The organism is Shewanella marisflavi (assembly GCF_023283925.1).
GTDB classification, from domain to species: Bacteria; Pseudomonadota; Gammaproteobacteria; order Enterobacterales; family Shewanellaceae; genus Shewanella; species Shewanella marisflavi.
The window spans coordinates 1-57,671 of record NZ_JAKIKX010000012.1; the positions used below are offsets into that span (position 1 = coordinate 1).

Annotated in this window: 39 protein-coding genes and 1 pseudogene (1 of these 40 running past the window's edge); 19 read left to right on the top strand and 21 right to left on the bottom strand. The window is 48.4% G+C overall.

The features are described 5' to 3' along the window. The 3 genes and pseudogenes from L2712_RS17460 to L2712_RS17470 form a co-directional block, all read right to left on the bottom strand. Positions 1-309, bottom strand: a pseudogene (locus tag L2712_RS17460) (hypothetical protein); the annotation flags it as partial. A 156-nt stretch (positions 310-465) separates the two neighbouring features. Then, entirely contained in the window at positions 466-4,725 is a 4,260-nt protein-coding gene (locus L2712_RS17465) for an EAL domain-containing protein (RefSeq protein ID WP_248978539.1), read from the bottom strand. A 317-nt stretch (positions 4,726-5,042) separates the two neighbouring features. Then, positions 5,043-7,832, bottom strand: a complete 2,790-nt coding sequence (locus L2712_RS17470) for an insulinase family protein (RefSeq protein WP_248978540.1) — start codon at positions 7,830-7,832, stop codon at positions 5,043-5,045. A 210-nt stretch (positions 7,833-8,042) separates the two neighbouring features. Between L2712_RS17470 and sixA the strand changes: the two genes are divergently transcribed. Then, positions 8,043-8,513: a phosphohistidine phosphatase SixA gene (gene sixA, locus L2712_RS17475; protein ID WP_033540235.1), complete on the top strand. Its 471-nt coding sequence runs from the start codon at positions 8,043-8,045 to the stop codon at positions 8,511-8,513. A gap of 70 nt (positions 8,514-8,583) precedes the next feature. Here the strand turns inward: sixA and smrB are convergent, their stop codons facing one another. Further along, the gene (gene smrB, locus L2712_RS17480) at positions 8,584-9,111 is read right to left on the bottom strand and encodes an endonuclease SmrB (protein WP_248978541.1); all 528 of its coding nucleotides are present in this window, start codon (positions 9,109-9,111) and stop codon (positions 8,584-8,586) included. Positions 9,112-9,190: 79 nt separating this feature from the next. Here smrB and prmB point away from each other — a divergent pair, with 79 nt between their 5' ends. From prmB to L2712_RS17510, 6 genes are all read left to right on the top strand, one after another. Then, entirely contained in the window at positions 9,191-10,135 is a 945-nt protein-coding gene (gene prmB / locus L2712_RS17485) for a 50S ribosomal protein L3 N(5)-glutamine methyltransferase (RefSeq protein ID WP_033540233.1), read from the top strand. A 271-nt stretch (positions 10,136-10,406) separates the two neighbouring features. Beyond that, positions 10,407-11,501: a chorismate synthase gene (gene aroC / locus L2712_RS17490; protein WP_033540232.1), complete on the top strand. Its 1,095-nt coding sequence runs from the start codon at positions 10,407-10,409 to the stop codon at positions 11,499-11,501. A 140-nt stretch (positions 11,502-11,641) separates the two neighbouring features. Then, positions 11,642-12,808: an MFS transporter gene (locus L2712_RS17495; RefSeq protein WP_248978542.1), complete on the top strand. Its 1,167-nt coding sequence runs from the start codon at positions 11,642-11,644 to the stop codon at positions 12,806-12,808. Between the two features lie 20 nt (positions 12,809-12,828). Beyond that, complete coding sequence (locus tag L2712_RS17500) at positions 12,829-13,962, top strand: ATP-NAD kinase family protein (protein ID WP_248978543.1); 1,134 nt, start codon at positions 12,829-12,831, stop codon at positions 13,960-13,962. A 35-nt stretch (positions 13,963-13,997) separates the two neighbouring features. After that, on the top strand, positions 13,998-14,279 hold the full coding sequence (locus L2712_RS17505; RefSeq protein ID WP_248978544.1) for a YfcL family protein: 282 nt from the start codon (positions 13,998-14,000) through the stop codon (positions 14,277-14,279). Positions 14,280-14,281: 2 nt separating this feature from the next. Beyond that, complete coding sequence (locus L2712_RS17510) at positions 14,282-14,806, top strand: RNA methyltransferase (protein ID WP_248978545.1); 525 nt, start codon at positions 14,282-14,284, stop codon at positions 14,804-14,806. Between the two features lie 166 nt (positions 14,807-14,972). Here the strand turns inward: L2712_RS17510 and mnmC1 are convergent, their stop codons facing one another. Then, entirely contained in the window at positions 14,973-16,979 is a 2,007-nt protein-coding gene (mnmC1, locus tag L2712_RS17515) for an FAD-dependent 5-carboxymethylaminomethyl-2-thiouridine(34) oxidoreductase MnmC1 (protein WP_248978546.1), read from the bottom strand. A 133-nt stretch (positions 16,980-17,112) separates the two neighbouring features. Here mnmC1 and fabB point away from each other — a divergent pair, with 133 nt between their 5' ends. Continuing rightward, positions 17,113-18,324 carry a beta-ketoacyl-ACP synthase I gene (gene fabB / locus L2712_RS17520; protein ID WP_033540226.1) on the top strand — a complete coding sequence of 404 codons (1,212 nt, stop codon included), beginning with the start codon at positions 17,113-17,115 and terminating at the stop codon, positions 18,322-18,324. A 122-nt stretch (positions 18,325-18,446) separates the two neighbouring features. On the opposite strand, the gene L2712_RS17525 is transcribed toward fabB, so the two are convergent. After that, complete coding sequence (locus L2712_RS17525) at positions 18,447-19,184, bottom strand: YciK family oxidoreductase (protein WP_033540225.1); 738 nt, start codon at positions 19,182-19,184, stop codon at positions 18,447-18,449. A 260-nt stretch (positions 19,185-19,444) separates the two neighbouring features. Between L2712_RS17525 and L2712_RS17530 the strand changes: the two genes are divergently transcribed. The 3 genes from L2712_RS17530 to L2712_RS17540 all read left to right on the top strand — a co-directional run bounded on the left by L2712_RS17530 (position 19,445) and on the right by L2712_RS17540 (position 24,227). Continuing rightward, positions 19,445-21,925, top strand: coding sequence for a VolA/Pla-1 family phospholipase (locus tag L2712_RS17530; protein ID WP_248978547.1), 2,481 nt, complete (start codon positions 19,445-19,447; stop codon positions 21,923-21,925). Positions 21,926-22,050: 125 nt separating this feature from the next. Continuing rightward, a complete protein-coding gene (gene sohB, locus L2712_RS17535) occupies positions 22,051-23,076 on the top strand; it encodes a protease SohB (protein WP_248978548.1) in 1,026 nt (341 codons plus the stop codon). A gap of 137 nt (positions 23,077-23,213) precedes the next feature. After that, on the top strand, positions 23,214-24,227 hold the full coding sequence (locus L2712_RS17540) for an AraC family transcriptional regulator (protein ID WP_248978549.1): 1,014 nt from the start codon (positions 23,214-23,216) through the stop codon (positions 24,225-24,227). Here L2712_RS17540 and L2712_RS17545 read toward each other — a convergent pair. The 3 genes from L2712_RS17545 to L2712_RS17555 form a co-directional block, all read right to left on the bottom strand. Continuing rightward, entirely contained in the window at positions 24,224-25,414 is a 1,191-nt protein-coding gene (locus L2712_RS17545; protein WP_248978550.1) for an SO2930 family diheme c-type cytochrome, read from the bottom strand. The genes L2712_RS17540 and L2712_RS17545 overlap by 4 nt on opposite strands. Positions 25,415-25,467: 53 nt before the next feature. After that, positions 25,468-28,119 (bottom strand): parallel beta-helix domain-containing protein, encoded by a 2,652-nt coding sequence (locus L2712_RS17550; protein ID WP_033540221.1) that lies wholly within the window; start codon positions 28,117-28,119, stop codon positions 25,468-25,470. Positions 28,120-28,426: 307 nt separating this feature from the next. Continuing rightward, positions 28,427-28,990 carry an arylesterase gene (locus L2712_RS17555; RefSeq protein ID WP_283104913.1) on the bottom strand — a complete coding sequence of 188 codons (564 nt, stop codon included), beginning with the start codon at positions 28,988-28,990 and terminating at the stop codon, positions 28,427-28,429. A gap of 64 nt (positions 28,991-29,054) precedes the next feature. Here L2712_RS17555 and L2712_RS17560 point away from each other — a divergent pair, with 64 nt between their 5' ends. Both L2712_RS17560 and L2712_RS17565 read left to right on the top strand, forming a co-directional pair. Then, the gene (locus L2712_RS17560) at positions 29,055-29,771 is read left to right on the top strand and encodes an ABC transporter ATP-binding protein (protein WP_033540220.1); all 717 of its coding nucleotides are present in this window, start codon (positions 29,055-29,057) and stop codon (positions 29,769-29,771) included. Then, positions 29,771-32,221, top strand: a complete 2,451-nt coding sequence (locus L2712_RS17565) for an ABC transporter permease (protein WP_033540219.1) — start codon at positions 29,771-29,773, stop codon at positions 32,219-32,221. Before L2712_RS17560 ends, L2712_RS17565 begins: the two co-directional genes overlap by 1 nt. Positions 32,222-32,247: 26 nt before the next feature. Here the strand turns inward: L2712_RS17565 and L2712_RS17570 are convergent, their stop codons facing one another. Beyond that, complete coding sequence (locus tag L2712_RS17570) at positions 32,248-33,168, bottom strand: TIGR01777 family oxidoreductase (protein WP_248978551.1); 921 nt, start codon at positions 33,166-33,168, stop codon at positions 32,248-32,250. A 120-nt stretch (positions 33,169-33,288) separates the two neighbouring features. Further along, on the bottom strand, positions 33,289-33,654 hold the full coding sequence (folX, locus tag L2712_RS17575; RefSeq protein ID WP_033540217.1) for a dihydroneopterin triphosphate 2'-epimerase: 366 nt from the start codon (positions 33,652-33,654) through the stop codon (positions 33,289-33,291). Between the two features lie 75 nt (positions 33,655-33,729). On the opposite strand from folX, the gene L2712_RS17580 reads away from it, so the two are divergent. After that, positions 33,730-34,809 carry an AI-2E family transporter gene (locus L2712_RS17580; protein WP_033540216.1) on the top strand — a complete coding sequence of 360 codons (1,080 nt, stop codon included), beginning with the start codon at positions 33,730-33,732 and terminating at the stop codon, positions 34,807-34,809. Between the two features lie 27 nt (positions 34,810-34,836). Next, complete coding sequence (locus L2712_RS17585; protein WP_248978552.1) at positions 34,837-35,748, top strand: class I SAM-dependent methyltransferase; 912 nt, start codon at positions 34,837-34,839, stop codon at positions 35,746-35,748. A 43-nt stretch (positions 35,749-35,791) separates the two neighbouring features. Here the strand turns inward: L2712_RS17585 and L2712_RS17590 are convergent, their stop codons facing one another. The 4 genes from L2712_RS17590 to ackA all read right to left on the bottom strand — a co-directional run bounded on the left by L2712_RS17590 (position 35,792) and on the right by ackA (position 40,917). Continuing rightward, a complete protein-coding gene (locus L2712_RS17590) occupies positions 35,792-36,016 on the bottom strand; it encodes a hypothetical protein (protein WP_088904366.1) in 225 nt (74 codons plus the stop codon). A gap of 732 nt (positions 36,017-36,748) precedes the next feature. Continuing rightward, positions 36,749-37,180, bottom strand: coding sequence for a hypothetical protein (locus tag L2712_RS17595; RefSeq protein WP_088904367.1), 432 nt, complete (start codon positions 37,178-37,180; stop codon positions 36,749-36,751). Between the two features lie 321 nt (positions 37,181-37,501). Then, positions 37,502-39,640 carry a phosphate acetyltransferase gene (pta, locus tag L2712_RS17600; RefSeq protein ID WP_248978553.1) on the bottom strand — a complete coding sequence of 713 codons (2,139 nt, stop codon included), beginning with the start codon at positions 39,638-39,640 and terminating at the stop codon, positions 37,502-37,504. A gap of 80 nt (positions 39,641-39,720) precedes the next feature. Further along, entirely contained in the window at positions 39,721-40,917 is a 1,197-nt protein-coding gene (ackA, locus tag L2712_RS17605; RefSeq protein WP_248978554.1) for an acetate kinase, read from the bottom strand. 195 nt (positions 40,918-41,112) lie between these two features. Here ackA and yfbV point away from each other — a divergent pair, with 195 nt between their 5' ends. Next, complete coding sequence (gene yfbV, locus L2712_RS17610) at positions 41,113-41,556, top strand: terminus macrodomain insulation protein YfbV (protein WP_248978555.1); 444 nt, start codon at positions 41,113-41,115, stop codon at positions 41,554-41,556. Here yfbV and pflA read toward each other — a convergent pair whose 3' ends face one another. From pflA to L2712_RS17625, 3 genes are all read right to left on the bottom strand, one after another. Continuing rightward, positions 41,557-42,297, bottom strand: a complete 741-nt coding sequence (pflA, locus tag L2712_RS17615) for a pyruvate formate lyase 1-activating protein (RefSeq protein ID WP_248978556.1) — start codon at positions 42,295-42,297, stop codon at positions 41,557-41,559. A gap of 103 nt (positions 42,298-42,400) precedes the next feature. Next, entirely contained in the window at positions 42,401-44,683 is a 2,283-nt protein-coding gene (pflB, locus tag L2712_RS17620; RefSeq protein ID WP_033540208.1) for a formate C-acetyltransferase, read from the bottom strand. A gap of 562 nt (positions 44,684-45,245) precedes the next feature. Beyond that, positions 45,246-46,778 (bottom strand): DUF3360 family protein, encoded by a 1,533-nt coding sequence (locus L2712_RS17625; RefSeq protein WP_033540207.1) that lies wholly within the window; start codon positions 46,776-46,778, stop codon positions 45,246-45,248. Between the two features lie 949 nt (positions 46,779-47,727). Here L2712_RS17625 and focA point away from each other — a divergent pair. After that, on the top strand, positions 47,728-49,269 hold the full coding sequence (focA, locus tag L2712_RS17630) for a formate transporter FocA (protein WP_248978557.1): 1,542 nt from the start codon (positions 47,728-47,730) through the stop codon (positions 49,267-49,269). Positions 49,270-49,407: 138 nt separating this feature from the next. Here focA and L2712_RS17635 read toward each other — a convergent pair whose 3' ends face one another. Then, the gene (locus L2712_RS17635; RefSeq protein ID WP_248978558.1) at positions 49,408-50,325 is read right to left on the bottom strand and encodes a LysR substrate-binding domain-containing protein; all 918 of its coding nucleotides are present in this window, start codon (positions 50,323-50,325) and stop codon (positions 49,408-49,410) included. A 333-nt stretch (positions 50,326-50,658) separates the two neighbouring features. Here L2712_RS17635 and yfcC point away from each other — a divergent pair, with 333 nt between their 5' ends. Further along, positions 50,659-52,188, top strand: coding sequence for a putative basic amino acid antiporter YfcC (gene yfcC, locus L2712_RS17640; RefSeq protein ID WP_248978559.1), 1,530 nt, complete (start codon positions 50,659-50,661; stop codon positions 52,186-52,188). Positions 52,189-52,262: 74 nt separating this feature from the next. Here yfcC and L2712_RS17645 read toward each other — a convergent pair whose 3' ends face one another. Both L2712_RS17645 and L2712_RS17650 read right to left on the bottom strand, forming a co-directional pair. Further along, positions 52,263-54,941, bottom strand: a complete 2,679-nt coding sequence (locus tag L2712_RS17645) for a TonB-dependent receptor plug domain-containing protein (RefSeq protein WP_033540204.1) — start codon at positions 54,939-54,941, stop codon at positions 52,263-52,265. A gap of 842 nt (positions 54,942-55,783) precedes the next feature. Continuing rightward, the gene (locus L2712_RS17650; RefSeq protein WP_248978560.1) at positions 55,784-56,851 is read right to left on the bottom strand and encodes a methyltransferase; all 1,068 of its coding nucleotides are present in this window, start codon (positions 56,849-56,851) and stop codon (positions 55,784-55,786) included. A gap of 238 nt (positions 56,852-57,089) precedes the next feature. On the opposite strand from L2712_RS17650, the gene L2712_RS17655 reads away from it, so the two are divergent. Then, positions 57,090-57,671: the 5' portion of a TetR/AcrR family transcriptional regulator gene (locus L2712_RS17655; RefSeq protein WP_248978561.1), read on the top strand. The gene runs 75 nt beyond the window's last position; only the first 582 of its 657 coding nucleotides appear in the window; it begins with the start codon at positions 57,090-57,092; its stop codon lies off the right edge, out of view.

Consider the following 57,671-nt stretch of genomic DNA (forward strand, 5'->3'; position numbering starts at 1 on the left):
AGGCTTTAGTTTTACGTTAGGGATACCAGCAACTTCTAGAGGTTTTAGTTTTACGTTAGGGATACCAGCAACTTCTAGAGGTTTTAGTTTTACGTTAGGGATACCAGCAACCTCTAGAGGCTTCAGTTTTACGTTAGGGATACCAGCAACTTCTAGAGGCTTCAGTTTTACGTTAGGGATACCAGCAACTTCAATAGGCTTTAGCTTCACGTTAGGAATACCCGCAGCCTCATACCCATTTAATTGATCGAATGGTGCGTTTGTTAAACTTAAAGCTAAAGTAATGGCAGTAACTAGTCCGTTAATCATTGTCTTAATCTCTCAGGGTTGTTGAAGTTCAGTGCCAAATATTTGTTCACTGTTGGTTTCTGAGAGATATGTTGCAGATGTTATGCCAATTTTTAAATGTTCTCCTTTTTTAGTTAAATTTCATCCGTGATTGGCTAAATTTTTGCATTTTAAACATTAGGCTTTTTTGTGGCTGGATACCGGGCTATAGCTAAAAACTTCTTGCTTTAGCAGCTCAGTAAAGCAGGTTTCATCGACAGCCTTGCTATATATAAAGCCCTGAATTTCCTCACACTTTAAAGCTTTGAGTATGTTAAGTTGAGATGCTTCTTCGACCCCTTCACCGACAACAGAGAGTCCCATGTTGTGGGCTATGGTAATGATAGAGTCGACCATTTTCAGATCTCTGTCAGATTTATCTATGTCGTCAACAAAGGCCTTATCAATTTTAAGGGTGTCGATAGGGAAGCGCTTTAAATATGACAGTGATGAATATCCGGTGCCGAAATCGTCTAACGCCAGGCTGACGCCCATTTTAGAGAGTTGCATCATAACTTTTATCGCCTTTTCTGGCTGTTTTATGACGGTTCCTTCGGTAATTTCCAGCTCAAGGTTGGCTGCAGGGAGCTGAGTTAGACGTAAAATTGACTCTATTCGCTGTTGTAGGTCCGGAAGTGCGAATTGTTGTGATGATAAATTGACGGCAACCCGGCCGTTGAACAACTTTTGACGGCGCCAATTTTGCGCAGCAAAGCAGGCTTTACGTAATACTACTTCGCCGATTTCGACGATAAGCCCGTTTTCCTCTGCCAGAGGAATAAATTCGCCAGGGGAGATCAGGCCATGCTTGGGGTGATTTAATCTGACGAGAGCTTCCATACCAGCCATCTTGCTACTTCTAAGGTCAATCTTAGGTTGGTAGTAGACTTCGAAGAGATCGTCTCTTAAACCTTCACGGATCAGGTTCTCTACTTCAAGTTGACGTATTGCATTGCGGTTCAGAGATTCTGAATAGAACTGGTAGCGATTGCCACCAGCCGATTTTGCATGATACATGGCGATGTCAGCTTTACGCAGCAAGGCCTGTTCATTCTGATCGTCTTCTGGGTAGAGAACGATACCTATACTCACACCGACGACGACTCTATCTTTTGTCAGTTCAAATGGGCTGGAAAAGGCGTCAACCACATGATTGGCGATGACAGCGCTGGAACCAATATCTGGGTTATTGTCGACGAGTATGGCAAACTCATCGCCGCCCAGACGATAGATGCTGGTGTGGTAGGGGACTGTTGACTCGATGCGCCTTGCTACTTTAATTAGGAGTTCATCACCGACCTGATGGCCTAAGGAGTCGTTAATCTTCTTGAAGTTATCTAAGTCCAAGACCATTAGGGTGTGGTGGGTATCTTTTTTAACTAAGTTCCCTAAGGTCACCATTAAGCTTGAGCGGTTAGGTAAACTGGTCAGCAGGTCATTGTTGGTGAGCTTTCTTAGCTCTTCTTCTTGCTGTTTACGACGAGAGATATCGGAGAACACGCCTACATAATGAGAGAGTACTCCCTGTTCGTCGTAGATAGCGTCGACCGTTAGTTCCATTAGGAAGCTGCTTCCATCACCCCTGGAGGATTCAACCTCGTTACTCCAGCTACCTTGCTGTTGCAGAATATGTCGAATCTGTTCTGAGTAGCTCTCGGGATATAGGTCAAACTGAAAGAGTTCGCCGATAAAGTCATTGCGGCTTTTTTCACAGAGATCACAACAGGCTTCGTTGACCTCAACAAACTTAAATTTATTGTCTAAGATGAACATGCCTTCGGAAATATTTTCGATGGCGCGCTCAAACAGCCTTAGTTGCTCTTCTGCCTGTTTGAAATTACTGATGTTTTTGATGGTGCCTGTCATACGCAGGGCTTTATCATTTTCATCACGCTCAACGATTTTTGCCCTATCCAATATCCAGATCCATTGGTCATCTTTGCCTTTGACGCGATAGGCGGCTTCAAAATGATCGGTTTCGCCATAGAAATGTTTGTTGAGCGCGGTATTGACTCGCTCTTGGTCCATGGGATGGATGTTACTCTCTTCACCTGCTTCACCCGAGCGTTGACCATCTCGCGGAAATTCGAGAGAGCCCCAGATATTAGAGCGATAAATTTGACCTGTTTCGATATCCCAGTCCCACATTTCATCGCCACTACCCCACAATGATAGCTTTAACCGCTCTTCAGACTTAGCGATTTGTCGCTGTACCTCTCGTCTTCTCAGCGCTGCTTTAACAATGGCGCCTGTGATCAGTAGTGTAATCAGTAGATAGACAAGCTTAGCTTGAATTGACAGCCACCAAGGAGGTGTTATCTCTATTGCAATACTTGTTGTTGGTCCATATTCTTCGGTAAGAGGGTCAATTGCATGAACTTTAAAAATATATTTTCCCGGTGATAAATTTGTATAGGTTGCAGAGTTTATACCTTTAGAATTTACCCACACATCAGAGAGTCCTTCCATTTGATATGAGTATTGTAAATCGGTGTTAAACTTACCAGGGGTGATAAATCTTAAAGTAAATGGGTAGTCTGAATACTTTAGTTTTAAATTTTCTGTATACGGTAAGCTTTTTGATAATATTCGTCCATCAATTTTTTCTGGGATGTTGAATATTAGAAGTTCACTTAAAAGTACAGAGGGTGGTTGAGTTGTTTTGTAAAGTTCAATGATATCATCTATGTTGAATTCTGTAATACCTGATATGCCGCCAATATAAAATGTATTTTTTACTTTTGATATTGCTTGAGTGTTATATTCGTCTTGGCTTCCGTAAGAAGAAGATACTACGAATGATTCTCTGTTTTTTTTGTTAAACACAATTACTTCTGCGTTTGAAGAGAAAACCAAATAATCTTGGTGACCATCAATAGCATAGATTGGTTTGTTATTGTGGAATAATTTTTCGTACGTATTTTTTTTACGGTTGAGAGAGTATAGTGTTGTTCTGGTGCCAAAATAAACATTGCTACCGTCACTGAATATACTGATAACTAGGTCATCATTAAAAACATGCTCAATGTTTTTGTTTTCATTTGTTACCTTAAACAATCCCCCCTGAGTAGCTATCCAGACAATTTCATGGTCTATATTAATATCAAAGATTGGATTGTCTTTATCTATTGATGATTCAGAAATACTTCTGTTTTTAACATTGAGCTCAATTAATTTGCCGCTTGTTGTTCCTGCTAAAATCAAATCTGACCCTGGTAAGTCCCTAATCATGAAAAAGCTTTCTTTGCTGATCCTTATAGGTTGCTTACTACCATCATTTAGAGAAAAAAGACCTTCTTGAGTTGCGATAAATAAGCTATTGTTTTTATAAATAGCTGACTTAGGCCCTTTTATACCTATATTGTATGTTTTTTGCTTTTCGAAAAGATTGTTGTATTCAATTATGATTTCAGAATCAGAAGTAACTAGTATTTGGTCGTTATTATTATTAATGGACCAGACGTTGTTTTCAGGGAAGTATGTTTTTAGCTTATTTTTGTTTTTACTTAAATAAGTGAAGCCATTGTTCTGGGTTGTGATGATAATCCCATCTTTAATAGTGTAGACGTCTGGTGTTAAATTTTCATCTTTTGTGTTTTGGCTTTTGAACTTTCCAACTTTTACTTCTGTTTTTTTAGCGATTTTAGACAATGTGCTTTTGTTAAGTAAGTATAAGGATTTGTTAAAATCGAAAATAACACTCCCTTTCTCTTGTATATCAATCGTCTCCCCGGATTGTATATATTTTAAAATACCCTCATGAAGTATGGTGATATCATTATTTATAATTGCTATGTCTGTTGATGCACTATACACAAAAGTGATTTTATTATTTTTTAATTCATATATTTCCCCGTTGTAACTTCTAATGTAAACACTTTTTGATTGCGGCGAATATATGGTCTTCTTTATGTCAGAACTTCCTGTGATGAATTTATTTTTTAACTCTGATAGAGATTTTGACGCTTCAATTACTATGTTTTTTGTTCCAAAATAAATAGACTCATCACTTTCCGTTATTGTTCTAATAGAACTTTCGGATAATTCAATGATATCTGTAAATTTTGAGAAGTTATCTAACTCTTTGTTATAAACCGCAATACCTTTTTCGGTTCCAATTAATAACCGGTTGTTGCTGTCTATGAACAAAGTTCTAATAAATGAACTAGGAAGAGATGAAGGGTTATTGTTTGAGAAATAGTGCTTGAAATGAGTGCCATCAAAGCGGTTAAGTCCATTTAAGGTCCCTATCCAGATATAACCTTGCTCATCTTCAACGATAGAAGTTACAGTGCTTTGAGAAAGCCCTTCGGGTACATTGTAATGATCGACCTTTAAGACGGGGATGTTGCTTGGTGGTTCACTAGAAAAAACATAGCCGGAAACGGTCAGGGCCATTAGCAGTGAAAGTAGAAATCGAGATAAGAATGTAGGCATAATTATTAGTCTGATTATTAGCCATTAATGCATAGGCAACAGTTATTTAACCTACTTTATTCAGAAACAGGGGGATTTGTCAAAAGAACACTGAATTTTCTTGGTTGTAAATTACTCTCATTTTCATTGTCACTTAGTGTTTTGTGCTGTGCACTTGGTTGCTTGCCATCTTAGTTGTTTGTAAATTGGTCTAGGTTAGTGGTTTGCTCGGTATCTCGTTGATAAGTTATTTCTGTCAATGTCAGGTAAAAGGCCCTTCCTCGGGCCTCAGAAGAGAGTTAGTAGTTAAACTTTGCCGCGCGTTGCTTAAAGCTTCTTAGATCGGTGATCATATTGTCAGATGTTAACTGCTCTTGATTCCTGTGTTGCTCGCCTGTTGTAAACAGGATCAAGCGGTCACCATGTTTGGTTCGCATCTTCTGCATCATAAATTTGATCAGATCGGAGCGGGTCAGCTCAGCAATCTGCTCAGCAACCAATTCTCTTTGATTAAATTCATAATCTTTATTACCTATGCTCGACCAGTACCTTTGACCTCGGGTCTTTAGATTGGAGTCATGCTCCATTATCTGATTGATAAGGCCCTGTTTAGTGAGCTCCCACTGATCGTTGGTTATTTGCATCACGGCGTAGTTAAAGTCGGCAATGAACTCATCTATCGCCTCGAGTAACTTAAGAGGGCCTGCGGTAGGCGATTGTATATAGAAGATCATGCCCGGATAACGATTTAGTGGCAGATAACCTGTGCCCACCATGTAGCCTAATTGGCGTTTGGTTCTCAGCTCATGGAAGAAGGTCGACGACATGGTGTGATTTAATAGACTAAACAGAGCCATTTTTAATGGCGTTGTCTGTGAAGATTGGTAATACACTATGATACTGCTGTCTTGATGGTTAACACTCACTTCGCGCATCAAGGTGCCGACATTCTCGAGTTTGATCAACTCACGTTCTGATTCGCCGCTAGGGGTCGATACTAACGAGAGTACATGATCCAGTCGTTTACCCAGTGCCTGGGCCTCTTCGGTAAGCCAGTCACCGTAGACGAGTCCTTCGAGATGAATCTTCTCGTAAAATGCGCGCACATGATTATGCAGATCATCTAAGGTGATATCTTCAAGCTCTTCGGCCATACGCTGCGGTTCATAACTGCGTTTTTGCAGGGTAACCGTCAAGCTGGTAAAGAGCTGCGAGATGGGTTTGGCACGGCTTTGGTTAATCCAGTTGCGTAAGATCTGTTTCTTGATCTGCTTAAATCTTTCTTGGGTAAAGTTACGCTCTCTGGCCTTGTTGATGAGTAGAGATAGCAGAGCCTCCTGTTTGCCCGTTAAGCCGGTAAGATGCAGTGTGATGCCCCCTTGGTGAGGGTAGATGTTGTAACTCAGCCCTGCGACCTCGGCGGGATAGGTAAACTCGGTAAGGTAGTCGAGCAGCATTTCAACATACAGCCGGGTTAGGGCGGCATGCTTTGGCGTGGCAGCAGCTTGGTGGGAGTCTAACGACAGATACATATGCCCCTTAGGCACATTAAACTCATCATCTTTTCTGTGCCAGATGCGGTAACCCGCTTCCTGACAGACGATAACTGGTACGGGGTGATCGCTCTTGTCTTCTCTGGCAATCGAGTCTTCGATAATGAAGGGATTCGCCTCAGGTAACTTGAGGGCGTCTCTGATCTCTGGGTCACGCCAGGATACTAACCTTTCGCTGGCTATCGGCTTCATCTGATAGGGGGAGTGATACCAGGCCGCCTGTTTCTCTGTGTCCAGATCTGGCGAGATGAGCTGTATACGTAGGTTGTCAGGACTCATTAAATCCAGCAGCTCTTTCACCTGGCTCACATCTAATCCATCCATGCGGTAGTCGCCGTAGATTAGATCGGCCACCTGATAGTGATGCATATTGATGCTGAGGTGACTGGCCAGATCAAGAGGTTTTATCTGCTCCTGATATTTAAAGGCGAGCTTAAGTAAATTGGCTCTTTCCTGATAGCGCCATGCCTCCATGCCTTGGGTTTTAATTAATTTCAGATATTCAAAGCTTGCCTGTATCACATCATCGAGCTGTTGCAGCCCTTTTTCGGTGAGCTGAATGCTGATGTTATAGTCTTTAAAGTTGTAGCCGTTGACGCCGCCGCCGGCCGAGAGATTGATGGCCAGTCCCTGTTCTTTCAGGTGACTCAGCAAACTTCCTTTACCCTCATAGCCTAATAAGTGGCTGATAAAGGTCAGTGGCTTTCGCTGATAAAAGCGGTCGATGGCGGGTAGGGGAAAGGTAATGGCTACGCGTCTTTGCTCTTTGAGCGGAACAATATTGATCTGCTGCTGTAGCTGCGCCGGCTCATAAATTGCCACGTCAGGATACTGCTTAATCAAGTGACGATTCTTTATCGGTGCAAAATAGGTGTCGGCCAGTTGGTTCAATTCATCAAGTGATAGCGGCGCTACCAGACAGAGGGTCATCAGGTTAGCGCTGTAATGGGATTGATAGAAATCCAGTAATTCCTGGCGTAATGTCGCTTCACTGCCCGCCAAGGTTTTGAGATTGCCAACTGAAAACTTTGAGAAAGGATGAGCCGGATTAACTGTCTCCTTTTGAACTTGATAGGTCCGGCGAATATCGTCTTTCAGCTTGAGGCTAAATTCAGATTCAATGGCATGGCGCTCTCTGTCGACCAGCTCTAGGTCAAAGCAGGGGGCGATAAAAAATTGGCTAAAACGATCCAGTGACTCTTCAAACACCTCGGCATCGATAGAGAAGAAAAAGTTGGTTTGCTCAGTACCCGTCCAGGCATTGTTGCTGCCGCCATGTTGATTAATAAAGGCGTGATACTCACCTGAGTTAGGGTATTTTTCTGTGCCTAAAAACAACATATGCTCAAGAAAGTGCGCCATGCCAGGACGTGAAGCCGGATCATCGAAATGACCGACGTTGACCGCCATCGATGCGGCGGCTTGTTGTGCCTGTAAGTCTTCCACTAAAAGTACCCGCAGCCCGTTAGCTAGTTGCACATATTGGTACTGGCGATGATCGTTGGGGCTCTTAGTGATTGGCGTCGAAGTGGGCAATGGCTGACTCCATCCTTTTGCTGGACAAATGTATGATATTCATCGGGGTTTAGGTCGTTAAAGCAGTAGCCTACATATTGGGCTTCAAAAATGACTTTGGCAAATATCTTATCCGTTATTCGACTAATTAATAACAGACTTAAGGTTTGTTGCGCAGCACTTTAACGCTACAATTCATAGTAGAACAAGAATAATCATAGCGAGAGTAGTATGAAGCTATATTTGATGCGACATGGCGAGGCGGGTTATCACGCACACTCAGATAGAGAACGTGTGCTCACTGAGATCGGCCGCTATCAAACCGAATTGATGAGTAACTGGCTGGTCCGTGATGTAACCGAGTTCGATCTCGTGCTGGTGAGTCCCTATCTGCGTGCGCAGCAAACATGGCAGGAAGTGAGTAAGCACTTCCCCGAGCCTCGAAAGTGGTTGGTGCTGGATGAATTAACGCCTTCGGCCGAGCCGACCATGGCAGCCGATCTGACCTTGGCTTATGCCGAACAATACAAGGCTGACAATGTGTTAGTGATTGCCCACATGCCGCTGTTGGGCTATATGGTTAGCGAGTTGGTGCCGGGCATTGAGCCGCCTTTGTTTGCGACCTCTGGGGTGACCTTAATCGACAGACATGGCGAGCGAGGTTCGCTAAGCTGGCAGCATACCCCCCATACGGTGAGCTAGCCAGATAGCTATATAAATACAAAAAGGACGCCTCGGCGTCCTTTTTGTTGTCCTAATGAAAGAGGGTTAATTACTCCCAAGAGGGAAACTCGCCGACCTCGACCAAGACCAACAAGGCGGCATCGCCACCCCATTCTTTTGGCGCCTTATGGAAGGCTTTAACTTGAGGGTGTTGCGCCAGCCACATAGGAATGTTCTGTTTTAATATCCCGGTGCCATGACCATGCATCACGCAGCAACATTGGCTGTGCTGTTTGACGCAGGCTTGAATCAAGGCCGCAAGCTCTAGCTTGGCTTCAGTTTGACGCATGCCGTGCAGATCCAGTAGCAGATCGGGCTGATAGTCACCGCGTCTGAGCCGCTTAAGCTCATGGCTGTCGACATCTTCTCTTGACCAGCGCATCGCGCCTTCTAAGGGGAGCAGGGGCTGATAGGTATCGGAGAAGTAGCTGTCGGCATGCAGCCGAGTGGTGGCGATCTCCAGCTCTCGCTTGGGTTTTTGCGGCGCCGCAAAATGCCGCTTATCTTGTTTAAGCGGTTTTATTCCTTGAGTTAGCGCCGAAAAAAGCGCCAACTCATCATCTTTTTCTCTATTCATGGGGCTATTTTATTGAATCCGATGCCATATGAATAGAGTTCAGTTACAATGAGTCGGAACTATCTAGCGGGAGCAAGTTTTGGATAAGATTTTTGTTGATGAAGCCGTGACGGAATTACGTACAATCGGCGATATGTTGCGTTGGGCGGTTAGCCGTTTTAACGATGCTAATATCTATTATGGTCACGGTACCGATAATGCGTGGGATGAGGCGATAGCCCTAGTGTTCCATGCTTTGCACCTGCCAGAGGAGATTGGCCAGCAGGTGATCCACAGTAATCTGACCAGCAGCGAAAAGCATAAGATTGTTGAGCTCATCATTCGCCGTGTACGCGAGCGTTTACCAGTGCCATATCTGACAAATCGTGCTTTTTTCGCCGGTTTGGAATTTTATGTCGATGACAGAGTGCTGGTGCCGCGTTCACCCATTGCCGAGATGATTGCCAACCGCTTTAGCCCTTGGCTCTATAATAAGCCGGTGAATCGTATCTTAGATCTCTGCACCGGCAGTGCCTGTATCGCTATCGCCTGCGCCTATGAGTTTGAAGAAGCAGAAGTTGATGCTATCGACATCAGCAGCGATGCGCTGGAAGTGGCGCAGATTAACATCGAATCTCTCGGTGTGATGGACAGGGTATTCCCTATCGAGTCTGATATGTTTGCCGCTATCCCTAGAGCTCCTCAGTATGATCTGATTGTCTCCAACCCTCCTTATGTGGACGCCGAAGATATTGGTGATATGCCTGATGAATATCATCATGAGCCTGAGTTGGGGTTAGCCTCTGGACGTGATGGTCTGGATCTCACTAAGCGCATTCTTGCTAATGCCGCCGACTACCTGACCCAAGAGGGCTTGTTGGTCGTTGAGGTGGGCAACTCTATGGTGCATCTCATCGAGCAGTTCCCTGAGGTGCCCTTCACCTGGGTGAATTTCGAACATGGCGGTGACGGTGTGTTTGTGCTCACACGAGATCAGCTTGTTGAAAATGAATCACTTTTCGCCATCTACAAAGATAGTGAATAATAGTGGGAAGGGCTTAGTCGCATATGACTAAGCCGATTTAATACCAATCACGGTAAGTAAGAGAACAGAAATAGCGCAGGAATAACGTTCCAGAACAAGGCAGGATTTTTCGATAAGTAGTTATTCTACAATCAAAAATAGTAACGCCGTAATCGGACGTTTTAACAAGCTAGAATGATCAGCTATTTACTACGATTGGTATAAGAATATAGCCAGTGGCAAGTTTAGGCTATGCTGGAGTCAACTAATCAAGTAGAGGTGAAGTAAGCACATGTCGGGTAACAGTATCGGTCAAAATTTTGTGGTAACGACTTTTGGCGAGAGCCATGGTAAAGCCTTAGGTTGTATTATTGATGGCTGCCCTCCGGGTCTGGCGATCGATGAAGCCGATATGCAGCACGATCTCGACAGACGCCGTCCAGGCACCTCGCGCTATACCACAGCCAGACGCGAGCCGGATCAGGTTAAAATCCTCTCTGGCGTGTTTGAAGGGCAAACCACTGGCACCTCTATTGGTTTAGTTATTGAGAATACCGATCAACGCAGCCAGGATTACTCCAACATTAAAGATCAGTTCCGTCCGGGACATGCCGATTACACCTACCAGCAAAAGTATGGCCTAAGAGATTATCGTGGTGGTGGACGCTCATCGGCGCGGGAAACCGCCATGCGAGTGGCTGCCGGTGCGGTGGCAAAGAAGTACCTTAAGCAGGTACACGGTATCGAGATCAGAGGCTATCTGTCTCAGCTCGGTCCTATTTGTGCCGAGACTCTAGATTTTGAACAGATCGAACAAAATGCCTTTTTCTTCCCCGATGCCAGCAAGCTAGAGCAGCTTGATGAGTATATGCGTGAGCTGAAAAAGAGCGGTGACTCGATTGGTGCCAAGGTGTCTGTGGTGGCGACCAATGTCCCAGTGGGATTGGGGGAGCCGGTATTTGATCGTCTCGATGCCGATATCGCTCATGCTCTGATGGGGATCAATGCAGTAAAAGGCGTAGAGATTGGCGATGGTTTTGCCGTGGTGAATCAAAAAGGTTCTGAGCATAGGGATCTGATGTCGCCTGAAGGCTTTGCCTCTAATCATGCTGGCGGCATCCTTGGCGGCATCTCCTCTGGGCAGCCGATAGTGGCGCATATCGCCATGAAGCCGACTTCTAGCATCAGCGTGCCAGGTGAGAGTATGACAGTGCAGGGTGAACCTGCCGAGGTAGTCACCAAGGGACGCCACGACCCCTGTGTGGGGATTCGCGCCGTGCCGATTGCCGAGGCGATGTTGGCCATAGTCCTAATGGATCACCTGTTAAGACACAGGGCGCAGAACCAAGATGTGCATAGCATTACACCTATATTGGGCATGAAGTAGCCCACAGTAATAGTGAAAGTCAGAAGGCACATTAATGTGCCTTCTTTTGTTCGAGACTTACCGACCGGTGAGCTCGCGTAGTAGCAACATCAACCCCAGAAGGTCTGTGGGGAGAAACACTCTAGGAATAGCCTTACACCATGTCGCAGGCAGAATCACAGCAACAACTTCATTGGATCAGCGCGTGTTACTTTTTCTTTTTCGCTATTCTTGGTGTCTTGGTGCCTTATCTCGGTGTCTTTTTCGAGCATAGGGGCTTTGAGCCGCAGCAGATAGGTTTTTTGCTGGCGATTTTAATGGCAACGCGCATCATAGCGCCTAATATATGGGCCGTGGTCGCCGACAAGACGGGAATGCGCGGTCAACTGGTGAAGATGGGCGCGGCTTGCTCCGCGGTGACCTTTTTAAGCTTCTTCTATCAGGGGGGCTTTCTCTATCTGGCCATCAGCCTCAGCATCTACACCTTTTTCTGGAATGCCATATTGGCGCAGCTTGAGGTGATCACCTTAGAAACCTTAGGTGAAAATACCGGTGGCTATGGCAAAATCCGCAGTTTTGGTAGCCTGGGTTATCTGGTTTTTGTGGTGAGCGTGGGCTTTGCCATTAGCCATTTTGGTACCGAGATTTTGCCCTTTGTGGGATTAGGCTTGTTTCTGGGCCTACTTGGTTGCTCACTGTCTTTGCCCAGTACTCGAGTGCGGGTCGATAAAACGCTAACTGCGCCGCCGCTGAAATTTGATGCCGGGATCTTCTGGTTTCTGGTGTCAGCCTTACTGTTACAGATGAGCGCTGGGCCATTTTATGGTTTCTTCGTGCTCTATTTGAAACAGGTCGGTTATAGCGAATCGATCGCAGGGATCTACGTCGCCCTTGGGGTACTGGCCGAAATTGTGATGTTTATGTTTGCCCCAAGACTGCTTGGCCGTTACGGGGTCAGTGCTTTGCTGGTGGTCTCTATCGGTCTAACCGCCGTTCGCTGGTTGCTGATGGCCTTTTGTGCCAGTAGCATGGTGTGGCTCGGCGTTAGCCAGTTGCTTCATGCTTTTACTTTTGGCCTGGTGCACGCGGCGTCGATTCAATTTGTGCATCAAAGATTTGATGTCAGGCACCGTAGCAAGGGGCAGGCGTTATACGCCAGCTTGAGTTTCGGTGTCGGCGGTGCGCTGGGCACCTGGTTTTGTGGCTTCATCTGGGGAGATGGTTCACAGGCTTGGTTGAGCTGGTTAGTGGCTGCGGTGTGCGCGGTGCTGGCGATGCTCGCCGTATTTCTCATCCCAGCACAAGCTAGTAGTAGCCAAAAACAATAAGAAATAACAAGGATATAGCCATGAAACAGACATTTCGCCTCGGTGTGATCATTAACCCTCTAGCGGGCTTGGGAGGCAGTGTGGCGCTAAAGGGGAGTGATGGTGTTGCCCAGGAGGCGCTGGCTCGCGGCGCCGAGCCCAAGGCACACCTGAGAATGGCACAGGCACTGAAGGTGATCTTACCCTACCAAGATAAGATTACTGTCGTGACGGCCTCTGGCGCCATGGGCGCCGATCTTGTCAGTCAGATGGGATTTGCTCATCAGGTGGTTTATCAGGTGGGGGAGACAACGGCAGCGGGCGATACTCAAGCTGCGGCTAAAGCACTGCAGGCTGCGGGAGTCGATCTCTTGCTGTTTGCTGGTGGCGATGGCACGGCGCGGGATCTGTTTGAGGTGATAATTGATACCCAACCTGTGCTTGGCGTGCCTGCTGGGGTGAAAATTCATTCTGGCGTTTATGGGATCACCCCCCATGCATCGGGCATGGTGGTCAAACAGTTACTTGATGGCGCATTGGTAAGTTTGATGACAGCCGATGTCATGGATATTGATGAGGCCGCCTTTCGTCAAGGCGTCGTTAAGGCGCGCCGATTTGGCGAGATGCAGGTTCCTGCCGAGCCACGTTACATTCAGGCGGTTAAGATGGGTGGCAAAGAGGTCGACGAGTTGGTGTTGGCCGATATTGCTGCCGAGGCCGTTGAGCAGATAGAAGAGGGGCTTGTCATCATGGGCTCTGGCAGTACTGTCGCCGCCGTGATGGAAGAACTCGGGTTAGACAACACCTTGCTAGGGGTGGATCTGGTTGAGAATGGCGAGCTGATTGCCAGCGATTTAAGTGCTCAGGCGCTAGTTGAACTGACGGCGAATCGTCCATGCAAGCTGGTGATCACATTGATTGGCGGTCAGGGTCATATTCTCGGGCGTGGCAATCAACAATTGTCGCCAGCCTTGATCCGTCAGGTCGGCAGAGAAAATATTATCATTCTGGCGACAAAAACTAAGCTAAAAGCACTTGAAGGGCGCCCCTTAATTGTGGATAGTGGCGACCCAGAGTTAGACAGTGAATTATGTGGTTATTATAAAGTCGTGACCGGCTACCACGATTATGTGATGTATCAGGTGGCCAACCCAGATCTGGTGAGTGCTACTTGATTAACCGATACAAGCAGATTTCGATTGGAGAAGTAATGTTAGAGCAGTATGAGCAAGCATTAGATGAGTGGATCGCGACCAAGGTGGCAGGCGGCGATGATGATCAACTCTTTGCCAGCGGTTATCTACAAGGCCATGTTGCCGTAGTCTTATCTGAGCTTGAGCAGGAGTCTGTGCAAGACCTTCAGGCACTGGAAACTAAAATGCAGGTTTGTCTTGAGACCGCCAAGTCAGAGCTTGAACCTGCCGATCACGCCTTAGTGGTGAATGCCTGGACTGAGCTGCGTGAGCAGATTTCTCAAGGCCTAAACGCCTAAAGATGGCTGACATGAGCCAGGTGATCATTGGGCTGCAAAATCCCAAGAGCCCGACCAACGTGGGTGGAGTGATGCGCGCCGCCGGCTGTTATCGTGCCGATGAGGTACGCTATACGGGTAAACGTTACGCTTTAGCGGCGCACCACAGAGGCGAGCAGTACAATACCGACACCAAGCGGGTGAGCCAGCATATTCCTCTTATGGGGGTTGAATCTTTGCTTGAGGGGCTCGATGACGACACTCAGGTGATCTGTGTTGACCTGGTTGAGGGGGCCACGCCGCTACCGACATTTCAGCATCCCGCTAAGGCCATCTACCTGTTTGGTCCCGAAGACGGCACGTTAGATCAAGCGCTTATCGATCGAGCCGATAGCGTGGTCTATGTGCCTACGGTTGGCTGTATGAATTTGGCCTCATCGGTCAATGTGCTGCTCTATGACAGATTGGCGAAGGCCGAGCATGTCACGGGTGATGAGTTGATCCGTAGCAGCCGGGATACTAATAATCGGGTTAAAGTCAAAGCTTAATAGTAAAGCAGAAGCGCAAAGGTGAATTAGCCTAGGTAAGAGTTATCTACCGCAGTTCACAGCTTGCTTATAGACGGTTTGCCAAGAAGAAACGCCGACCCAATGAGTCGGCGTTTTGACAAGTTAGCTATAGTACTACCTTCAATTCGAGTCGGAGCAGACCCCCCTAAAGCGCCTTACCTTTCAGTAATTTTCTCATCCACATACGGTTGGGGTTGAGCATGGTAAGAATATCGATATTGGCGGGTAGCAGTTCGCCACATAGCTGAGCCGCTAAAATTTCTGCTGCCAGTGGACCAGAAGTTAAGCCGCGAGAGCCCAGTCCTCCGAGCACAAACAGGCCTTGATATACGGGCGCGGGATTACTGCGCCAATATTTGATGCTTTCTTTGGTGTGCTGATGCTGCCGATAAGCGCTGGCTATCGCGTCAAAGTCTGGCGCGCAGCCCATCATGGGAGCGTGATCTCGGGTGACCATGCGTACACCAATGCGGGCGCTATGGCCTGAGATATCAACATCTTGAGTCCAGTTAGCCCTATAGCTAGTGCGGATCTTATCCAGATTCTCCAGCTGCTCCGTTGGGCTGTAGGCCAGATTATCGGGATCTTTGACATAGCTCGCCCCTGTGCAGTGCAGTTTGTCATGGGCCGGAGTGAGGTAGCCATGAGAGCAGAGTACCGTCTTGAGGGCTGTCAGTTCTCCTCTGGATGGGATGTGGCTGACCTGGCCGCGAAAACCGCTAATTGGTAGCTGGGTCGTTTGGGAAAAGTCGGTCAGGTGGCGGCCATTAGCCAGCACTAAGTTAGCAAAGGGACCATATTCGGCCTGCTTTCCTGCATGCTCAGTACTTAGATACCAATGCCCCTGGTCATATCGTATGTCGGTCACCTTGCATTGATAATGACAGGTTTGTTTACCGAGTTTTTCCGCCTGGGCCAAGGCGGCGCGGGTCAGGGCCTGAGGGGATACCCAGCCGCCTAAGGGATAGTAGATCCCCTGATGGTTGATCGCTATCCCGGCGAGTGATTTGGCTTTTTCGGCATCGACAGCTTGTGCGATTGACTCGGCCCAAGGCTGGGCCCTGATGATTTTTTCAAGCCTTTGCTGGCTACGTTGATCATGGCCGGTTTGCAAGACGCCGCAAAAATCATGGGGGATATCATACCCCGCCTCGATCAGCTGCAAGATACGCTGACGGCTAAAGAGGTAGCCTTGTAAAAAATAGTGGCTCAGGCTGCCATGCTCCGGCGTGAGCAGTGGATAGATGGCCCCTTGTTTGTTACCTGAGGCCTGTTGTCCCGGCGCCTCGTCCATACAAAAGAAAGTCAGGCTTTTGCCGCGTTCCGCGAGCGACAGGGCAAGACTGGCTCCGGCAACACCGCCCCCGATAATCGCCGTTTCGCCTTCGCCCCCGGCATAAAGCGGATTATAGTGAAGGCTGTCGTTTAGCTGACGACGTAGTGCACGGCGTTCCTGCTGAGCAATATCCAGCGCTGGGTTGCTGGGGACAGATTTAATCGTCACACACTGGTCATCTTTGGTTGCTAAATTGAGTTCACAGAGCTGAAATCCAGCCTTGTTAGCCGCCTGTGACAGTGGTCCAATTTCTGAGGCGGACTCTTTTTCCCTCGTCTCACTGAAGGTAAAAAGCGGGGCTGATGGGCAGCTCAAGCGTGCGAGTTGCCAGATAAGCGGCTCAGGGGCTTGGCATATCGCCTCATCGGTATCCAACAACCAGGCATGCACTGCTTTATCGGGATCTTTGGCGCTGACCTGCGCCTTGAGCTGCTCAAGTGCGGCGCCCAGATGAAGATCGATAATCAGTTTACCGTCAGCAAGCGTGAGACGGTGACACCCTGATATGTGGGCAGAGGCGATATCCTTAAGCTGTTGGTTTGTCGCGCCGGACAGTTGTGAATTTGCTGCTATCTGAGCTAATGTTTGAGCATCAGCTTTGGTATATAGCTGCAGTTGGTAGCGCTTATTCTGAGACGTTACCTTAAAATACAAGAGCGACAGTAAAGTGGACAGCCATTGGCCACCTTTAGTGGTGACAACACCGATCACTTGCTGCGGGGCATCCAGTGTAATTGTCGATAAATGGCTTAAAAATGAGTTCAATGTATGCTTGTCGTCAATAATTTGCGCGTTATCCGGGTGTTCGGTAGTCAATGAATTTACTCTCAACGGGATATTAGGCATTATTTTACCTACCTTTATGGAAAGCTGACCACTTAAATGCAGTAAAAGCGATACTATTGGCGCAGCAAAATTGGTACTAAACGTACGGAATGGATAGTTAATAATGAAAAGAGTCGTGATCACCGGCCTTGGCATAGTGTCAAGTATCGGTAATAACAAGCAAGAAGTCACCGAGTCACTTAAAGCGGGTCGCAGTGGTATTACCCACTCAGATCAGTTTGAAGAAATGAAGCTTCGTAGCCATGTTTGGGGCGACATTAAGTTAGACCCTAAAGAACATATCGACCGTAAAGCACTGCGCTTTATGGGTGATGCTGCTGCATATGCTTACATTGCCATGGAGCAAGCGATAGCTGACGCAGGACTCACTGAAGAACAGTATTCAAATCACCGTGTAGGTATCATTGCCGGTACTGGTGGCGCCTCATCGCAGAACCAGGTGCAAGCTGCCGATACCCTGCGTGAAAAAGGCGTTAAGCGCGTTGGTCCTTATATTGTGCCTCGTATCATGTCGAGCACAGCCAGTGCCTGTTTGGCGACGCCATTCAAAATTAAGGGCATGAACTATTCTATCAGCTCTGCTTGTGCTACCAGTGCCCACTGTATTGGCCACGCGGTTGAGTTGATTCAAATGGGTAAGCAAGACATGGTCTTCGCCGGTGGTGCGGAAGAGGTGGATTGGACCCTGACTATGGGCTTCGATGCCATGGGCGCCCTGTCGACTAAATACAACGATTGTCCTGAGAAGGCTTCTCGTACCTATGATGCGGACCGTGATGGTTTCGTTATCTCTGGTGGTGGCGGTATCGTGGTTGTCGAAGAGCTTGAGCATGCACTTGCTCGCGGCGCTAAGATCTATGCCGAAGTCATTGGTTATGGCGCGTCTTCAGACGGCTATGACATGGTTGCACCATCGGGCGAAGGTGCGGTGCGTTGTATGAAGATGGCGCTTGCCGATGTTGATACGCCAATCGATTACATCAACACTCACGGTACTTCTACACCTGTTGGCGATATGCGTGAGCTAGAAGCCTTGGCCGAAACCTTTGGTGACAATCTGCCAGCTATTGCGTCAACCAAGTCTCTGACTGGCCACGCGTTAGGTGCGGCGGGTGTGCATGAGGCTATCTACAGCCTGATCATGATGGAGAATAGCTTCATCGCGCCAAGTATCAATATCGATAATCTCGATGAGAAGGCCGCAGGTATGCCAATCGTCACTGAATATCGTGATGCCGAGCTCAACACTATCATGAGCAACAGCTTCGGTTTTGGTGGCACAAACGCTACTTTGGTTATGCGCAAATACAAGTAATTGCTTAGAGGCTATTAAAGCGATTATTAAAAAAGGGAAGCTGATGCTTCCCTTTTTTGTGCCTGGCTTTTTAGTTCGCTAACGCCAAGATCTCTATGTCATCAAGGTTAGCGACTCTAACCTTACTGGGCGTTGAACTGCTGGCCTGTGACGCTTGTAGCATCATCACCCATAAGGTAGAGATAGGTGGCCATTATCTCTTCTGGGGTCTTTAAATCTTGTGGATTTTCGGCTGGGTAGGCATTGGCGCGCATCTTAGTGCGGGTGGCACCAGGATTGATGGTATTGGCGCGCAGGTTGCTGCCCTCATATTCATGGGCAATACACTGCATCATGCCTTCGGTGGCAAATTTAGAGATGGCATACTCACCCCAGAAGGCACGGCCCTGACGGCCGACACTGCTAGAGGTAAAGATGATTGATGCCGAAGGGGCCTTTTTCAGAACGGGTAACAGGGCTTTGGTCATCATGATCTCGGCAACCAGATTGACCTGAAGCACCTCGTTTACCGAATCCATTGAGATATGTTCGAAGGGGCCAAGGACGCCCAGTAAACTGGCGTTATGTAATAGACCGTCCAGGTGACCAAACTGCTGTTCGATCGTCTCAGCCATATCTTGGTAATTTTGCTCAGTAGCACCTTTGAGATCTAACGGTACGATAGCCGGGGTAGGGTAGCCCGCCTGTTCTATCTCGTCATAGACGGCTTCGAGCTTCTTGACTGTTTTGCCCAGTAAGATCACTGTGGCACCATGTTCTGCATAGGCCAGTGCAGCGGCGCGGCCAATACCATCTCCAGCACCCGTGACCAGAATCGTTTTATCTTTTAGTAAATCTTTTGCTGCCTGATATTCCAACATGAGTCGATTTTTCCTGTAAGCGGAATTCCCCGCCATTTCTATGATTTATTCGAGCCTGAAACGTATGTTTTAAACAAATGATTAATTAACTAGCACTAATCTGTTGTTTGTGTGTGACAAAATTGTAGCTAACTCAATAATTTTACGTTAACTTGGCTAGCGTTAGGGACTGAAAAAGTCTCATTGGTCACTCAAGGAAGACTATTGTGACCAATTTTTGGGGAAAACAAAATTATTACAACAAGATTTGGGGAAAAAAGATGAAAAGACTCTTTTTGGGTGTCGCAATTGCATCCGCATTGGGAATGGCTGGTTGTAGCGAAGACAGTGTTGATCAGCTCAAAGATAAGACCGAGCCACTGATCCCTCTGTCGCATATGGTATTCGATCCCGCGAACAGCAAGGTACCATTACCCAACGATCTACTTTTTAGCGGTACGACCGACGGAACACTGACCATGCCGGGTGAAAAAGCCGATGGTAGCAGTGACTATACCGACCCTCAGATGGCCCTAGGCGCGCTGGATGGTTGGTCGACCACCTCTCCGATCTCTATTTCTGTCGCACCTGCGATGGACCATGATGGAACTCAGCTGACTCTTGCCGCTGCATCTGTCGCGCAACCTGGTGCTGTGCGCATGTTCGAAGCCACTGTCGGCGGCCCTCTGTCAACGGATCCCGAATGTCAGGCTGCAATGTCTGTTTCTGCGTGTAAGATTGGTGACGAGCTACAATTTGGTGTCGACTTTGTGGCAACGGCCTCGGGTAATACTATTGCCATAGTGCCACTTAAGCCGCTTAAGGCTGGACAGTCTTACGTGTATGCCACCACAGATCTTATCCAAGACTCGGCCGGGCGTCCTATTGCGCCTTCGACCACCTATGGTCTATTAAAAATGGATATTGAGACTAAGCCACTGGAAACTCCAGAGCAGCTGATGCTGCAAGGCTTAGTCAATAGCTATGAAAAGGGCATGGCTGCGGCTCACGGCGTCGATAGCTCAACCATCAGCTATTCAGGCCTGTTTACGACGCAGGCTATCAGCGATGTCTATGAGACAACCAAACTGCTGATGCTGCAAGAGGGGACGCCATTTGCACCGTCAATGACAGTGCCTCAGCCCCATCCGCTGGGGATCACCGTTGCCCAAGCCGCAGGCTTAACGCCTACGGACGGCGTGGCGTATGTGGTTTCTAGCCTGGCCGATGTCTATGTTGCCCAGCTGACACTGCCGACCTATGGCAGCTGCAGTTCGTCCACGTGTAGCGGTATCAATGGTAACTGGCATGCGCTGGGCGATAGCCCGGTAGCCGTGCTGTTAGCTCTGCAATCTGGTGCCTTGAGTCAACAAAATTTCGGTGCCCAAGCGGTCGCTCACGGTATTGACCCTTCTGCGGCTCTGGCTAATCCAGCATTGTTAGCGGGTAAGAGTTGGTTACTTGACGATGGTACGCCAGCGGACAAGGCCAAGCATCTGACTAAGTTCAATCCAATTCCTGCGCCAACGGGCAGTGAGACTGTGCCTGTCTTGATCTCTATGCCAAATGCTGAGCGTTTAGCCCAGTTTTATGCCTCTCAAGGGCTTCCCTTTACGCCGCCAACAGCCGGCTGGCCGACGACTATGGCCATGCATGGTCTAGGTGGTGGTAAAGAGATGTCGCTAGCCTATGCCGGTAGCTATGCGGCCATGGGGGTTGCGACGATTGCTATCGATATGCCACTGCACGGGGCTCGCTCTTTCGATGCCAACGGTGATGGTGTCTACGAGGTGTCGGCAACTGATCCTGCATTTGGCGCCTTTGTGGGTAACCCTGAAGCCTTTAAGAATGGTAATCCGTTAGTCTTTATAAACCTTGAAAGCACCTTGTCTGTGCGTGATAACTTCAGACAGGCGACGGTGGATCATTTAGGCCTGCGTGCTGCATTGACCGGTCTTGCCGGTGGTCTTGCAGCAGCCCAGATGCCACAGATGTTCGATATTACCAAGATCAGCGCTCAAGGACTTAGCTTGGGTGCTATCGTAGGAACTGACTTTGCAGCCTATGCAAACTCAGGTTTGACGCATCCTGCCAATGGCGCCGATTTAAGCTATGTGCATAAGTTAAATGCCGTATCTCTGGTTGCCCCGACGGGCGGCTTCGCGGGGACTTTCATTGGTTCGGAAACCTTTGGCCCACTTTTATTTGCGAATGTTTCCGCCAGCGATACCTTCAAGGCGTTGGTTGATGAAGCTAATGTTGCGGGTTATGAGCCAGGTACACCGGAATATATGGCGCTGGTAGAGGCTGTGTATGCTCAGTTCTTGCCAACATTTGCCTTCGCAGTGCAGACGGCAGTTGATGGTGCAGATCCAATTAACCATGCAGCGGGGTTAAAAGCGACAGGCTTACCGGTTCATTTAATTGAAGTGGTGGGTGACGGTAATAACTTACCTGATCAAGTCTTGCCAAACTATGTTGAAAAGTTCCCGGTATCGGGTACCGAACCGCTTATCGCAAACTTAGGCCTTGAGTGTATCGATACCACAACAGTGGGGGCTGGTGCCGTGCGCTTTAGCAAAGGTCATCATAGCTCGCTGATAAGCCCAAGCGAAGTGGCTGGTGTGACCGATGGTAGCGCCGCGGCTGCGACGGTTGAGATGCAGCAGCAGGTCGCCGCCTTTGCGTTGACGGCTGGTAAGGGTGACGCCACTGTTTTGGTTCAGAATGATTCAGTCATTCAACCTTGCGGCGCAAACTAAGCGTATTATTCAATAAGTGAAAAACCCAGCTATTGCTGGGTTTTTTTATGGCTGGATTTGTTATTGCACTCAGTACTGTTAGAATAGCGACCAAATTTTTTAAGGCCTTATCACGGAGCTTAATTTTGGAATTTTTGTATGAGTATGGACTCTTTCTAGCGAAAGCCGTCACCATAGTGATAGCGATAGTCGCGGTTGTTGTTCTGGTGTTGGCGTCGGCAGTGAAGCAGAAGGCCGATAAGGGTGAGCTTAAGCTGACTAATGTGACCGATGAGCTTAAGTCGCTAAAGCACGACTTGAAAGAGGAGTTGCTGAGTAAGAAGCAGTTCAAGGCTTACGAAAAAGCCCTTAAGGCGGAAGAGAAAGCTAAAGAAAAAGCCGAGAAGAGCGATGCACCCAGCTCGCCACGGGTCTTTGTGCTGGATTTCAAAGGCAGTATCGATGCCGGTGAAGTTGCCTCATTGCGTGAAGAGATTAGCGCCGTGCTGGCGGTGGCCGAGAAAGGTGATGAAGTCGTGGTGAACGTCGAAAGCGGCGGTGGTATGGTCCATGGCTATGGCTTGGCAGCAAGTCAGCTTGACAGGCTACGTAACGCAGAAATTCCACTGACTATCTGTGTTGATAAAGTGGCGGCCAGCGGTGGCTATATGATGGCCTGTGTTGCGAACGAAATTTACGCAGCACCTTTTGCGATTGTTGGCTCAATTGGTGTGGTCGCGCAGATCCCAAACTTCAATCGTCTGCTTAAAAAACATGATATCGATTATGAGCAGCATACGGCCGGTGACTTTAAACGCACTCTGACCGTGTTTGGTGAAAACACAGATGAGGGACGTGAGAAGTTTCAGCAGGAACTTGAAGAGACCCATGTACTGTTTAAGGCCTTTATTAGCAAGTATCGTCCCGAATTGGATATTGCCAAGGTGGCAACCGGCGAACATTGGTATGGTCAACAGGCGCTGGATTTAGGCCTAATTGATGCGCTCTCTACCAGTGACGATGTGGTGATGAAGCTGGCTCAAGAAAAAACTGTGATTAAGGTACGTTATCAGATAAAGAAAAAGATCGCCGACAAGATAGCTCATAGCGCCTCTTTGGCGGTCAATGCGGTGTTTGATCGCTTGGCGGAAAAGAATCAACCTCTGAGCTAAGAGAACGCATTTTCACCAGATAAAAACCCGTTCTTGGCGGGTTTTTACATATTTGTAACTTTTTATCCTTGCCAGGCTTTTACTCTTAGGCAAAATCTTATACAAAGCATTATTACCCTAGATTTTGTAAGGTTGAGATGACGAGTATTACCCGCTACCAGGCAACACTGAAGGTTGGCGATCAATCTTATCCCGCATATGAACTGAGAAGCTTGCTTCGGTTTGTTGCGCAGCGCTTTGGCCCAGAATGCGCCGATCGTCTATGTGCCGACATCGGCCTTGGTATGAACGAGTTGGCTGAGATGAGCTTCGTTTATGTGTGGCAGGTCGATTATGCCATGGCGTATCTTGCAGGGCTGGATAATGACCCTCAGATCGGCGCTAAGTTAGGCGAGACCTATTGCCTGGAAGCGCTAGAGTTGATCTGGCCTTATTTGGCAAAGTGCAAGACACTCGGTGATTGTTTAGAGTTTGTCATTGCCCATCCCGAGTTAGTGGGTAGTGTGTCTGATACCCTAGTGACTCACAAAGCGCAGCAACTTTATTTTCGCTGGTTAAACACGGGCAAGATATCAGCGCCGCATTTTGCCTTACAGTTTCAAAATAGTGTCAGCTCCATGCTGGCGTTGGCGCGGCAGTTGACGGGGCAACACGTCAAACTTGAGCGTGTATTACTGGCGACTCCTGAGCATGAGTGCCAATTTTTGACGCAGTTTTGCCAGGCTGAAGTCAGCTTCAATCATGAGTTCTTCGAATGGGCGATTGCGCATCAGGCGCTCGAACTGCCCATAATCTATGATTTTTCGCGCATATCGTCAGACGAACATGCCCTGCATGAGACTTCATTGATTGAAAAGGTGCTGGCCATCTTAAACGAAGGCTTTCCACAAACCCCTAAGCTTGAGCTGATGGCGCTGAGATTGAATATGAGCGATCGCACCCTGAGGCGTCATCTGGCTAACGCCGGGACCAGCTATCAGAAACTGGTGGATCAGGTGCGCTGCCAGACGGCGATAGGGTTAATTGTGCAGGGCAATAAGAGCATAGTCGATATCGCCGATATCATGGGGTTTAGCGACGTGAGTCACTTCAGGCAGAGTTTTAAGCACTGGCTTGGCCTGCCGCCAGGCCAGTTTATTCGTAAAATTTAAGACGAGTGCTGGCAGTTGCCTAAACTGGGCGCTAGTCCATCTATCCAGGTTTCCAATACCTTAAGTGCTTCGACATGACTCAGGCTGCGGCCGATGGGGGGCATGCGATCTTTCGGTGCGTCTAACATCTGTCGGTAGAGCAAGATAGAGTGCTCTGCGTCGCCGGGTATGATGTCGTAAGACAGCCCCTTTTCACCGCCATCCCAGCCTGGGGGTTGCTTGCAGATCCCATATTGAAAGCTGGTGTGATCCACATAAAAGCCTAAACGCAACCCAGAAATACTGGCAAATCCCTCAGCTCTGTGACAATGAGCGCAGTTGATATCTAGGTATCCTTTCGCCCTGGCGGTCAAATCGGCATGAGTATCATTGATGTCGGGTGCCGTATCGGGAGCGCCAGTGGCGGGCAGCCCTGTGAGTTTGCCTTGCTGCTGCCAGTAGTTAAGTTGGTTTTTGGGGTTACCTGCGATAGGCAGTTCATGATTAAGCAGGTAGGGCTTTAGCCCGATAGGATAGATCTTTACGCCACTGTCGCTTGCACGCTGATGACACAGCTTACACTCAGCTCTGCTGGGCACATGATAGTTAAAACTCAGTGTTTCTCCCTGACGATTCAGGCTATGGTCAAGATTGGCGCCAGTAAGGGCAAGTCGTGCCTCACCGTCTTGCCACAGATAGGGCAACGCGGTCCAGCCGCTAGGACGGTGGATGAGTAGACGGGTCTCCACAAGCTTCTCATGTGCCTCTCCCTGAAGCTGGGTATCAGTCGGTAGGGCAAAGCTTTTTACCAGTACTGCGCCGACCGGGAGGTCGAAGGTGTCTGTGCCATGATAGGTGATCGTTTTGCCATCAGGCAGGAAGATGAAACGGTACTTGTGAGCATAATTGGTAAACAGCTGGCTAGACAGTTCATATTTGAAGCCGGGCGCGCGCGGTTCTCGGGTCGGCTTATCTGGCTGCTGAAATAGTCTGTAGTGGGACAGGCTTGGGCAATCTTGCTCCATCAATGCCTGCCAATTAATGTCGTTGCCTTGACTGTCACACAGGCCTGGCTCAGGGTTGGTGCCACCTGTCGGCGGTGTCATTGGTGTTTCTGGTGTGGCTGTCGTGCTGTCATCGCTGCCGCCGCAGGCCGTGAGGCAGAGCAGCAAGAGGGCGGTTAAATAATTAAGGGATGAAGTTCGCATAGGATTCGGCTCGCTATAAAAAGGGCCGCCAGTTGGCGGCCCTTGAGGCTAGATTATTGTGAGCAGGTGGCCAGAGGGAGTCGCTTGATCCACTCGGCGATAAGTGCCGTTCCTTCGGTGTGAGACAGGCTGCGACCGATCTCTGGCATGCGATCGCCAGGTGCCGTGCTGTCCATACGGAAGTGAAGGATAGAGGTCTCGCTTGAGCCTGGTACAACGTCGTAACTCAATGAGCCGCCACCATAGGCGATCGGTGATTTACAAGTACCGTGTGAGTAACCACTGTCTTCCTCATAGCTACGCCAGTATTCCAATTTAAGCCCTGTGTTGGACGCGTTACCTTCAGGACGGTGACAGTGAGCGCAGTTGATATCCAGATACCCCTTAGCGGTCTGCATCAGTTCGGTATCTGTCATCGTTGCAGCCTTAGCTTCATCGCCATCATTGAAAGCGGGTACAGTGCTTATGGTTGCCGTGTCGGGTACACCTTGCAAGATACCGGCAGCTTGCCACTTCATCAGCTGGTTCATGGTACCGTCGCTGTAGGCATAGTCTTTGTTCAAGTGACGTGCCTTTGGACCAATGGGGACAAATACCGCAGGGCTGGCATCGTCAACCTTAAACTGGTGACATTGCTTACATTGATTCATGCTGGGGACGACATAGTCAAAGTCTAGCGTCTTGCCATTATGAACCACTTGCTTGCCCTGAATAGCACCGGCCTTGGCCAGTACGGCATCAGTCTGTTCGGCGTTAAACACATAAGGTAGTGCCGACCAACCGGTGGCGCGCTTTATCAGTAGGCGCGTTTCCACTAAGGTTTCGTTTTCCACGCCGCGCTTACTGGTGTCAGCGGGCAGGGCGAAGGTCTTGGTGATCACTGTGCCGACTGGGAAGTCCATGCTTTCGTTGGCCGAGTAGTTTGCGACTTTACCTTCTGGCACGAAGACGAAGCGGTATTTGCTGGCATAGTCGGTAAACAACTGGGTGTTGAGATCATAGGGAATACCACCTGAGTTTGCCCCTGTGCTCGGATCGCTGGTATCGGCAAATAGCTGATAATCAGAGAGGTTTGGACAGTTTGCACCCAGTAGTGCATCCCAGTTAACCCCAGCAGCAGTGGTGGTACACAGATTTAGATCGCCATCGCCGATCAAACCGCCTTCACCTTCGCCGATAGAGCCGCCGCCACCGACCAGGTTACCGCCATCACAGCCTTCAACGTCATCATCGACGCCACAGCCGAAGATTTGATCGCCAAAGGTGACAGTGTGAACCGGTAGGCTCAGCTGGGCACAGTTCATAATCTTATCTTGGGTTTTCTCATACAGGACATCGGCGATGCTGATGTCGGTATTGTTGTTGGCATACAGGCGGCCAAAAGAGACGTCGCCGTTATTCTGGGCACAGATGTTATCGCTACCATCTTGTGCGAAAGGTTGCTCTTTTAGGCCTAAGTAGGCAGCTGTACCGTTGTTAGAGAGCATCTCGCCCAGTCCATCATAGAGGATACCCGGGAAGGCGCCATGGCTGAGCAGGTAAGCCTTGATGATATCTTCGATGAGATAGCCATTGGGCTTCTTACCATAATCCTTGATGATGTTGTCGTGAAGATAGATGTTGCGCGGCGTTGGGCGCCAGCCATCTTCAATCGGCTGCCCTGGCTGACCATAGTTGCCCACAAAGGTACTGATATCCGGCTCAGCAATGAAGAAACTTGAGACTGTGACCCCTAGGGTGTCGTGGCCGGTGATTTCGTTATTAAATATCTCCACATCATTGGTAGAGAGGATGATCACCCCAGTGCCTGGCGGCACAATATGTACCCCCGCAGGATTGGAGGAGGCGTTAGCAAAGTTGGGGGTGTTATTGTTGTACACCTTGTTATTAAAGATGCGCACGCTTGAGCCATATCTATGGTTGTTGATCGGCAGGTCGAAGACCAAGATACCGCCAGTGTTACCCATGGCTTCGTTGTCGTAGACGTCGGCATATTTAGAGTTTTCGATTTCGATACCGGCGACGTTTTCTTTGGCGATATTTCGGCGTACGACGATATATTCAGATTGCCCCACATAGATACCGGCATCGGCGCTACCGCGTACATAGGTGTCTTCAATAAGAATGTTTTCACACTCTACCGGATAGAGGCCGTAGGCACCGTTGTCTTCGTCAAGCTCACCTTCCCAAACTGTGGCCAGACGTCTCAGGATGATGCCATTGGTATTTTTAAGCTTGATACCGTTGTTCTTAGCTTCGTTGACTGAGAGATCCTGAATGGTGATATTTACGGCGTTTTGCACAAAAATACCGTCACCTGTGATCGACTCGGAGAAGTCCAGCACAGTCTCTTCCATGCCGTGACCCATGATGGTGATGTTTTTAGCGTAGGCGCCATCACCGTCGACATCGCCGTCAAACAGCAAGGTCGATTCGATCTTGAAGTGTCCCTTAGGTAGCACTATCACATCGTTGCTTTGGGCATTGATTAAGGCTTCTTGAATACGGGTGGTGAGGTTTTCACCATCTTCGATGATGATTGCTCCCACTGGAAAGCTTGGGCCCGGATCTGTGGGGGTAGTGGTCACAGGTGGAGTTTCGACCGCAGGTGTGTCTTCATCGTCTGAGGAACAGCCGGTGAACGAGAGTGCCACTGCACTGGCGACTAACGTTGGGATCAGCCACGAGGGCGTCTTGTTGAACATAGTATCTCCTACTTATTGTTATTATTCCTTGGTTAGATTGCACTGCCGTACCAGATATGCAATGTGAAATCTGGCCAACAAATTATTAACATCTGTATTAATCAGTAGCTTAGTTTAGTTTTTAAACAGTTGTTTGAGATAAAAACTAAAGAAAACAAGCTGGTGCGCAAATTATTAAAACGCTGGAAATCTGGCTGGTTAACTGGTAGGAGCTGTTGAGTGAGTTGCATTAATTAGCGGGGGGCTGGTTGGCATAAGGTTTGATGTGGCCGAAGGCGCTGCTAGCGTCGCCTCGGCCCAAGTGATCCTATTGGCTATCTGTCTGCGTATTGATCAGCCAAGGGTGGAGAAAGTCGGCGATTTGCGGCTGCGCCTGTTCATTTGGATGTATGCCATCGGCCTGCATCAATTCTGGGTGAATAGCGATCTGTGTCATGAAGAAGGGCACCAGCGTAATGCCATGCTCGCTGGCAAGCTCTTCGTAGACCTGGGTAAATTGTTTTGCGTAGCGTGGGCCATAGTTAGGCGGCACCATCACCTCGCTTAGCAATACTTTGGCTCCAGAAGCCTTTGCCAATTGGATCATTTTTGTAAGATTATTTTTCAATTGCTTAGGTGCGAATCCGCGCAGGCCATCGTTTCCGCCCAGTTCGATAAAGACCAGCTTGGCCTGGGTAGATTCCAGCAGGGCAGGGAGTCGGCGCAGTCCTCCGGCCGAGGTTTCACCACTAACAGAACCATTGATAATGGTGATATCCGGTGTTTGTTGCTGCAACAAATAGACCCAGGACTTCTCTTGCTCCATGCCGTAGCCTGCGCTTAGGCTATCACCTAAGATCAATATCGGGTTAGCATGGGCTTGGGGGAGCAAGAATAAAACGAGCAGGCCAGAGATGCGGATAAGCTGGCTTAAGCGACGAAGCGAGAAGGAATATATGTTAAAAAATAGTGCTATCAAGGTCAGTGATCTCTATAAATCGGTAACTACCCAAGAGGGAGAGCTTACTATCCTCAATGGCATCAACATGGATGTCAAGTCGGGAGACAGTGTGGCCATATTGGGGCCATCGGGTTCCGGTAAGTCCACTTTACTTGGATTGTTAGCGGCGCTTGATTCGCCGACCTCGGGTGAGATCATGCTCGATGGTGTCGCCCTGAAAGGACTGGATGAAGAAGGCAAGGCGGCGCTGCGTAAACAGAAAGTCAGCTTTATTTTTCAATCTTTTATGTTAGTCGATACCCTTAATGCTCTTGAGAATGTGATGCTACCGGCTGAGCTCTCGGGTGTTGCCAATGCAAAACAGAAGGCGCAGCAGATGCTGCAGCGCGTAGGATTAAGTCACAGGCTCAATCACTTTCCTAACCAACTCTCCGGTGGTGAACAGCAGCGCGTGGCCATCGCCAGAGCCTTTATCAGTGAACCTAAGGTGCTGTTTGCCGATGAGCCCACAGGCAATTTAGATGGCGCCAATAGCGATAAGGTGGCCGATATGTTGTTTGATCTTAATCGTGAGAGCGACACCACCTTAGTACTGGTGACTCATGATCTGCAGCTGGCTAATCGTTGTCAGCGACGTTTTAACATGCAAGCAGGAAAACTAAGCGAGGCGCATGACAGTCGAGAGCCTCAGAGCGCAGCGGAGGCGAGTTAATGGAATCTCGCATCGCATGGAAGTTATTTAAGCGCGAGCTGCTTCAGGGGCAGTTGTTACTCATCATCTTGGCAATCACCCTGGCTGTTCTGTCGGTAACTGGCCTGGCGCGGGTCAGTGAGCGCTTGCAGCTGGCCATCAATGGTCAGGCATCAAAATTTATCGCCGCCGATCGCATTATTAATTCCCCGGTCCCCTTGGATAAACAGATCCTAACGCAGGCCGAGTCCCTGGGGCTAAGGCACGCGGCCAGCATGCAGTTTAACTCCATGGCCTACGCCGGTGATGCCTTTCAGCTGATAACCGTCAGGGCCGTAGACGACAATTACCCCTTAAAAGGGGTGATAGAGCTGGGTGATGGGCCAACCGATAGGTTACCAGAGGCAGATGCTATTTGGTATGAGACGCGTCTTGGGGGCATCCTGGGGTATCCTGAGCGCCTTGAGGTGGGCAATGCCGAGTTTAGCCTGAGCGCCGAGATCGCCAGATTACCAGATGCAGGCTTTAACCCCTTCGCTTCTTCGCCCGTAGTGTTAATGCGCCTCGCAGATGTCGAAAAAACAGGGGTGATCCAACCGGGAAGCCGGGTAAGTTATATCCATCAATTTACCGGAGACAGTGGCCAGCTTAAGGCGTTTGAAGATGCGGTCAAGCCGCTGCTCAACAACAGTCAGAGTTGGGTCGATGTTCAATCGGGAGATTCACCAATTGCGGGGGCCGTTAAACGGGCTGAGCGCTTCTTGTTGCTGGCGAGTCTATTGGGTATTGCACTGGCCTGCGCCGCAATAGGCATTGCCGCACAGCGTTACTGTCAGCGTCACTTTGACGTGGTGGCCATGCTAAAAACCTTTGGTGCATCGAGCAGACAAATCCGCATTCTCTTTGGCTTGCATCTGCTGTTTGTCACTCTAATGGGGATAGCCTTGGGTCTGTTTGGCGGCTTCTTATTGGACTCCTTGATCACTGCGTATCTGCCGGCTTCTATTTCTGCTTATTCGCCGCCGTTATTTCGGCCTATTGCGCTAGGTATCGCCACCGGCCTTATTTCGGCCTTTATGTTTTCGGCTTATCCGTTAATGCGTCTGCTGGCCATTCCCCCTTTGCGGGTGTTACAGCGTCAGCTAGAGGGGATTCAGCTTGGCATGTGGCTGCACTTGGTGCTTAGTCTGTCGGCGATGGCGCTACTGGGTTATCTTTACTCACAAAGCCTGGTGTTGACCCTGACCGTGGTTGCCGCCGTGATGTTGCTCGGTGTCTTGCTAAGCCTGTTTGGTTTCCTGTTGATTCGCGCTGGTCACAGTGTAGGTATGAAGACTACAAATCCGATGCAATTGGCATTGGCTGGTTTAAGACGACGGGCCAGGCAAAATGCGGTGCAGCTGGTAGGTTTTAGCAGCGCATTGGTATTGCTGCTCACCATTATCGCCCTCAGACAAGATCTGCTTGATGAGTGGCATAAACAGTTGCCAGAGCAGTCACCGAACTATTTTCTGGTGAATATTGCTCCAGAGGAGCAGGAACCGATAGAAGCGTACTTCAGGGCAAATCAGGTTAAAGCGACCGATATCTATCCGGTGATACGTGGCCGCTTGGTGGAGATTAATGGCGAGACCTTGATCTCGGCCGCTCAGGCAGAGGAAGGCGTCGAGGGCCGAGTGGGTATTTCTCGTGAACTCAATCTGACCTGGCGAACCTCGTTACCACCCAATAATGAACTGATATCAGGACATTTTAATCAGTCGGCCAATGAGGTGTCGGTAGAGTCCGGGGTGGCCGAACGTTTGGGGGTTGGGCTTGGAGACGAGCTGACCTATGTTATCGACAATCAGCCTCTTACGGTAAAGATTGCCAGTATTCGTACCGTCCACTGGGAGACGATGCAGCCTAACTTCTTTATGATTTTCCATCCTGAGGCCTTGGCACCTTTTGCCTATACCTCTATGGCTAGCTTCTATCTGGATGAGAGTCAGAAATCTTTGGTGCTTGGTTTGATCAAAGGTTTTCCGACCGTGTCCATCATAGATGTGGGCGCTATGGTGAAGCAATTAAGGCAGATAATCGATCAGGTCTCTCTGTCACTAACCTTGGTATTAGTCTTGGTGTTACTGGCCAGCAGCTTAGTGATGATTGCTCAGACCGAAGCGGGAATGGCGACTCGTCAGCGTGAATTGGCGGTGCTGAGAACCTTTGGCGCCTCGGGTTGGCTGCTGAGAATGGCCACGGCACTCGAGTTTGCATTGCTTGGCCTGATTGCCGGTCTGCTGGCGGCGATCGTCGCGGAATTTACCATCTATCTGTTAAAGACTCAGGTATTTGAGCTGGTGGTCTATATGCACTGGGATTGGTGGCTATTAGCGCCCCTGTCTGGGGCGGCTATCGTGGCGCTGCTGGGGACCTGGCGATGTCGTCAGTTATTACAGAAATCTTGCCGACAACTCTTGCAAGGCTAAGCACTCATATCTTGCAAAGCTGAGCATTAAGAATCAAACAGGTTGCTCAGGGCTTCATTCAGGTGGGTAAAACGGAAACTAAAACCCGCCTGGGTGAGCCGATCAGGGTAGACATATTGCCCCTCTAATAGCAGCTGTGACATCTCGCCTAACGCCAAATTGAGCACTACTCCCGGCATGGGGATTAGGGTGGGCCGGCTCAATGCTGTGCCTAATGCGTTGGTGAATTCACGGTTGCTAACAGGGTTAGGGGCGGTGGCATTATAGATCCCCTCGCACTCTGAGTGGCTAAGCAAAAATAGTATGAGGGCGACAAGATCATCCCTGTGGATCCAGCTCATGCCTTGCTGGCCAGAGCCTACTACGCCGCCAGCCCCTAATTTGAAGGGCAGTAACATCTTTTTCAGTGCGCCACCATTTAGGCCAAGTACCAAGCCGATGCGAATGACGCAGACTCGGGTGATTCCTTGGCAATCCAGCGCCAACTCTTCCCATTTAGCGCAGACGCTGTGGGGGAATTTTTCGTCATTACCTGTGTCTTTAAAATGGGCGAGATCGAAAGATTCGTTTAAGTGAACCTGTTTGTCGTGATCGCCATAGATGCCAATGGCCGAGCCGCTGATGAATACCTTAGGTGGCGTCTTACTCGCCTCGAAGAGTTTGGCTAAGCGGGAGGTAATATCCCAGCGACTGTCACAGATCTTTTGCTTTTGCTCTAGGCTCCAGCGTTTATCGGCAATGGGTTCACCGGCTAGGTTTATCACGGCATCGAAGCCGTCGAGATTACTCAGGGCGCCTAAATTTCCCAGTAACTTATGCTGATTACCGAGTGCCAGGTGGGCTTTTCCGGCTGACCGCGTCAGTAAGGTGAGTTCGTGCTCGGTTTCTAAGGCCTTGACTAAGGCCTTTCCGATAAATCCTGTGCCACCCGTGATCAAAATCCGCATGCCGACTCCATTTTTTTAGGGGATATCAAAAATATACACTATAGATGGCAATTAGGATCATTTTTGGCGCTGAAATTCAGCCGCTTAACTCGTCTCTGTGTTTACTTATCAGAGAGCCTTTTATGACTTCTGATAACACAGCTGCATTGAGACAGAGTCGGCAAACCTCAAGGCATGGGGTTTGTCTATCTCTACCGAGGCAAAATCGACCCATTCATGATCGCTGGCGATACTTAACACCTGATCGGTAAGGTGTTCGAGCAATGAGAAGCGATTGTTTTCAACTAAAGCAATGATTTTTTTCGTTATCGTGCGATAATTCAAGGCGTCTTGCATATTATCACTGTTGCGTGCCTTAGTGGCGCAATAGTGGATTTCGGCGTTAATGGTGACGTCCTGTTTGTTATTGATCTCATCTTCCTTAATTCCTATGTAGGTGCGAAGACGTAGGTTTTTAATTCGAATGATGGCGATTTCGGGTTTCATAGGCGTTATTTTAGTTGTGAATTATTTAAGTTAAGCCTATCAATATAATGGGTAATTCAGAAGGACTTTATTTAAATGACTCGATTTGAAAATCAAGGGGTCGCGTTTAAAGGCTTTGCCATCATGGCGTTTATCGTCGTGATATTGGCAGGGATAAAAGCCGCAAGCCCAATTGTTGTTCCCTTTGTACTGTCGGCATTTATCGCTGTGATCTGTAATCCGGCGATCAATGGTATGACACGGCTTAAGCTACCACGAGCATTGGCTGTGGCCATTATGATGGTTTTTATCGTCTTGATGGGGCTCTGGTTGGCCTCTCTCGTGGGCAGCTCTATCAATGAGTTTTCTCGTCAGCTGCCTCAGTATCGAGATCAGTTGGTGGAGCAGTTTGCCTGGGTCTTAACCAAGCTACAGGCGCTAAATATCGAAGTCTCTAAAGAGCAGGTTTTGGCCTATTTCGATCCAGGTATCGCCTTGTCGATGACCACTAATATGCTGTCGAGTGTCGGCGGTGTGATGGCCAATCTGTTTTTAATCATATTGACCGTAGTGTTTATGTTGTTTGAAGCTCAGGATCTGCCAAAGAAGTTACACTATGCCTTGGACGATCCCGACATGCGCATCAAGCAGATAGATAAGTTTTTGCATTCGGTTAACCAGTACATGGTGATCAAAACTTTAGTCAGTCTGGGAACCGGCGTTGTCGTAGGGATTGCGCTGACACTTATCGGAGTTGATTACGCCTTGCTCTGGGCTGTGGTGGCTTTTCTGTTTAACTATATTCCCAATATAGGTTCGATTATCGCGGCAATTCCCCCTGTGCTGCTGGCTTTTATTCAACTTGGTCCTGCAGCCGCGGGCGGCACAGCGCTACTCTATTTGGCGACCAATACCGTGATGGGCAATATTGTTGAGCCTAAGTATATGGGACGTGGCCTAGGGCTCTCGACCTTAGTGGTGTTTCTCTCGTTGATTTTTTGGGGATGGTTGCTGGGTTCTGTGGGTATGCTGCTATCTGTTCCCTTAACCATGATCGTCAAGATAGCGCTAGAGTCGAGCCAGAGCGGTGGTTGGCTGGCCATTTTGCTTGCCGATCGCGTCGACGAGTCGCTGTTGAGTTCTGACCAAAATACTGCATCAAATGCAGATAATTAATCTTTTTATACAGGTATATAGTGTTACATGGAGTCATTTAAGCAAGCATTACAGCACATAGGGTTTTCCGGTGAGGCCGAGCGACTGTTTCATGGTCGCGGCGGTCGATATGAGGGGGCCGAACATTTGTGTCTCGACTGGTTTCCGCCTGTGTTGTTGCTTACCAGTTTCAAAGAGATCGACCAAGAGGCCTTGGATTCGCTGACCGAGGCTATTCATGAGCGCTGGGTGGCACTCATGGGCGAGCAGGCTTTTAACTTAGTGTTTCAGCACAGATGTGCCGGGCAAACTCAAACTCATATGTTAAAGGGGGCGGTGCCTGAGCCTCATCTGGTCGTTGAGAACGGCGCACGCTTTCAGGTCCATCTGCTGCGTGGGCAAAATCATGGCCTGTTTTTAGATATGCGCGCCGGTCGTGCCTGGGTCAAAAAACATGCGGCCCAGGCCAATGTATTAAATCTGTTTGCTTATACCTGTGGATTTTCCGTGATGGCGCTACAAGGTGGTGCCGATCAAGTGGTTAATATCGATATGAGTAAAGGGGCGCTGGCCATAGGTAAGCAGAATCATCTGCTCAATGAACTGCCACACGGCGCTCGTTTTTTAGGGCATGATATTTTTAAATCTTGGGGCAAGTTAACTAAGATGGGGCCTTATGATTTGATCATTGCCGATCCGCCGAGTAATCAGCGAGGTAGCTTTGTTGCGACTAAGGATTATGCCCGCCTGCTGCGTCGACTGCCTCAGCTTTTATCTCCAACAGGAGAGGTGTTGCTGTGTCTTAATGCCCCTGAGTTGGGGATCGACTTTCTAAAAGATCAGGTGGCGGAGCAGAGTCCGACTTTAGAGTTTGTTGAACAATTGGCGAACCCCGAAGTGTTTCTGGATAAGGATCCGGATAAGGCGTTAAAGGTACTGCGCTATCGTCAGAGGCAGTAGATGTGAATATGTGGGGCTCATGGGCCAGCCATGAGCAATAAGGTTAGTAGCGGTTAAGCTCCTGAATAAGGGAGTGTCCGTGGGATTCGATAACCTGGGCTATCTGTTGCTGGTCCAGGTTTTTTAATGCCGAAATTTCGTTAAATAGTTTTTCTTGCACATCAAAGGGCATGGACATCGAGTCCATGAACATATGGATAGATAGGGCATCACCCTGAGTAAACAGGTCGACTAGCCTTTGGGCCTCAAACTCGATCAGCGTGTTCATTTAAATACCTCACTCCTGCTAGCGCAAACAATTCGCTATTAATTAATTGATAGCAGTTCTCATTTCAGGCATTAGATCATTTTATTGTAAACAGAATGTTTTTTAGTTTGTAACGCAGTAAAAAAATGAAAGACTTTCACGCTTACCATTGATAATTGACACTTTTAGCCCTGAATCGGCCGATCTGGCTAACAATTCTGAAAGTTTTCTGTAAGTCTTGTTTTTTTAGTGGTACACTTGCCGGCATGAGTTAGCAGATAGTTGCAGCTTATACCCAAGGCAAAATGCACCAAATAAAAGCATGCCTGTACCTTACACAAAAATCTGGAGTCGTTATGGAAGCCCGTGAATACGAGAACGCCTATTATCAAGTACAAGATGACGTAATTGAGTCATTGCCTGTCGAGATGGATGAAGAAGCGTTTTTGGATTAAGGATATATCCAAACTGAGTTTTCACTAGCGTGTCGAGTCTGACTGGGCGCGTATAAGTTGAGAGTCTTCAGACAAAAAGAGCAGCCACTGGCTGCTTTTTTTTGTGCTCGATAAACATGATTTATCTGGCATCTAAGTCAGTTTTAAAGCCCGCGAGCCTAGCGAGACAGGCCTTGTTGCTCGTAAACCTGAGCTCGTAAACTTGAGCTCGTTAATCTGAGCTCGTTAGCCTAAGCTTGTTTATCTCGGTTCTGTGCTTTCGCGATAGGTAGGGTAGGGCGAGGACGGCATAAAAGCACTAGTTGAGATTCCCTTTTTCAGGCAGAATTTCGACGATCAGCCAGCGGTTGTTGACTTTATGCAGGCGTATGGTGCGGTCGTCTATCCAAGGCTGGCCACCCTTGAGTCCCGTCATCTTCACGATAACCGTGACATCTTTGGTGAATTTACGAAAGAAATCGATATCAATCTCTTCAATTTCCAATGTCACGTCCCGCATAGAGAGGTTAAGTACGTGGCGCTGCACCGAGGCGGCAATGTAATAGTGCGACAGCACCTTCTGCATGGGTTCATCGACAAATTGCTTGGCTTTATCAACGTCCCGCTCAACGTAGATAGCCCTAAAGAATCCTAGCGATACCTGTTCAGGGGTCATGACACCTGAGACGGTTTCAGAGTCTGGACTACAGGCAGATAAGAGAAGAATAAAGATAAAAAGTAATTTTTTCATAGGGTTTAATCGATAGGCTTTGGTCTAGTATCGCGATTCTCTAAAGCCTTGGCAAGCGCAGAGCGTCAGTCGAAAGTACTTGACTCTTTAGCGTTAGGCTGGCATATCTGAATGAATAATTTGTTACGGTTATCCACAGAATCTGTGGACAAGTATGTTGAAGAGTCGATGCATAACTCTTAAGTGACTGAACTTAATTGGTAAATTGGTGTGGTCATTTTTTGACGCATTGTGAGCAAGCGTACAGATTTTAACCTTTCCCGTAGACTTTGCATAAAAAAAGCCTGTCATAAGACAGGCTTTTTTGATCTTTGCTTTGGCTTAGCCCTGTGAGGCTTGAATCGCAGTCAGGGCGATGGTGTAGACGATATCGTCAACCAAGGCACCACGAGATAGATCGTTCACTGGCTTACGCATCCCTTGAAGCATAGGGCCAATGCTGATCAGATCCGCACTACGCTGTACTGCCTTGTAGGTGGTGTTACCTGTGTTGAGGTCTGGGAAGACAAACACAGTTGCCTGACCCGCTACCGGGCTGTTTGGCGCCTTAGATTGGGCGACATTAGGCATTACCGCAGCGTCATATTGTAGCGGACCATCGATAATTAACTCTGGACGCTTCTCTTTGGCGATACGCGTCGCTTCACGCACTTTATCAACATCTGAACCTGTGCCTGAACTACCGGTTGAGTAGCTGATCATGGCGACTTTAGGTTCGATACCAAAGGCAGCGGCACTGTCGGCAGACTGAATAGCAATATCAGCCAGTTGTTCAGCATTTGGATCCGGGTTAATGGCGCAGTCACCATAAACCAGTACCTGATCTGGCATCAGCATGAAGAAGATAGAGGACACCAGGCTAGAACCTGGCGCTGTCTTGATCAGCTGTAGCGGCGGACGTATGGTGTTGGCAGTAGTGTTAACTGCGCCTGACACTATACCGTCTACTTCACCTTGAGCCAGCATCATGGTACCCAGTACCATGTTGTCTTCGAGTTGCTCGCGAGCTACCACTTCGGTCATGCCTTTGTGACGGCGTAGGTCTACCATAGGGGCGACATAACGTTCACGAGCGGTTTCTGGCTCGACGATCTCTACGCCTTCACCTAAGGTCACACCCTGCTGGCTAGCGATACGCTGGATCTCTTCACGGTTACCGATCAATACACAGCGAGCGATACCACGTTCGGCACAGATTGCAGCGGCTTCGATGGTTCTTGGCTCATCACCTTCTGGCAGCACCACAGTCTTCTTGGCGGCGCGAGCAAGCTCGGTAAGCTTGTAGCGGAACGCCGGTGGTGAGAGTCTGTGCTCACGCGGTGAGTTCTTGGTGACGCTCTCAACCCAGTTCTGATCGATATGGCTGGCCACATACTCTTGCACTTCTTCGATACGCACTGCATCGTCTACAGGTACTTCATGGTCGAAGCGCTGAATATTGAGTGAAGTCTGCCAGGTGTTGGTGTCGATTAAGAACACGGGTAAACCAGTCTCGAAGGCTTGTTCACACAGCTCCATGATCTCAGCCTCTGGCTCATAGCTACCAGTCAGTAGCAGTGCACCCACCTTGACGCCATTCATGGCAGCCAAACAGGCTGAAACAATGACATCAGAGCGATCGCCTGAGGTCACCAGCAGCGAGTCAGTCTTGATATGGGTAACCATGTTAGGAATACTGCGGGCGCAGAAGGTCACTTTACGCAGACGACGGGTATTCATTTCACCAGCATTGATAATGCGGGCGCTAAGGTGCTTGGCTAAGTCTGAGGCGCGTGGGGCGACCAGGTTCAGGTTGTATGGCACACTGCCCAGAATACGCAGTTTGCTCTTACCTGGTAGCTGGAACATGCTGGCGGCATCAGGACGCTGTACATCTTGATGGTCGAACACCTCAGAAAGATCGGGACGGGCACGACCTTCATCATCGACTGGTGCACCAATTTTGTTGATGATAGCGCCGATAAGGCGTTTGTTCTTGCTGCCACCCCAAGCGTTGTGGGCGATCTCAAGGCGATTCATCAAGGCGGTAGGCGTTTCGTTACCGGGCGCTGCGACGAAGATGATGTCTGCATCCAGTGCCTTGGCGATCTCATAGTTAATATCGTCAGAGAAAGGATGGTTACGAGTCTGTACCAGGCCCTCAACAATCAGGGTTTCGCTAGCGTCGGCACACTCAGTGGCGCGGGCGATGATCTGTTCCATCAAGACATCAGTCTGATCGGTACGGATTAAATTTTCGGCATGTGCCATGTCGAAAGGCTCGAGCGGATTAACGGTCGGCGACTTACTTAAGATAGTGGTCGAGCGCTCTGGCCCTTTGTCTGTTGGACGTTGCTGGGCGATCGGTTTGAAGAACCTCACCTTGACACCATGGCGTTCTAACGCGCGCACCATACCTAGGCTGATAGATGTGAGGCCAACTCCGGTACCGTTCGGAATGAGCATAATATTGCGAGACATAGTTACCTCTTATTACCCGGCCAAAGTATCGGCCGGGTCTTGGTCTAGATTCGTTGCGGGTATTCCCGCCTCTATAGCTGTTACTTTAGCAGTGAAACGGCGTCTTCGGCGATAACCCACTCTTCGTTGGTTGGGATCACCATGGCAACTGGGCCATTGTCTGTGGTGATCTGCCCCTGCTTACCAAAGCGAGCCGCTTTGTTGCGTTCTGCGTCCACTTCAAAGTTGAAGATAGATAACAGGTTTAGCACTTTTTCACGGATAAGCTCCGAGTTTTCACCGATACCACCGGTAAATACCAGTGCATCCAGGCGACCCAGCGGCACAGTGTAAGAGGCGATATATTTGGCTAAGCGGTAGCAGAAGATCTCCAGCGCCAGGGTCGCACCTTTGTGGCCTTCGCTGTAACCTTCTTCGATACCGCGGCAGTCGTTCGTCAGTTCAGAAATACCCAGTAGGCCGCTCTGCTTGTTCATCAGGTTGTTCACTTCGTCAATGGTGTATCCCAGACGGTCAACCAGGTGGAAGATGATAGATGGGTCTAAGTCGCCACAGCGGGTACCCATTACCAGACCTTCAAGCGGTGTCAGACCCATAGAGGTGTCGACACTCTTGCCGCCTTTAACTGCGGTGACAGAGGCGCCGTTACCCAGGTGAGCACAGATAACATTGGTGTCAGCCACTTCTTTGCCGAGTGCCTTGGCGGCTTCACGGCTAACAAACAGATGGCTGGTACCGTGCATGCCGTAGCGACGAATGCCGTGTTCACGGTAGAACTTGTAGGGCAGGGCATAGACAAACGCATGCTCTGGCATAGTTTGATGGAAAGCGGTATCAAATACGGCGACTTGTGGCAGTTTCGGGAAAGAGGCCTGGGCTGCACGGATACCGATTAGGTGTGCAGGATTGTGCAGCGGCGCAAGGGCGGCGCAATCTTCGATACCGGCGATAACGCTATCGTCAATCACCACTGAATGGGTGAATTTCTCGCCACCGTGTACGACGCGATGACCAATCGCCTGGATCTGCTCGGCAATTTCTGGGTACTGGCCCAAGATGTTGTCGACGATAAATTCAATCGCTTCACGGTGTGCAGTAAATGCTCCGAGTTTAGATTCGAATTTGTTACCATCGACCTTCCACTTGATGCGTGAGTCTTCAAGACCAAAGCACTCTGCTAGACCTGAGATCTGGTCGTCACCTGTAAGCGCGTCGATTATGGCAAACTTCAACGAAGAGCTGCCGCAGTTTAGTACCAAAACCAGTTTGTTTGACATGTTTAAAACCTTCTGCAAAGTGAGTGGATGTTTGGCATCCACTAAAATTGAATGACTTCAAAGCCTAGGGCCGATGTCGCGATAAATTCTCATTCCTGAGATTAAGATTCGGTCTTCATTAGCGCCTTGCCGCTTGGGGCTGGCGCTCGCATTGTGCTATTGTAAAGACAGTATCTTAAGTGTTAGGTGTCATCATTGACTGTTCAAGTGTTAAAAACCTTAGGGGTCGGTCGTCGCTATATGAAGACTTGGCCTATGGTCCGACAACTTAGTTTTTACTTTCCAGAGTATCGCGTGATCCGCGCAACATCTCTGGCGATTCGCTTGATGCCACTTTTGGGCTTGCTGGCCGGTGGCAGTCAACTCTATCTCTACGGATGGACTTGGTTACCTCAGGCCATCACGATTGCATTGTTCTTTATAAGTTTGCCTATTCAAGGCTTACTCTGGCTCGGCTGGCGAGCTAAACATCCTTTACCACTTTCCCTGCTGGATTGGGGCAATAACTTATCTGCCAAGCTCCAGGGAATGGGGGTGGCTTGTGCCCCGTTAGGTGCTAAAGCCTGTTATCTCGATATGGCAGTCATCTTAAAGAAGGCCTTTGAACGTTTAGATAACAGTTATTGGGAAGCGCTGTAGTTAGTAAACAGCGGTGATCCCTGCATCCAAAAACACCTGTTTAATCTGTTCCATGGTTTCGCGCGATGGGGGAGAGATATCATTTAGGCTATATTCTTCACCCATGGCTTCCCATTTGTGTTTTCCTAATTCATGGTAGGGCAGTAGTTCTACCTTCTCCACGTTGGTCATAGGTTTAATAAACTCTGCCAACCCTTTTGCCGAGGCAATATCATCGGTGTAACCGCCGACCACTACATAGCGTATCCAAGTTTTTTGTTGGCGTTTTTGCAGATACTGGGCAAATTGCAGTGTGCGATGGTTGCTAACATGGGTTAAGGCGATATGTTTGTCATCGTCGATATGTTTGATATCAAGGAGTACCAGATCGGTATTATCGAGGAGTTCATCGATAATTGGAGTGTACTTACGGACAAATCCGTTGGTGTCTAAGCAGGTGTGAATACCTTGCTCTTTACAGGCCTTAAATAGGGCTGTGACAAATTCGGCTTGTAGTACAGCTTCGCCGCCACTGGCGGTGACGCCGCCACCACTGGACTCAAGAAAAGGGCGATAGCTGATGATCTGTTCCATCAGCTCATCGACCTCGATCTCACGTCCACCTTGAAGATCCCAGGTATCACGATTGTGGCAGTATTGGCAGCGCATCAAACAACCTTGCATAAAGGTGATAAACCGAATGCCTGGCCCATCAACTGTGCCAAAGGACTCCAGTGAATGAATTCGCCCTTTTACTGTCATTGTGACTCCGAAAACTTCAATTAAAGTAGGCTGTGCTAAATTAGTGCACAGCCTAGCTTATATTCACCAAAAATCTAGCGTTTGACCGCTCGATTGACGGAATTTACATCCCTTTGGTGAAAGTACGTGTAATGACGTCCTGCTGCTGTTCTGGTGTTAGCGCGTTAAAGCGTACGGCGTAACCAGAAACACGGATGGTCAGCTGAGGATACTTGTCAGGATTCACGACTGCATCTTCAAGCATTTCACGGTTCATCACGTTGACGTTCAGGTGCTGACCACCTTCGCGAGTTTCGTTATGAGCGAAATAACCATCCATCAGGGCTGCCAAGTTCGCGCGGCGACCATCTTCGTCTTTACCAAGGGCGTTCGGCACGATAGAGAAGGTATAAGAGATACCGTCTTGTGCGTGCGCAAATGGCAGTTTGGCAACAGAGGTCAGTGACGCGATAGCGCCTTTTTCGTCGCGGCCGTGCATTGGGTTTGCACCCGGTGCAAATGGCGCGCCTGCTGGGCGACCGTCTGGTGTTGTACCTGTTTTCTTACCATAAACCACGTTAGAGGTGATGGTGAGAATAGACTGTGTTGGGATCGCGTTACGGTACATCTTCTTGTGACGGATCTTAGCCATGAAGCGCTCAACCAGCTCGGTAGCCAGGTCATCGACGCGAGCATCGTTGTTACCAAACTTAGGATATTCACCTTCAATGTCGAAGTCGACGGCAATGCCGTTCTCGTCACGAATAGGCTTAACCTTGGCGTACTTGATTGCTGACAGTGAGTCGGCAGCAATTGATAGACCCGCAATACCACATGCCATGGTACGACGCACGTCTCTGTCATGTAGCGCCATCAAGGCTGCTTCATAAGAGTACTTGTCGTGCATGAAGTGAATGGCGTTTAGCGCAGACACATATTGAGTCGCTAGCCAGTCCATCATGGTATCCAGACGACCTAATACATCGTCAAAGTCCAGGACTTCGTCTTTGATAGGCTCGAACTTAGGACCGATTTGTGTCTTAAGCTTCTCATCCACACCACCGTTGATGGCGTAAAGCATAGTCTTAGCCAAGTTAGCACGTGCACCAAAGAACTGCATGTGCTTACCAACAACCATTGGGCTTACGCAACATGCGATAGCATAGTCGTCAGATTCGAAATCTGGACGCATCAGGTCATCGTTTTCGTATTGGATAGAGCTAGTGTCGATAGACACCTTAGCGCAGTACTTCTTGAAGCTTAGTGGTAACTTCTCTGACCAAAGCACAGTGATGTTTGGCTCTGGGCTTGGACCCATGTTGTATAGGGTGTGCAAGAAACGGAAGCTTGACTTAGTAACCAAGGTGCGACCGTCTAAGCCCATACCAGCGATAGATTCAGTTGCCCAGATTGGGTCACCAGAGAATAGCTCATCGTATTCAGGTGTACGTAGGAAACGTACCATGCGCAGCTTCATCACGAAGTGGTCAACCATCTCTTGAGCTTGTTGCTCGGTCAGGACGCCATTTTTGATGTCACGCTCGATGTAGATATCAAGGAAGCTAGAGGTACGGCCCAGAGACATGGCTGCGCCGTTTTGGCTCTTCACTGCAGCTAGGTAGCCGAAGTAAGTCCACTGAATCGCTTCTTTAGCATTGGTCGCAGGGCCAGAGATATCACAGCCGTAGCTGGCAGCCATCTGCTTCATTTGGCCCAGCGCTCTGTGTTGCTCGGCGATCTCTTCGCGCAGCTGCATAGTGGCTGTTAGATCTTCACCCTCTTCGAAGCGGGCTTGTAGTGAGCTGAATTGCTCAAATTTTTCCTGAATCAGGTAGTCAATACCGTACAGGGCGATACGACGGTAGTCACCGATGATACGGCCACGGCCATAAGCATCAGGTAGACCTGTCAGCACGCCAGACTTACGGCAGCGCATGATCTCAGGCGTATAGATGTCAAATACACCTTGGTTGTGGGTTTTGCGCAGCTCTGAATAGACATACTTGATGTTGGGGTCTAGCTCGCGGCCATAAGCAGCGCAAGAGCCTTCGACCATACGGATACCGCCGTTTGGTAACATGGCGCGCTTAAGGGGGGCGTCTGTTTGTAAGCCAACGATAGTTTCAAGGTTTTGGTCAATGTAACCAGCTTCGTGAGAGGTAATGGTAGAGACTTTGTCAGTATCGAAATCAACCGGCGCATGGGTGCGGTTTTCCTGTTTGATACCTTCCATCACTTTATCCCAAAGCGTGTTGGTCGCTTCGGTAGCGCCTGCTAGGAAAGATTCGTCTCCTTCATAGGGCGTGTAGTTCTTTTGAATAAAGTCGCGTACATTTACTTCAGACTTCCAATCACCAGGAGTAAAACCTTCCCACGCTTTGGTGAACAGCTCAGTTTTTTCGGTCATCGTACTAATACCTTCTGTTTGAGATAAAGGTTATTGGCTATCGGGCTGGCTTTAATTGCCTAAGTTGCGATACACCAATAGCTATTCTTCACAGCTCCCTTCAATGTATTACCCTGATGATGGGAACTGATAATCGAACCGGTTAACCGTGTCGATTTAAATCCGTTTTACGCGATATCCGAGCTAGCATCCTCTTTGTGGCGATACTTTTTCGGTTATCATAAAATTGGTAAGACCAATTAACCATTCGAATATTACCATATCTACCTAGGTGCTGCACCAGAAACAGGTCGCTTTTCCCTAGTTAATGCCAAAACTGTTATCGAAGTACCATTTTTGGCGTAGATTTTCGTTTGCATCTCCATAAGGACTCGGTTATTTGCGCGAGAAAAGTTGCAGCGCCTCTTGAGTCCAATGCAAGCTATGGTTTTATTGCTCTCCCCTGACTGTTTAGCAGACTAGTCAAATCTCATATTGATGCTGCTCATCAATAAGTTTGATGTAAGTATAGGGGAGAAAAAATGAAAGAGAGCCTAAGCTCTCTTTCATCAATGTTACTGAATTATAGTAGCGCTGGGATCCCTTGGATCATGCCGACGGCGAGCATGGCCACCAAACAGATCACAAAGGCTAGCCCTGGAATAATAAGGCGATCCACTAGGCTTAAACTGGCGGCACGTTCTTTGTCGCCAATCAGACCATTATTGTCGAGCAACATGGTCAATGCCCAAGCTAGCACGGGGTTTGCTACGAATGAGGCAAAGATACAGATGCCTGCAGCCTGGCTGCTTTGGGTATCTTTTACCATCTGCATACCGGCTTCAAGTAGTGGTAAGAATACACCTACCAGTAGCGCGATAGACATTACTGGGCGCCATACGGTAACGTCCATTGGGTAACCAAGAACGGCCACTATGATACACAAGCTACCTAGCAAGATGGCACCTGCTGGAATAGGGCGTTTGGCAATCGCCGCAGGGATCATATAAGTGCCCCAAGACGAAGTGATGTTACCACCACCCACAGCCGTACCAACGATTTGACGCAGTGAACAAGTGGTCATGGTGTCATCGACATCCATTAATACCTTCTCAGTTCCCTTAGGATAGTTCAGCTCCTGGAAGATACGGTGTCCCAAGAAGTCGGGTGACCACATAGCAACAGCCAAGATGGCAAATGGCAGAGACGCGATGAAATGTTCGAAGTTAGGTAAGCCTAGCTGCCAGCCGTATTCGGTTGAGCCCCACCAGTACATAGGGTTCAGATTCGGAATGCCGGGTTCGGTGACAAATTGCAGATCCAGACCTGCCCCCAGAGCGAATGCCAGAGCGATAGCGGCTATCGAACATAATGGGATCGCCAGCCAGCGCTTACCCACTTTAGCCAGGTAGGCGTAGAGGACGACGTTCACCAGTAAGATGAAGAAGGCCACATAACCCAGGCTGTAATCTAAGGTATGTTTGGCCTGTAGGCCGCCGGCCCAATCAAAGAGTGATGTGATTTGGCTCTTGGCGCCCATAAAGCCAAGGAATACCAAGAGGCCACCGGCCACCCCGCTGGAGGTGAGATTGACGAGTCGCGAGCCGCCTTTAAAGTAGCTGAGTAAGAGACCGAAAATACCCAGTAATATCGCTAGTGCTAAGGGGTGGGCACCCGCCAAGGCGATAGCGCCGATAAGGGGGATCATGGGACCGTGGTTGCCGCCTAAGTTAGCGCGAGGGTTGATAAATCCGGAGCTGATAATACAGAAGAGCAGGGCGGGGATAAGCATTTCGACGCGAACAACCTGAATGGCAAATTCGGCGCCTAAGTTAACGTGTTCCCAGCGTTCGCTGAGGCCTGAAGCCCAAGCGGCCATAACCGCTGAGTACATCACGGTAATGCCTATGGTTCCGGCAATAGCAGGGACTAGGTCTTCCCATTCGAAGCGAAAATCTCTTCCCGGTAGATTGAGGCCCCAACGTCTGGGCTTCATGATCTGTAATTCGTGGTCTAAATACGCTTCGCGAGTGGCAAACTCGCTGGCAGGACGGTGAAGCTCTTTGTACGTCAGCTCAGAGGCTTCCATCTCTTCTTTTTTGACAGTTTCTGACATAATTTCTCATTCTCCGAAAAGAACTTATTGACTCATCTATTCGATGATGACTTTGAGGTAATCCCTGCAAGTCTGCGAGTGTCGAAAGACCCCAGGTGTCACTCGTATAACTTGTCCGCCCTCCTAGATGGATTAACACCCCAAATCCGGTGAGCAGTTGCATCCCTAACATTGCTTAAAATTGGTCTGACCAATTTACCTCATAAATCTTAACATAGTGGATTTCACCTGGCATTAACTATCAATAAACTTGAAACTGGTGATTAGATGATTTGGGAGCTAGTTAACATCTTGTGTCGCCATTTCAGATCAATTTCAACATTGGGCATGACTATTGCGTTTAGATATAGATCTCGCCTTTTGTCTCTTTTGGGAGCCCTTTCCCTCTATGAAGAGTAAATTAGATGCATCTCTCACGCCTCACTTTTTAATGGGTGTCTGGCTCGCAAAACAAATCGCAAGTGTGTGGTGCATCGCATAATTCTATGCCTTGCCACAGGCCTATGTGGTTTAAGGTTTGTCGAGCTAGGGCACTTACTTAAGGTAATCAAGTTGTCTTATAGCTTAGGCAATAAGGTGTTAGTTGCCAGTATGTTGATAGAAAAGTGCTGCTTGGTTTTATGAGCTGAAGATTGCCGCTTCTAACCTTAACATTCCGCCCGCCAAATTAAGTGCTTGTAATAAGTGTAATTTATTTGAATTTTTGATGTTTTAACATGGGGTTAACTTATTGGTTGGTGTATCAGAATTGCTGATACTGTCATTCATTAATATCAAATTTTATTTGGTGGTTAGGGGCGCTAATCTCGCCATTAAAGAGCTAGGCGTTGGGCTAACTCTTTGTAAAAACATTTATTAATCACTAGCCGTCTGAAGAGACTTGGCGATAAGGAGATGATGTTAATGAAGTTTAATTGCTGTTTTTATCCTCATAGGGGAGCGGGGCGCCATGACGATACCTAATGTTGTGCCTGTGTTAGCGCGGCCAGCTCAAGTTCAGGCGCAGTCGTCAGAGGTATTGAGCCTATGCCAGCGCGCAGCTCACTATGGGCAGGAGAAGGCCACTAAAGGGGCGACGCAGACGCTAGGTCAAGCCATGTTTGCCGGTGCCTTTATTGCGCTAGCCTTTGTGTTTTATATCACTGTGACCACTGGTGCATCAGGCGATTGGGGGATGGTGCGTTTAGTCGGTGGACTGGCCTTTAGTCTGGGGTTGATGTTGGTGGTGATCTGCGGCGGTGAGCTGTTTACCAGCAGCGTATTGACCAGCGTTGCATGGGCGCAAAAGCGTATTAGTACTAAGGCCTTGCTGATGTGTTGGGGGCGGGTCTATCTGGGAAACCTCTGCGGCGCCCTAGTGATGCTGATGCTGATCTTAAGTGCCAAGATGTACTTGCTCGATGATGGCCGCTGGGGGCTCAATGCGCTACAGATTGCCCAGCACAAATTGCATCACAGCTGGAGTCAGGCATTTGCACTAGGGATCTTATGTAACATGCTGGTTTGCTTGGGTGTCTGGATGACTTTTGCCAGTAAAGAAGCACTGACTAAGGCGATTCTGTTGATGCTGCCTGTGGCAATGTTTGTCAGCAGTGGCTTTGAACATAGCATTGCCAATCTCTTTATGGTGCCCTTGGGGGTTGCCATTAAGCAATTTGCTATCTGGGGCTGGTACTCACCCACAGGAGTATCTGTCGAGCAATTTGCCGATCTGACCCTGAGCCATTTTGTACTCAATAACCTTATTCCAGTGACGGCGGGCAATATTGTCGGCGGTGGGATCTTGGTTGGCCTTGGGTACTGGTGGATTGAAGCTAAGCAGAAAGCTTCACCTGTTCAGCATGTTGCGCAGGTCACTCAGCATGAACCTGTGTTGCATTCGCATCCACGCGCTGCGCAAGCCGATGTTTGTCATCTTAATCTAGTTCAAGACATTGCAACCACTTCTATCAATTTATTATCTAATGCCTCTACAAGGGGAGCCAGTGTTATGCCTAAATCAATTCAAAAATTAAATGTTAGTGCGCTGATGAATAGCGAGCCCTTTACCTTAAGCCCTGAATTATCTGTGTATGATGGACTTAAAGGCCTGAACCAGGCGCAACTGCGCGGTGCTCCCGTCATCGATAGTAAGGGGAGCTTGTTGGGGTTTGTCTCTCAGCAGGATCTGCTGCGTAGTTTGTGGTCAGAAGAGTTTGTCCGCGGAATTCGTTATAAGGTTGCCGACTTGATGCAGACGCGTGTGTTAACTGTCGCCCCGGATGATGCCGTGGCCGATCTGATCGAGGTGATGGTGGTTGACCGCGATAAGCTGTTTCCTGTCAGTGATATGGGGGTTTTAACGGGAAATGCCTACGCCAGTTATGAAGAGCGATTGCGTCATGCCAGTGCCAGCAAGCCTAGTAGTTTCCCTGTGGTGAGCGAGGGTAAGCTGGTTGGGGTGATCACCCGCGAGGCTGTAGTTGCCAAAGTCTGCGCAATTTATGCCTAGTGTGCAGACGCAAGCAATATAAGTATCAAGGACGTGGCGCTCAGTGCGCCTCGTCCTTGTTATCTTGATTGCCTGGTGATTTCGATTTGATAAGCGCTTACGTTTCGCAGGATTTGAAAGCCCTTTTTGCGAATGTGATTAACTTTTCATTGATTTTGTGTGCTGGCGATGTTTGCTCAGGCGCCGTGCTTCGGTTATCACACAATCACGCAGCGGGTTCTCCCCCGAGTCGCAGCGCCACACAAACGACAGGTGTCTTTGCATATTCAGCTGGGGTGTTGGCAGAATCACCAGTTCACCGGCCGCGACCTCTTTCTCCACATCTAAGAAGGGCAGGCTGCTGAGGTAGGGGCCATTTTTCACCAGCGCCTTGAGTAGTGAGACATGTTCATACTCCTTCCAGACATTCAGTTTCTCGATGACTCCGTGGATGGCACCTTCAAATATGCGCCGGGTTCCCGCCCCTTGTTCACGCAGTACCCATCTTGCCTGTTCTAGCTGGGCTAAGCTGGTGGTGGTTTGTTTGGCGTAGGGATGATGCGGTGAGGCGACGACCACGAGATGATCATCTAGCCACTGCTCTTGGTAGAGGCGACTGTCGTCGTTACGGCCTTCTATGATGCCAAAGTCATATTCATAGTTAAGTAAGCCCTCGACCACATTCTCGGTATTTTCAACTGTGAGATCGATCCTAAGTTCTGGAAAATCAGTATCGATTTTGCTGATAAGCTCGGGAAGTAGATGCTCGGCGGCAGTTTGACTCGAGCACAAACGAAAACGACCGCTGATAAGGTGTTGTTCGTGAAGGCCTAATTCAATTTGTTGCGCATCTTGAAGTAGGCGTCTTGCTCTTGGGCGTAACCAATTACCCCAGTGACTCAGGGTTAACCTGTTGCCTTGTCTAATAAAGAGTGGACGGCCAAGCAGATTCTCCAGCTGCCCTAGAGACATGCTGACTGCAGATTGGGTCATGGACAATTTTCGTGCCGCAGCACTCACACTTTCCAGGCTGGCAACGGCATCGAATACCATAATTTGTTTCAGTGAGTATTTCATCGACCTTGAAGCGTCCTAGCTGATTTGAGCGATAATGAAAACTATCAATAAAATTGATGCTTGTGCGATATTGATTGTATGAGTGGCGGCATCTTTTCACAAGTAACGGATTGATTTTATCTAAGTTACTAGACTTATCTCACTGTTTGATTCGTCTTGTGCGGCTGTTGTCATTATTTCCGATTACGTGAATGTCATCGAGGATACACAAGCCTGTTATTTGTGCCTGTTTTATTCAGTGTTGCGAAGTGTATCCAGGGTCAGCCAAAGCCTGTGCAGGGGAGATGAATTGGTTTATATTGGCGGGCAATAATAACAATATATGGCGTTACAATGGCAAAACAAGCTCCCCCTTCTACAGTAAATCCCTCTAAAAACATAGTATTACCCGATACCTTAGTGATCATCTTTTTTGTCGCGCTGGCTGCTATGGTGCTGACTTATCTGGTGCCTGTCGGTTCATTCGATACCCAAGAGATCCACTACCTTGCCGACGGAGTCGAAAAGCATCGTAATGTGGTTGATCCCAGTTCGTTTCGATATAGCCTAGATGAGGCTGGAGAGCACCTTAAACAGCCTGTCGCCCTGTTTGAAGGCGGGGGGGGCATCGGCTTTTTCAACTTTGCCTTCGAAGGCTTAACCTCTGGCTCAAAATGGGGCACAGCGATTGGCGTGATCATGTTTATGCTCGTCATTGGCGGCGCCTTTGGCATAGTGATGGAAACGGGCACCATAGATAACGGCATTTTGCGCTTAATTGATAAGACTCAGGGGAACGAGCGGCTCTTTATTCCTGCGCTGTTTATTTTGTTTTCGCTTGGCGGCGCCGTTTTTGGGATGGGAGAAGAGGCAATAGCCTTTGCCATTATCATCTGCCCATTGATGATTCGCTTAGGTTTTGATGGCATAACCACTGTTATGGTGACCTATGTGGCGACTCAAGTGGGGTTTGCCAGCTCTTGGATGAATCCCTTTAGCGTGGCGATTGCCCAGGGGATAGCGGGGATTCCAGTATTATCTGGCGCAGGTGTGCGCGGCATCATGTGGGCGGGCTTTACCTTGATGGGAGTGATTTTTACGATGCGCTATGGCGCAAAGATACAGGCCAATCCGCAAAGTTCCCTCTGTTATGAATCCGATAGCTATTTTCGCCACCATCAAGCGTCCAGCAACCTAGAGAGTCGGTTTAATTTTGGCGACATTCTCGTCTTGCTCACTATCTTGGTAACCGTTGTCTGGGTGATCTGGGGGGTCGTCACTCAAGCGTGGTTTATTCCCGAGATCGCAAGTCAGTTCTTCACCATGGGAATTGTGGTAGGGGTCATTGCCGTTATCTTCGGGCTCAATGGCATGACGCTTAACCGAATGGCGACCAGCTTCAAGCAAGGTGCGGGCACCATGTTAGAACCAGCCTTGTTGGTGGGATGTGCGTCGGGGATCTTATTGCTCCTTGGTGGTGGCAAGCCCGATGAACCAAGTGTGCTAAACACCTTATTAAATGGCGCCGGTAGTCTGATTGGGCAATTGCCAGCCGTGGTATCGGCTTGGTTCATGCTGCTGTTTCAGTCGGTGTTTAACTTCTTTGTGACCTCAGGTTCTGGCCAGGCAGCATTAACCATGCCCTTGATGGCGCCTCTTGCCGATATCGTGGGGGTATCACGTCAGGTGGCGGTGTTGGCATTTCAGTTGGGAGATGGCTTTACCAATGTCTTGGTGCCGACATCGGCGTCACTGATGGCGACTTTAGGTGTATGCCGCGTCGATTGGGGCGTGTGGGTGAAGTTTATCTGGCGTTTTATATTGGCTCTGTTTTTGGTGTCGAGCCTAGTTGTGGTTTCAGCCCATTACCTGGGTTTCGCCTAATAGTCACTCACTAAAAAAGGTCAATAAAAAAACGGCATCCTAGGATGCCGTTTTGTCGTTAAAGATCTAATGGTTTAGAACTTCACTTCACCTTCGATGAACCACTCACGACCGCGAGCGTTGTACACTGAACGTGGGTAGTGTGGCCAAGAAGTATCAGTTGGGTCGAAGTTAGGACCTGCATCGAACAGGTTAACCACGCCAGCTTTCAGCTTGAATGTATCATTGAAAGTGTAACCTGCAGTCAGGTTCCACTTAGTCTGTGATGCCACTTCATGTGCGCTTTCATCAAAGTCTTCGCCACCTGATGCTTTAAACGACTTGTATTGAATACCGTGCATACGTGCAGTGTGGTAAGCACCCAGAGTCGCTTCGAAGTCTTCGATGAAGTAGCCCAGTACTAGGTTAGCGCGGTACTGTGGCAGACCACCGTTATCAATGTCATCTTCAACTGGATCAGTTGGTGACAGTTGGAACTCAGACAACAGGATGTAAGTACCGTTGAAGTTAAGTTTCAGCTCACCATAGCTATCCATATCCCAGCCATAGCCAGCAGTGATATCTAGACCACGTACCTTTTGGAAAGCCAGGTTTTGAGCAACGGCGTTCACGTGAGTGATGGTACCGTCTGCATCGCGAGTCAGCATGTTTTCATACTGCTCATATTCACGAGCAGCTTTGCTAGCGCTGATGTCGCTAACCATGTCATCCAGTTTCCACTCCCAAAGGTCGAATGATGCGTTAAGTGAATCTCCGCCCCATACCGCGCCAATGTTAGCTGTGTAACCAGTCTCTGCTTCCAGATCTTTGTTTGCACCCGTTGTTGTATCAATATGCAGTTCATTACAGATCTCGTTGATACGTGGATCCGGATTTGGCTGACTTGGTGTGCCGCCTAACGCCTGACACTGCTTGAAGTCGATAACGGTAGAGAAGCCCTTAGTCGCATCGCCATATACACGGTGCATATCTGGAGCGCGGAAGACAGAGCTGACAGAACCACGAACCAATAGTTCGTCTAGTGGACGGTATTCTAAAGTCAACTGTGGCGACAGGTTGCCACCGAAATCGTCATAGCGGTCATAACGTAGCGCCGCATCGATAGTCAGCACGTCCAATACAGGTAGGCTTAATTCGGCATAAGTTGCCCAGTAAGAGCGCTCGCCTGCACCTGAAGAACCACCAGTGGTGAGGATGTTACCTTTCTTAGATTCTGAGTCTGAGTTCGTCTCATAATCTTGCTCAGTGTATTCTGCACCAAATGCAAATTGGGCATCGCCTGCTGGCATTTCGAACGCTAAGCCAGAGATGTTGGCCTGGACGTTCTTTTGAGTAGATTGTGCGCGCTCAAATGGAGAGTAAGAAGCTTGCTCTACATCTTCTGCACTCATGTTGTTCAGCAGTGAGTTACCGTTCTCACCGGCGGTAATGTAATCGAACATGCCTGCAACAGTCGCAAAACCACTGCGGAATACGTCGACATTGGTACGGCCGTAGTTAACCGATGCATCCCAGCTGTACTCGTCAGCCAGTGTGCCTTCGAAGCCTGCGGTGAAGAAGTAGTTACGTGTCTTGGTTTCGCCAGCGCGGTTACCAAACTCGTGTAGACGACGCACGTAGTAGTAGTCGCCATCTTCGGCGTTGGCAAAATCCCCACCTAGGGCTGTGCCTTTATTCGTGAAGGTTTTGCTCAGATCGCCTGAAGATACAGTGACATTGTTGCCGTCAACGTTAACATCGTAGTTATCGATTGCCATTGGCTCGATGTTGGTGGTTGATTTCGCTTCGGCGAAGTCTAGGCGACCTACGAAGCTAACGTCATCAGCCAGCTCGTAGTTGAAGTTAGTAGAGCTGATGAAACGTGAGCTCTTTGGCTGAAGATCACGCCACTCTGAACGGTCGAAACCACAGATGCTGCGAGCGGCATCCCACAAGAAACCGCCTGCGGTACACTCTTCAGGAGTCAATGCGCGCGCGCCGCTGCCTCCAGCGATTCGAGCACCATATGAGCTGTATTGTGAATATTTGCTATAAGGCACTTTGTCTGTGTGCAGACCGAAGTTTTCGCGATCGGTTGCTTTTAGCTGTTCATTCTCAGTAAATTCGATGAAGGTCGATACGTTACCGCGATCAGAAGAAGCACCTAGAGAGAGTGCGATACGGTCGCTGCCGCCGCCACCGTGAGTGGTATCAGCGTGACGGTATTTAAGTGCAACACCTTCAAAGTCTTTTTTCAGGATGATGTTGATCACACCACCAACGGCGTCGGCACCATAGATAGCACTACCACCAGATTGAAGAATCTCAATACGCTGTACAGCTTCCATCGGTAGGTTGGCAGTATCGACGAAGTTATCCGTACCACCTGATGGCTTTGGATATTGGTTTAGACGCTTACCATTGATCAGCGTTAATGTACGGTTAGCACCCGCACCACGTAAGCTGATTGAAGAGGCGGCAGGCGTGAATCCGTGAACAGACTGGGTAGTCATTGCACTGGTTGTAGAAGTGAGGCTTTCCAACGCATCTTGAACGTTAGTGAAACCCTGTTTAGCCATGTCTTCTGCGCTCATGACGGTAACAGGTGTAGCCGTTTCCATATCGGTACGTTTAATACGTGAACCTGTTACTTGAATTCGTTCAACGCTGTCTTCATCCGCTGCATAAACGGCTGGCGCACTCATTGCTGCTGTGGCGGCACCACTAATTAATGCGAAACGCACAGCTTTAGCCAATATAGAATTAGGCTGCATTTTGTTTCTCCCTGAGACTTATTTTATTTTTGAATTGAACACTGTTGAATTGCTCTTTTTTGAGCCGTTCTATGTGTTGAACTTTATTTAGTAAAAACTTTTCAAATATTTACTTATATTGACGAGTGTTTACTTCGCTCTCGATATAATCATAGAGAGATAACAACTGCAACAAGGTGGCTACAGATGGTGCAGGGTTTCAAGTCTTGCTTGAATTATCTTTTTTGTAACAATAAATACACATTAAGTTTATTGGCTTAGTATTTATTTTCGATGTACGCGTTAATGTAATTGCCGGTGTTACATTTTACAGTTACTAGTTAACAGGTTGTTATTTTTGTGATTTACTTTGGTTTTTCATTTGTTATTTTTATTGTTTTCATTTGTTTTATTGGTGTGTCATTTGTTATTTAAAAAAAATGCAAAAATTATGAAAAATATTGTGGAAATGATTTGTTTGTGACCAAAGTCCTGTCGATTTTTCCTGTTGTTTTTGTTGCTTTATTGTTAACTCTGTTTTTTGTACTCCTTTTTAATTAATACTAATGTTATAGGTTTTGATTAATTTTTGGGTTATTAGTGCCAACTAATTAGCAGTTATTATGAAGTGTTAGATTGTATTTGTTATGGGTATGTTGTTGTGAGTGGTTTTCTGGTGGGGGTTGTATTCAGAAGAGGTAAAAAAGGCTAAGGGTATTGACCAACGACGGTTCGTTGACACGTTAATATGGTTGAGCTTGTGGTCAATTGAGGCCAGCGTTTGCTTGGCCTCGTTTATTCTGTGTTGCTGTAGAGTATGTCGAGTTAGATGTTGATAGCAGTATAGGTGTCTATAGAATGAATTATGGTTTTCTTCGGCAACGCAGTAGTGTATGGCCCAAGCCAATCTCGTCTATATCTTCATCGACATAGAGACCCGCCAATGAGATCAGTTTGAGGAGATCTTTGGAGTGATACATACGGCTGTTGCCGTTGGCCATCGCCGTAAAGTAGAGCGAGGTGGCATTGACACAATAGGCACCGGCCTCACAGGGTTGTCTGTCCCAGAAGGTCTCTAAGATACAGAGTTCGCTATGGGGCGCCATGTGCTCTCTCGCTAATGTTAAAATAGCGAGTATTTGCTCTTGTGAAAAGCAATCCAAGAATTGACTCATCCAGTAGAGATCGCCACCAGAGTAGAAGGGGCTATCTGCGTTTAACAGATCGCACTCAAAGCCATGGACACGATCGTCAACGTCTTGTGCCTTGGCATTTTCCATCGCGACCTTAAGCTGTCCTGGCAGATCCATGATGGTCACTTTGACATCAGCATCATATTGGGTACAGGCCAATGCCCACTTTCCAGTGTTGCCTCCAATATCAACAATGGTCTTAGGTTGGCCCTGAAAGATCATAGGTAAGATGGCACTAAAGGCATGATCTGAATAGAAGTGATCAAACTCAAACCAACTTTTCTTGGCATTGTCTGGCAGCTGGCTTAATCCTGGATAGATGGTTTGCCAGTCACCAAATACCTTAAGGCCAGTTGCTTGCCCTGTCTCTAATGCCTGGTCTAGTTCAAACATACCTTGATAACAGACATCATGACTGAAGTTGAGATTGACCCTCGACATCTCATCGTGCAATAGAAAATGACCTATCTTATCTAGGTGATAACCCTTAATGTCTTGCCAAATCAGGCCCATGCTGAGCGCCATATCAAGTAACACGCCGATGGCGTATTCAGATAATGAACAATGAGCGGCAATCATCTGACGATCATTTTCAGCATGTTGGTCAATATAAGCCAATACCTCATATTTAAGCAGGCAGCGGGCAACTTGAAAGGTGATGGGGGCGAAGGCAATTTTCTGTGCTTCAAACTTGGCGTTAAATGCTGAGATCTGTTTTGGCGAGCGGTAGAAATCCATCCGAGTCCTGACTCTGGTTTGAGTGAAATGTTGTTCACTCTAGCCTGATATCAAAGTGACGACATCAAGTCAGTGTTAAATTGGCGACCTGGCTCGCGAAATGTGTGTTTAACAAGATGAAAGTGCTGGCTTTTCAATCGTCTTGTACAACGGGTAGGGTGAGGCTAGGTGAATCGTCGATACAAATGCTAACATAGTTTATCGCTTAGCCAGGGGATGGACCCTAAAGGATAGTTCAATGCAACAACCGCTCAGCTATGTTGGCCGCACAACTCATAGAGTCGATGGTGAGGCCAGACGTATTGCGATTTTAGAGGCGACTTTAAGGTTGATCGTGAGGGAAGGCATTCGAGGCGTTCGTCACCGCGCCGTGGCTGCCGAGGCCGAGGTGCCGCTAGCATCTACGACTTATTACTTTAAAGATATTAAAGATCTGATCAGCGATGCATTAACCTATTTTGCCGAAAAGACGCTTTGGATGAACAATACGCTTGAGCAAAAGAGTTTTGAGTTGCTTGAGACGGTTGAAGCGGGCAGTCAGGAGATGTGCGTTTCACAGCTTTCGGTATATCTGACAGATTTTCTCTGCGCGCATATTCAAGAACAGGTGAGCCATAGGGAAGATCGTATCCTTGAAGTGGCGTTTCATGAAGAGGCGCTGCGTAACCCTGTGCTCGCCGAGGCGATTCAACTGTTAGACAATGGTTTCATTCAGACCATAGAGCGTTTTTTTGCGGCATTAGGTTCGAAAACGCCGAACGCCGATGCCCATCAACTCTTGGGATTGATTCGTTGGGTGGAGTATCAGAGCGTGATAAGC

What these genes read in the sequence shown, in the direction of transcription:
- L2712_RS17510 (WP_248978545.1), top strand. Translation starts at nt 14,282, where the DNA reads ATGGCTGACATGAGCCAGGTGATCATTGGGCTGCAAAATCCCAAGAGC.
- L2712_RS17465 (WP_248978539.1), bottom strand. Translation starts at nt 4,725, where the DNA reads ATGGCCCTGACCGTTTCCGGCTATGTTTTTTCTAGTGAACCACCAAGC.
- L2712_RS17595 (WP_088904367.1), bottom strand. Translation starts at nt 37,180, where the DNA reads ATGAAAAAATTACTTTTTATCTTTATTCTTCTCTTATCTGCCTGTAGT.
- L2712_RS17570 (WP_248978551.1), bottom strand. Translation starts at nt 33,168, where the DNA reads ATGCGGATTTTGATCACGGGTGGCACAGGATTTATCGGAAAGGCCTTA.
- pflB (WP_033540208.1), bottom strand. Translation starts at nt 44,683, where the DNA reads ATGACCGAAAAAACTGAGCTGTTCACCAAAGCGTGGGAAGGTTTTACT.
- L2712_RS17530 (WP_248978547.1), top strand. Translation starts at nt 19,445, where the DNA reads ATGAAAAGACTCTTTTTGGGTGTCGCAATTGCATCCGCATTGGGAATG.
- aroC (WP_033540232.1), top strand. Translation starts at nt 10,407, where the DNA reads ATGTCGGGTAACAGTATCGGTCAAAATTTTGTGGTAACGACTTTTGGC.
- L2712_RS17550 (WP_033540221.1), bottom strand. Translation starts at nt 28,119, where the DNA reads ATGTTCAACAAGACGCCCTCGTGGCTGATCCCAACGTTAGTCGCCAGT.
- L2712_RS17635 (WP_248978558.1), bottom strand. Translation starts at nt 50,325, where the DNA reads ATGAAATACTCACTGAAACAAATTATGGTATTCGATGCCGTTGCCAGC.
- L2712_RS17500 (WP_248978543.1), top strand. Translation starts at nt 12,829, where the DNA reads ATGAAACAGACATTTCGCCTCGGTGTGATCATTAACCCTCTAGCGGGC.
- sixA (WP_033540235.1), top strand. Translation starts at nt 8,043, where the DNA reads ATGAAGCTATATTTGATGCGACATGGCGAGGCGGGTTATCACGCACAC.
- L2712_RS17495 (WP_248978542.1), top strand. Translation starts at nt 11,642, where the DNA reads ATGTCGCAGGCAGAATCACAGCAACAACTTCATTGGATCAGCGCGTGT.
- L2712_RS17645 (WP_033540204.1), bottom strand. Translation starts at nt 54,941, where the DNA reads ATGCAGCCTAATTCTATATTGGCTAAAGCTGTGCGTTTCGCATTAATT.
- L2712_RS17625 (WP_033540207.1), bottom strand. Translation starts at nt 46,778, where the DNA reads ATGTCAGAAACTGTCAAAAAAGAAGAGATGGAAGCCTCTGAGCTGACG.
- pflA (WP_248978556.1), bottom strand. Translation starts at nt 42,297, where the DNA reads ATGACAGTAAAAGGGCGAATTCATTCACTGGAGTCCTTTGGCACAGTT.
- pta (WP_248978553.1), bottom strand. Translation starts at nt 39,640, where the DNA reads ATGTCTCGCAATATTATGCTCATTCCGAACGGTACCGGAGTTGGCCTC.
- L2712_RS17650 (WP_248978560.1), bottom strand. Translation starts at nt 56,851, where the DNA reads ATGGATTTCTACCGCTCGCCAAAACAGATCTCAGCATTTAACGCCAAG.
- fabB (WP_033540226.1), top strand. Translation starts at nt 17,113, where the DNA reads ATGAAAAGAGTCGTGATCACCGGCCTTGGCATAGTGTCAAGTATCGGT.
- L2712_RS17560 (WP_033540220.1), top strand. Translation starts at nt 29,055, where the DNA reads ATGTTAAAAAATAGTGCTATCAAGGTCAGTGATCTCTATAAATCGGTA.
- L2712_RS17505 (WP_248978544.1), top strand. Translation starts at nt 13,998, where the DNA reads ATGTTAGAGCAGTATGAGCAAGCATTAGATGAGTGGATCGCGACCAAG.
- smrB (WP_248978541.1), bottom strand. Translation starts at nt 9,111, where the DNA reads ATGAATAGAGAAAAAGATGATGAGTTGGCGCTTTTTTCGGCGCTAACT.
- focA (WP_248978557.1), top strand. Translation starts at nt 47,728, where the DNA reads ATGACGATACCTAATGTTGTGCCTGTGTTAGCGCGGCCAGCTCAAGTT.
- L2712_RS17545 (WP_248978550.1), bottom strand. Translation starts at nt 25,414, where the DNA reads ATGCGAACTTCATCCCTTAATTATTTAACCGCCCTCTTGCTGCTCTGC.
- L2712_RS17585 (WP_248978552.1), top strand. Translation starts at nt 34,837, where the DNA reads ATGGAGTCATTTAAGCAAGCATTACAGCACATAGGGTTTTCCGGTGAG.
- L2712_RS17565 (WP_033540219.1), top strand. Translation starts at nt 29,771, where the DNA reads ATGGAATCTCGCATCGCATGGAAGTTATTTAAGCGCGAGCTGCTTCAG.
- ackA (WP_248978554.1), bottom strand. Translation starts at nt 40,917, where the DNA reads ATGTCAAACAAACTGGTTTTGGTACTAAACTGCGGCAGCTCTTCGTTG.
- folX (WP_033540217.1), bottom strand. Translation starts at nt 33,654, where the DNA reads ATGAAACCCGAAATCGCCATCATTCGAATTAAAAACCTACGTCTTCGC.
- L2712_RS17540 (WP_248978549.1), top strand. Translation starts at nt 23,214, where the DNA reads ATGACGAGTATTACCCGCTACCAGGCAACACTGAAGGTTGGCGATCAA.
- yfcC (WP_248978559.1), top strand. Translation starts at nt 50,659, where the DNA reads ATGGCAAAACAAGCTCCCCCTTCTACAGTAAATCCCTCTAAAAACATA.
- L2712_RS17525 (WP_033540225.1), bottom strand. Translation starts at nt 19,184, where the DNA reads ATGTTGGAATATCAGGCAGCAAAAGATTTACTAAAAGATAAAACGATT.
- L2712_RS17590 (WP_088904366.1), bottom strand. Translation starts at nt 36,016, where the DNA reads ATGAACACGCTGATCGAGTTTGAGGCCCAAAGGCTAGTCGACCTGTTT.
- L2712_RS17580 (WP_033540216.1), top strand. Translation starts at nt 33,730, where the DNA reads ATGACTCGATTTGAAAATCAAGGGGTCGCGTTTAAAGGCTTTGCCATC.